A 57,671-nucleotide genomic window follows, 5' to 3' on the forward strand; every position below is an offset into this window, starting at 1 on the left:
GGCGGATGGCCTCGACCGGCTCGATCTCGTCGAGATGCAGGCGCTGCTCGGCCTCGCGGATGTCGGCGTAGGTACGCTCCAGCACCGCGAGGAACAGGTCGTCCTTGCTGCCGAAGTAGTAGTAGATGAGGCGCTTGTTGAGGCCCGCGCGCTCGGCGATGCTGTCCATGCGCGCGCCGGCGAGGCCGCGCGCGGAGAACTCGTCGCGCGCCGACGCGAGGATGGCGAGCTGCGAGCGGTCGGCGTCGCGTGAGCGGGGTTCGATCACTTCGGCGGCGTCGGGTGAGGGGTCCTTGGAGGCCTTCATGGCGCGAATTTAACCAATTGGGGAATTAACGCAAGGCGTCTGGAGCGGGCGCACATAATTGCCGAAGACATTTGCAGCTGAGGTTCTACTTCTCATGAGTACATCACAACCCGCGGGCCACCTGATCGTGGAGTGCCTGGTCGAACAGGGCATGGAAATGGCGTTCGGCGTGCCTGGCGAAAGCTTCCTGGCGGTGCTCGACGGCTTTCATGCGTACCGCGATCGCACGCGCTTCATCGTCAACCGGCAAGAGGGGGGCGCGGCCTTCATGGCCGAGGCGCACGGCAAGCTCACCGGGCGGCCGGGCGTGTGCTTCGTCACCCGCGGGCCCGGCGCGACGAACGCATCGATCGGCGTGCACAACGCCTTCCAGGATTCGACGCCGATGGTGCTGTTCGTCGGCGACGTCGGCAGCGACTTCCGCGACCGCGAGGCTTTCCAGGAGGTCGACTACGGCAGCTTCTTCGGGCCAAGCACCAAGGGCTTTGCCAAGCGCGTGGAGCGCATCGACGATGCGAACCGCATTCCCGAGTACATCGCGCGCGCCTTCGCCACCGCGATGAACGGACGGCCGGGGCCGGTGGTGCTGGTGCTGCCGGAGGACATGCTGCGCAGCGAGACGACGGCTCGGCCGCTGGCGCGCGTGGAGGCGGTCGAGCCCTGGAGCGACCCGGGTGCGCTGCGCACCTTGCGCGAACTGCTGCTGAAGTCGCAGCGCCCGCTGGTGATTGCCGGCGGCGGCGGCTGGACGACGCAGGCCGCGCAGGCGCTGCAGCGCTTTGCGGAGAACTGGCGACTGCCGGTGGCGAACGCCTTCCGCTTTCAGGACGCTTTCGACAACCACCATCCGCTGTATGCGGGCGATGTCGGCATCGCGATCAACCCGAAGCTCGCGCAGCGCGTGAAAGACGCCGACCTGATCCTGGCCATCGGTCCGCGCCTGGGCGAGATGACGACCGGCGGCTACACGCTGCTCGAAGCGCCCAAGGCGAAGCAGACGCTGGTGCACATCCATGCGAGCGCCGAAGAGCTCAACCGCGTGTACCAGGCCGACCTGGCGATCAACGCCGGCATGAGCGCGGCCGCGCGCAGCCTGGAGGTGCTGAGCGCGCCGCCGACGCTGCCCTGGGAAGAATGGACGCTGCAGGCCCACGCCGACTACGAGGCCAACCTTGTGCCGCAGGCGCTGGCCGGCATGCCCGCCGAGACGCCGCGCGGGCCGGTCGACATGGCGGAGGTCGTCGCGCTGCTGCAGAAGCACTTGCCGGCGGACGCGGCCATTACCAACGGCGCGGGCAACTTCGCAAGCTGGGTGCATCGCTACTTTCGCTATCACGGGCTCGCGAAGGGCGCGAAGACGCAGCTGGCGCCGACCAGCGGAGCGATGGGCTATGGGGTGCCGGCCGGCATCGCGGCCAATCTTGCGACGGGGCGCGTGGCCTTCACCATCGCGGGCGATGGCGATTTTCTGATGACCGGGCAGGAGCTGGCGACGGCTGCGCAGCACGGCGGCAAGAGCATCGTCGTGCTGCTCAACAACGGCATGTTCGGCACCATCCGCATGCACCAGGAGCGCGAGTACCCCGAACGCACGAGCGGCACTGCGCTGCGCAACCCCGACTTCTGCGGCCTCGCGCGCGCGTATGGCTATGCGGCCGAGCGCGTGACGGAAACGGCGCAGTTCGAGGCCGCGCTGCTGCGTGCGCTGGCGGCCGATACGGGCACGCTGATCGAGATCCCGCTTGACCCCGAAGTGATCACCACGCGCGGCACGCTGGCGTCGATCACGCGTTCGGCGAAGCAGCAGCAGGCGCAGGGCTGAGCGCCGAGCGATGTCGGGTCACTTCGTCGCGCAGGGACGGCGAGCGCAGCTCGAACACGTCGAACAGGCCGAGCGCGTCGAGGGCGGGGATCAGGGAGACCAGGTCTTGCTCGGCGGCGTGCCTGTCGGCGGCCGATGTGCCTGCGTCTTCGAGGATGCGAACGTTGGCGAGGAAGGCGCCGACCGATCCCTTGCGCAATGTGCGGCCGTTTACGACGGTGAAGTCTGCGCCGTCGGGCAGTACGTCTTGGGCTTTCATGGATGTTCCTTGGATGGGTTGGTGAGGATGAACTCGATGCTAGGCAGCGGCGCGCGTTCGGGCTTGCGGCGCGGGGCCAATCGATACCTCTGGCGGGCCAACCATGGCTGCTGAGGCCCCTGTGAAGCTCTGGATCAACGCCTACGAGGCGCCGCGCGTCACGGACTACCACGCGCATGAAACCGGCCAGCTGTTCGCACTGCGCGAGGGGTTGCAGGTCATCGAGACGCCTTCGGGCCGCTGGGTGCAGCCGCCGGGGTGGATCGGCTGGATCGCACCGCGCTGCGCCCATGCGGCGCAGAGCTTTGGTGCCACCGCGGGCTGGAGCTTGCACATCGACTCGATGATGGCGGCGTCCTTGCCGGACGGGCCGCATGTGTTTGCCGTCACGCCGCTGGTGCAGGGGCTGATCGACCGGCTGACTTCGATGGATGCCACCGAGCCCCTGCTGGAGCCGCGCCGTGCACGCCTGGTGGGCGTGCTGATCGATGAGCTTGCGGCGAGCGCCAGGCCGTCGCTGCACCTGCCAATGCCGCAGGACAAGCGCCTTGCCGCGATGGCTGCTGCGGTGGCCAATGATCCGGCGTTGCCGGACAGCATCGACGAATGGGCCGATCGCATCGGCATGGCGCGCAGGACGCTCACTCGCCGTTTCGCCGTGGAAACGGGCCTGAGCTTCGCGCAATGGCGCCAGCAGGCGCGGTTGCTGAAGGCAGTCGAGTTGCTGAGCCTGAAGGAGCCCGTGACGGCGGTGGCGCTGACGGTGGGCTACAGCTCCGTGAGCGCCTTCATCGAAGCCTTCCGCAAGCACTTCGGCCGTACGCCGTCGCGCTTCTTCGAAGAAAGCGTAGCCTTGCCGCAGGCGAAAAAAAAGCCCGCGTGAAGCGGGCTTTTTGATTCAGGAGCGCGAGGCCCCTGAGCGCTTACTTGACGTGCTTGCCGATCAGCGCGGCCAGTTCGAACATCGACACTTGGGCCTTGCCGAAGATTTCCTTCAGCTTGGCGTCGGCGTTGATGTTGCGCTTGTTGGCCTTGTCTTGAAGGTTGTTCTTCTTGATGTAGTCCCACAGCTTGCTCACGACAGCGGTGCGCGGCAGCGGCGTCGAGCCGACCACAGCGGCGAGTGCCGGGCTGGGGGTCAGGGCCTTCATGAACGCGGCGTTGGGCGTGCGCTTCTTGGCGGGAGCAGCCTTCTTTGCGGGAGCGGCCTTCTTGGCAGGAGCCTTCTTCGCCGGAGCAGCCTTCTTGGCAGGAGCAGCAGCCTTCTTGGCCGGTGCAGCCTTCTTCGCAGGAGCCGCCGCCTTCTTTGCGGGAGCGGCCTTCTTTGCCGGAGCTTTCTTGGCCGGAGCCTTCTTTGCAGTTGCCATGGTTGATTTCCTTTTTTGGTTGAACACTCACCAATGAAAAACTTGCGTCTCCAGTGGCAATGCGGATGCTAAATGAGAAAAAACGCGTTTCCAAGGGAAAAAGCGCTTTTTTCATTGGGAGTTGTTGTTTTTTCAGAGGGGAGAAGCCCTGTTTTTCACGTTCGGCGCCCAGGCCATGTCGCAAGCACCACACCCGCAAGGGCAATGACGAACGCAACCAGCTGTGGCGAAGAGAGGTTTTCGCCCAGCACGAGCACGCCGACGAGGGCTGCGCTCACGGGCAGCATCACGGCGAAGACACCCGCTTGTGCGGCTGGTACGTGGCGAAGTCCGGTCATCCAGAGCCACACCGTCCAGATGCTTGCAGCGAGCGCATAGACCACGAGCAGCGCCCAAGTGCCGAAGCGCACCCCGGTGAAATCGAACTGCAGCGCGAACCAGATGCCGAAGGGCAGCGAGAGCACGAAGCCCCACAGGTTGATGAGCGAGGCGATCCGCTTGGGCCCCAGGCGTCCCGTGAGCGACTTGCCGATCACCGCATAGGCCGTCTCGCAGAGCACCGCGCAGAACACCAGCAGGTTGCCGAGCCAGGGCATCGATGCCGACGAAGCAGAGGGCGATGCTGGTGCGTGCGCAGGCGAAAGTGCCAGCAGACCGATGCCGAGCGCGGCGCATGCGATGGCCAGGCCGACGCGCACGGTGATGCGCTCGCGCAGGAACAGCCAACTCGCCACGGCCACGCACGCGGGGATCGACGCCATGATCACGCCCGCCGACACCGCGCTCGTGAGGCTTACGCCGAACAGCATGCAGATCGAGAACATGAAGTTGCCGAGGAACGACTCGAGGAACACCAGCCAGCGCGTGCGCGCGGTCATCGGCGGTTCGTCGGGTGTGCGCTTGAGCCAATGCGGCATGGCCAGCGCGGCGATGCCGAAGCGCAGCCATGCGAGCAGCAGCACAGGAAAGGCGGCGACAAGGGGCTTGGAGAGGGCGACGTAGCCGCCGACGAGCGACATGCTCAGGGCCAGGCAGCCGTAGGCCACGAGGCGGCCTGATGCGGGAGCAGCGGAGTTCAATAGACTGAAGTTCTGTAGTTGCGGAGAAGGCGGTTTCGATGATGCCCCACGTTTTTGTTTACGGCACGCTGCGCCGCGGCGGGCGCAACGACATCGCGCGATATCGGCCCGCGCCGGTGTGGGTGGGCGATGCGTGCATTTCCGGCACGCTGTATGACCTGGGCGCCTATCCGGGTGTCGTGCTGGGTGGGGTGGGGCGCGTGAAGGGCGAGGTCTATGTCGTCGAGCCCGCGGTCGAGGCAGCACTCGACGTGCTCGAGGAAGTGGCTGACGATGACTCAGGCGAGTACATCAAGCGGCAGGTGCGCGTGGATGTTGGCGGGCAGTGGCTCGATTGCCTGGTCTACGAGATCCATCCGACGCGCGTTGCAGGCCGCCACGTGATCGAAAGCGGGGATTGGATCGCGCATGCAGTGCGAATCGATGCCTCGTTTTCACAACCGAAAGATTGATTGCGCATTGCGAAATCTTCGGCTGCTGCGCCGCAATATTTTTTCTCGATATGAGAAAAATAATTTTGCATTGAGAAATATATCTGTAAGTGGTTGATTTTGTTGATTGAAAAATATGTCTTCTATAAGACATAAGAGTCTGCAGTACGATTACAGTAACTCCACGGCCGCAGCGCCCAACCTTCAATCAACCTCACGGAGTGACCATGCCCCAGACCCTCACAGAACAACTCAGCCGCGAACAGCAGATTGCCGCCCTCGAAAAGGAATGGGCCACCGATCCGCGCTGGAAGGGCGTCAAGCGTGGCTACAGCGCGGCCGACGTGGTGCGCCTGCGCGGTTCGTTCCCCATCGAGCACACGCTGGCCAAGCGCGGCGCAGAGAAGCTCTGGGACAAGATCAACGGCGGCTCCAAGAAGGGCTACGTGAACGCGTTCGGCGCGATCTCCGCTGGTCAGGCGATGCAACAGGCCAAGGCTGGCCTGGAAGCCGTGTACCTGTCGGGCTGGCAAGTCGCCGCCGACGGCAACAGCTCCGAGACGATGTACCCCGACCAGTCGCTGTACGCCTACGATTCGGTGCCGACGATGGTCCGTCGCATCAACAATACCTTCCGCCGCGCCGATGAAATCCAGTGGGGCCGCGGTGTCAACCCGGGCGACAAGGAGTTCATCGACTACTTCCTGCCCATCGTGGCCGACGCGGAAGCCGGTTTCGGCGGCGTGCTCAACGCCTTCGAGCTGATGAAGAACATGATCACGGCCGGCGCAGCTGGCGTGCACTTCGAAGACCAACTGGCTGCCGTGAAGAAGTGCGGCCACATGGGCGGCAAGGTGCTCGTGCCGACGCATGAAGCCTGCGAAAAGCTGATTGCCGCGCGCTTTGCAGCCGACGTGCTGGGTGTGTCGACCATCGTCCTGGCCCGCACCGACGCGGAAGCCGCGAACCTGATCACCTCCGATCACGACGCCAACGACAAGCCCTTCCTGACGGGCGAGCGCACGCAGGAAGGCTTCTACCGCGTGAAGAACGGCCTGGAGCAAGCCATCAGCCGCGGCGTGGCCTACGCGCCCTACGCAGACCTGGTGTGGTGCGAAACCGGCGTGCCGGACATCGGCTTTGCCCGCGAATTCGCACAAGCCGTGCACGCCGCCTGCCCCGGCAAGCTGCTGTCGTACAACTGCTCGCCTTCCTTCAACTGGAAGAAGAACCTCGACGACAAGCAGATCGCCTCGTTCCAGGAAGACCTGTCGGCCCTGGGCTACAAGTACCAGTTCATCACGCTGGCCGGCATCCACGTCAACTGGTTCAACACCTTCCAGTTCGCCCACGCCTACGCCCGCGGCGAAGGCATGAAGCACTACGTCAACATGGTGCAGGAACCCGAGTTCGCCGCGCGCGACAAGGGCTACACCTTCGTGTCGCACCAGCAGGAAGTTGGCGCCGGTTACTTCGACGACGTGACCACCGTGATCCAGGGCGGTTCGTCCAGCGTGAAGGCGCTGTCGGGCTCGACCGAGGAAGAGCAGTTCCACTGATCGGGTGATCGACCCTCGCGGGTCGGTCTTTCGATAGACAGATATTTCGCTGTCACTTTCAGCCCGGCCGCGTGCCGGGCTTTTTTGCGTCCGTTGCGTGCTCAGGCTTCGAGGCGCACCTCGCGCACGCCGCGGCCCAGACGCTGGCGCAGCAGGGTGCGCAGCGTGACACCGTCGGCGTAGCCCACCATGCCGGCGATCTGCTCCAGGCTCTTGTCGCTGGTCTTGAGCAGGTGCACCGCGCGCTCCACGCGCAGGTCCTGCACGTAGGAGAGGGGGCTCTTGCCCAGCACCTGCTGCATGCGGCGGGCCAGCGTCCGTTTGCTGGTGCCCGCGGCCTGTGCGGCCTCGTCGAGTGAGAAGCCGTCGGCCAGCCGGCCGCGTGCCCAGCGCTCGAAGCGTTCGACCAGCGGGTCGGAATGCGAGAGGTGGTCAGAGATCACGTAGGCCGACTGCGACGGCCGCGAGTCGACGATCAGGTAGCGCGCGACCAGCGTCGCGAGTTCGGGGCTGGCCTGGCGCACGATCCACAGCGCCATGTCGACATGGCTCAGCGCTGCGCCGGCCGTGACCAGGTTGCCGGAGCTGACCAGCATGCGTGAGTCTTCCAGTTGCACGGCAGGGTAGCGCTGGCGGAACAGCGTGGCCAGCCACCAGGTCGTGGTTGCCTTCTGGTGATCGAGCACGCCCGATTCCGCGAGCACGAAGGTGCCGATGCAGGCGGCGGCCAGATTGGCGCTTTTGCTTGCGCGTTCCTGCAATGCGGCGCAGGCGTCGCGCACGTCGGGGCGACACAAGGCGGGTTCCAGTGTTTCGGGCATCTTGCAGCCGAGCGCTGGAACGATCAGCCAATCCGCGGACCCGGCGTCGAGCGCGCGAGCCACCGGAACGGTGAGCCCCTGCGAGGTTCTCACCCGTTTGCGAACGCCCGTCACCGTGACTTCGAACGGCGCCACGTCGAGCTGCAGCATGGCCGCGAGTTCGTTGGCAGTGGTGAACACGTCGAGCACCGTGGACAGGCCGGTGTCGAACACGCCATCGAGAGCGAGTACATCGAGCTTCATGGCCATAACGATATTAAAGATGTCAAAAACGCCAATAGCTCCAGAGGCAACGGCTGCCTAGAGTCCATACCAACGCCGCGCAATGTCGCGCGCCGTTCAACTCAGGAGAAGACCCATGATCAAGTACGCACTGTTCGCTCGCCTCGAAGCCAAGCCGGGCAAGGAAGGCGATGTAGAGAAGTTCCTCGAAGCCGGCCTTGCGATGGCGCGCGACGAGAAGACCACGCCGATCTGGTTTGCGCTGCGCCTGTCGCCGAGCACCTTCGGCGTGTTCGATGCGTTCGAAGACGAAGCCGGTCGCCAGGCTCATTTGACCGGCCCGATCGCCCAGGCGCTGATGGCGAAGGCTCCCGAGCTGTTCGCCAAGCCGCCGTCTATCGAACCCATTGAAGTGCTGGGACTCAAGAATGCGGCGCCCGCGTCCTGAACGGGCAGCGGCTAGAATTGCGAACTCTGCACTCAACAAGAGCGAGAAAGGCACCTTGGTTATGACACCGCGAACTACTCCGCAAGGATTCAGCGGCTTTTTCTTCACTGAAGGAAAAGGCCGGTAGCCCCGCGCTCGCTGGTTTCTGCCAGCTTCACAACCAAGCAAAGCGCGGCATCCACCGCGCTTTTTTGTTTTTCTCCCCGAGGTTTTCTTCAAATGATCCAGATCACGCTCCCCGACAACTCGCGCCGCGAGTTCCCCGGCCCGGTTTCGGTGGCCGAAGTCGCCCAGTCCATCGGACCCGGCCTGGCCAAGATGACGGTGGCCGGCAAGGTCGACGGCAGGCTCGTCGATGCCAGCGACGTCATCGACCATGACGCCAGGCTGCAGATCATCACGCCCAAGGACGACGAAGGCCTGGAAATCATCCGCCATTCGACGGCCCACCTGGTCGGCCATGCGGTGAAGCAGCTCTATCCGACGGCCAAGATGGTGATCGGGCCCGTGATCGACGAGGGCTTCTACTACGACATCTCGTACGAACGCCCGTTCACGCCCGAGGACATGGCCGCCATCGAGGCGCGCATGCGCGAGCTGATCGCGCAGGACTACGACGTGATCAAGAAGATGACGCCGCGCGCCGAAGTCATCGAAGTCTTCAAGTCGCGCGGCGAGGACTACAAGCTGCGCCTCGTCGAGGACATGCCCGACGAGCAGGCCATGGGCCTGTACTACCACCAGGAATACGTCGACATGTGCCGCGGCCCGCACGTGCCGAACACGCGTTTCCTGAAGGTCTTCAAGCTCACGAAACTGGCTGGCGCCTACTGGCGCGGCGACGCCAAGAACGAGCAACTGCAGCGCATCTACGGCACGGCCTGGGCCGACAAGAAGCAGCTCGACCAGTACATCCAGCGCATCGAGGAAGCCGAGAAGCGCGACCACCGCAAGCTCGGCAAGGAGCTTGACCTGTTTCACATCGACGAAGTGGCGCCGGGCGTGGTGTTCTGGCACCCCAAGGGCTGGGCCGTGTGGCAGGCCGTCGAGCAGTACATGCGCGGCATCTACCGCGACACGGGCTATTGGGAAGTGAAGGGCCCGCAGATCCTCGACAAGAGCCTGTGGGAGAAAACGGGCCACTGGCAGAACTATCGCGACAACATGTTCACGACGGAGTCGGAGAAGCGCGAATATGCGCTCAAGCCGATGAACTGCCCGGGCCACGTGCTGATCTTCAAGAGCGACCTGCGCAGCTACCGCGACCTGCCGCTGCGCTACGGCGAGTTCGGCCAGTGCCACCGCAACGAACCCAGCGGTGCGCTGCACGGCATCATGCGCGTGCGAGGCTTCACGCAGGACGACGGGCACATCTTCTGCACGGAGGACCAGATCCTCGACGAGTGCATCGCGTACACGGAGCAGCTGCAGAAGGTCTATGCCGACTTCGGCTTCACGGACATCCTCTACAAGGTCGCCACGCGGCCCGAGAACCGCGTCGGCTCCGACGAGCTGTGGGACAAGGCCGAGCACGCGGTGATGGAATCACTGCGCCGTTCGGGTGTCGATTTCGTCATTGCACCGGGCGACGGCGCCTTCTACGGCCCCAAGATCGAATACACGCTGCGCGATGCCATCGGCCGCCAGTGGCAGTGCGGCACGATGCAGGTCGACTTCAACACGGCCGAGCGCCTGGGCGGCGAATACGTGACGGAATCGAGCGGCCGCGCGCACCCTGTGATGCTGCACCGCGCGATCGTCGGCAGCCTCGAGCGCTTCATCGGCATGCTGATCGAACACCACTCGGGCGCGCTGCCTGCATGGCTCGCTCCGGTGCAGGTGGCGGTGCTCAATATCAGTGAAGGACAGGCCGATTACGCTGCGCAAGTTGCGAAAGCGCTGCAAAATCAAGGGCTTAGGGTTCAGCTTGACCTGCACAACGAGAAGATTACGTATAAAATACGGAAGCATTCGTTGCAAAAGCTCCCTTATATCGTTGTCGTAGGCGACAAGGAAAAGGAAGCAGGTGCCGTCGCAGTGCGCGCCCGGGGCAATCAAGACCTCGGTGCAATGTCCCTCGAATCGTTCGTGCAACGGCTCGTCCAGGATATTGCCGACAAGCGTTGATTTGTCTTCGGAACACCCCATATGTTTCAAAGCCAAATCATGCCGTTTGTCCGCGAGGACTGACCGGTGTTCGCTACAGATTTTGTAGCAAATTTTGAAGGATTCTGACCATCGCTACTGCATTCCGCGACCGCCGCCACCGCGAGGAACGCCAACACCGCCTGAACCGGGAAATCATGGCCCCGGAAGTCCGCCTGATCGGCCCGGATAACGAGCAATTGGGTGTCGTGAGTCTTGCCGAGGCTCTGCGCCTTGCCGGTGAGCAGGACGTGGACCTGGTGGAGGTCGTCGCGGCGGCCAACCCGCCCGTGTGCCGCCTGATCGAGTACGGCAAGTTCAAGTACCACGAGCAGAAGAAGGCAGCCGAGGCGAAGTCGAAGCAGAAGGTCATCGAGGTCAAGGAAATCAAGTTCCGGCCCGGTACCGACGATGGCGACTACAACATCAAGATGCGCAACATCAAGCGCTTTCTTGATGAGGGCGACAAATGCAAGATCACGCTGCGCTTCCGCGGCCGCGAGATCACGCACCAGGAGCTCGGTCTGGCTTTGCTGCAGCGTATTCGCGACGAACTGGGTGACCTGATCATGGTCGAGCAGTTTCCGAAGCTCGAAGGCCGGCAGATGATCATGATGATCGCGCCGGGCCGCAAGAAGGCTGGTGGCGCTGCGCCGAAGCCGGCTGCAGATGCCGCTGCCGCGCCGGCAGCGTCGCCCGCAACAGCCTGAGCGTCAGGGTTGCAGTAGAGAAGAGAAGGTTCGAAGGGATTTCGCCCTTGCCAGCGCCTCGCAAGAGATGCCGGCAGGGGCGGGATAAAGAAGTGTCTCGGGGCCAACAAGTCCGTGGAGCATCCATGGCGCCTCACGAGCACAAACTAAAGGAGCATTCATATGCCCAAAATGAAGACCAAGAGCAGCGCGAAAAAACGTTTCCGCGTTCGTCCCGGTGGCACCGTCAAGCGCGGTCAAGCCTTCAAGCGTCACATCTTGACGAAGAAGACCACCAAGAACAAGCGTCACCTGCGTGGTGCAGTCGCAGTGCATGAGACCAACATGGTTTCTGTCGCCGCCATGCTGCCCGGCCGTGGCATTTAACTCAGACGAACAAGGAGTACACACATGCCTCGCGTCAAACGTGGTGTAACGGCTCGCGCCCGCCACAAGAAAGTTCTCGCACTCGCCAAGGGTTTCCGCGGTCGCCGCGGCAATGTCTTCCGCGTCGCCAAACAGGCGGTGATGAAGGCAGGCCAATACGCCTACCGTGACCGCCGTACCAAGAAGCGCGTGTTCCGTCAGCTGTGGATCGCGCGTATCAACGCCGCCTCGCGTGAACTGGGCCTGACCTACAGCCAGTTCGCCAACGGCATCCGCAAGGCCGGTATCGAGATCGACCGCAAGATGCTTGCGGACATCGCCGTGCACGACAAGGCCGCTTTTGCCGGCATCGTGGAGCAGGTCAAGGCCAAGCTGGCTGCTTGATTCTGCACAGCAGGGGTGCTGCCTCCGGGCAGCTTCCTGCGCCCACGGCTCAAGGGCTGGCGCTTGAAAAGGCTCCAGCTCTTTTTTATTTCCCCTCGAAGATTTTTGTTGCTATGAACGAGTTGGACTCCCTGGTCGACACCGCACGCGCCGCCTTCGCCGAAGCGAAAACGCCCGCCGAGCTCGAAAACGCCAAGGCCCAGTTCCTCGGCAAGTCGGGCCGCATCACCGAGCTGATGAAGGGCATGGCCGCGCTGAGTGTCGAAGAGAAGAAGTCCCGCGGCGCAGCGATCAATGTCGCCAAGCAGGCCATCGAGGCCGCACTGACCGACCGCCGCCAGCAACTGGCCGACGAAGAACTCTCGCTGCAACTGCGCGCCGAAGCGCTCGACGTGAGCCTGCCGGGCCGCCGCCGCATTCCCGGCGGACTGCACCCCGTGAGCCGCACCCTCGAGCGCATCGAGGAGATCTTCTCGAGCATGGGCTTCGACGTGGCCGACGGCCCCGAAGTCGAGAGCGACTGGCACAGCTTCACCTCGCTGAACAACCCACCGAACCATCCGGCGCGTTCGATGCAGGACACCTTCTACGTCGACATCAACGGCGACGACGGCATTCCCTACAACCTGCGTCCGCACACCAGCCCGATGCAGGTGCGCTACGCGCATCAGCACATCAAGAAGTACGCCGCCGAGTTCGCAGCCGCTGCGGCCGACACTACCGGCACCGTGAAGGCGCCCGAGATCCGCGTGATCGCCCCGGGCCGTACCTACCGCGTCGACAGCGACGCCACCCACTCGCCCATGTTCCACCAGTGCGAAGGCCTGTGGCTCGGCGAGAACGTGAGCTTCAAGGACCTGAAGGTCGTCTTCACCGACTTCTGCCGCACCTTCTTCGAGCGCGATGACCTCGTGCTGCGCTTCCGCCCGAGCTTCTTCCCGTTTACCGAACCGAGCGCCGAGATCGACATCCAGTTCGCGAGCGGGCCGCTGGCCGGCCGCTGGCTCGAGGTGTCGGGTTCGGGCCAGGTGCATCCGAACGTGGTGCGCAACATGGGCCTCGACCCCGAGCGCTACATCGGCTTCGCTTTCGGCATGGGCCCCGACCGGCTCACGATGCTGCGCTACGGCGTGAACGACCTGCGCCTCTTCTTCGACGGCGACCTGCGTTTTCTCTCGCAGTTCCAGTAAGCACCCCTCCATAGAAAAACCAGATCGAGATCGAAGAGATGCAATTCCCGGAATCCTGGCTGCGCGAGTTCTGCAACCCGCCCCTCGACAGCGCCGCACTGGCCGAAACGCTCACCATGGGTGGCTTCGAGGTCGAAGAGCGCCGACCGGTGGCGCCGCCCTTCACGCGCATCGTGGTCGGCGAAATCAAGGAAGCCGAGCAGCACCCGAATGCCGATCGCCTGCGCGTGTGCCAGGTCGACGCGGGGCAGGGCGCCTTGCTCAATATCGTGTGCGGCGCGCCCAATGCGCGCGTTGGCATCAAGGTGCCTTGCGCACTCGTCGGCGCCGAACTGCCGCCGGGTGAAGACGGCAAGCCCTTCCTCATCAAGCTCGGCAAGCTGCGCGGCGTCGAGAGCCAGGGCATGCTGTGCTCGGCGCGCGAACTGGGTCTGAACGAAGACCACGGCGGCCTGCTCGAGCTCGATGCCGACGCGCCCATCGGCGCCGACGTGCGCGACGTGCTCAAGCTCGACGACGCGCTGCTCACGCTCAAGCTCACCCCCAACCTGGCGCACGGCCTCAGCGTCTACGGCGTGGCGCGCGAACTCGCCGCGCTCACTGGTGCGCCACTCAAGACCCCTGCCATCGCGCCGGTGGTGACGTCGTTCGCCGACGTGTTGCCGGTCAAGGTCGAGGCTCCCGAACTCTGCGGCCGCTTCTCGGGTCGCATCGTGCGCGGCGTCGACACCAAGGTCGTCACACCGGCATGGATGGTCGAGCGCCTTGCACGCTGCGGCCAACGCAGTGTGACGCCGCTGGTCGACATCTCGAACTACGTGATGTTCGAATACGGCCAGCCCAGCCACATCTTCGATCTCGACAAGATCCACGGCGGCCTCACAGTGCGCTGGGGCAAGGCGGGCGAACAGCTCAAGCTGCTCAACGGCACGACCATCACCGTCGACGAGAAGGTCGGCGTGATTGCCGACGACCGCGAAGTCGAATCGCTCGCCGGCATCATGGGCGGCGACGCCACCTCGGTGACCGACGACACGCGCAACATTTACGTCGAGGCCGCTTTCTGGTGGCCCGAGGCCGTGCAGGGCCGTTCGCGCCGCTTCAACTTCTCGACCGATGCGGGTCACCGCTACGAGCGCGGCGTCGATCCGAGCCGCACTGTGCAGATCATCGAGCGCATCACGCAGCTGATCGTCGAAATCTGCGGCGGCGAGGCCGGCAGGATGGACGACCAGACGCTGAGCGTGCCTGAAGCTGTGCCCGTCACTCTGCGCGTCGAGCGTGCGGCGCGCGTGATCGGCATGCCGCTGACGCAGGCGCAATGCGCCGACGCACTGAATCGCCTCGGTTTCGCGATCACCGAAGGCGAGGGCACGTTGACCGTGACCCCGCCGCCGCATCGCTTCGACCTGCTGATCGAAGAAGACCTGATCGAGGAAGTCGCGCGCCTGATCGGCTTCAACAACCTGCCGACCACCGCGCCGCTCGCCCCCATCACCGCCCGCGTGCGGCCCGAGGCGCAGCGCAGCCGGTTCGCGGTGCGCCGCAGCGTCGCAGCGCTGGGCTATCAGGAAACGATCAATTTCAGCTTTGTCGAAGCGCATTGGGAGCAAGACCTCGCAGGCAATGCCAACCCGATCAAGCTGCTGAACCCCATCGCCAGCCAGATGAGCGTGATGCGCTCGTCGCTGCTGGGCTCGCTGCTGCAGGTGCTCAAGTTCAACCTCGACCGCAAGGCGCCTCGCGTGCGCGTGTTCGAAGTGGGCCGTGTGTTCATGCGCGACGACAGCGTTGCCACTACCGACAGCACCGTGCGCGGCGTGAACCAGCCGATGCGCGTGGCGGGCCTCGCCTGGGGCGACGCCGACGAGTCGCGCTGGGACGGCAAGCCGCAGCGCGTCGACTTCTACGACGTCAAGGGCGACGTCGAAGCACTGCTCGCGCCGCTGGTGCCCAGCTTCGAAGTGGCCGAGCATCCGGCCCTGCACCCGGGCCGTTCGGCGCGTGTGCTGGTTGGCGGCAAGGCCATCGGCTTCGTCGGCGAACTGCATCCGCGCTGGCGCCAGAAGTGGGACTTCGCCCAAGCGCCCGTGTTGTTCGAACTCGACCTCGACGCCGTCACGGCGCGCCCCGTGCCGGTGGCACAGCCAGTGCCCAAGCATCAGGCCGTAGAGCGCGACCTTGCCGTGGTCGTGGCCGAAGCCGTTACGCACGATGCACTGGTGCAGGCCATTCGCTCGACGACAACTGCGCAGGGACTGCTGCGCGACGTGACGCTGTTCGACATCTATCGCCCGCAGCCGCTGCGCGATGGTGCCGTGGCTGCGCCGGGCGCGCTGGCGCAAGGCGAGAAGAGCATGGCGGTTCGTCTCAGTTTCCAGAGCGACAACGCCACCCTGACGGACGAGCAGGTCGAGCCCGCAGTCCGTGCAATCGTCGAACAACTGGACGCCAAGCTCGGCGGCCGCTTGAGGGGATGATGAGAATGAACGCTGCCGAATTCACGCTCGAGGCTCTCGAAACGCCTGCGCTCACCAAGGCGCATCTGGCCGACCTGCTGTTCGAGCAGATCGGCCTGAACAAGCGCGAGTCCAAGGACATGGTCGAGGCGTTCTTCGAGCTCGTGGCCAGTAGTCTCGTCGAAGGCACGGACGTGAAGATCTCGGGCTTCGGCAACTTCCAGATCCGCGTGAAGGCGCCCCGGCCGGGCCGCAACCCGCGCACGGGCGAGGCCATTCCGATCGGCGAGCGCCGCGTGGCCACGTTCCACGCGAGTGCGAAGCTCAAGGAGCAGATTCATGGAAGCATCGACCAGAACGGCGCATCTGAAGTCGAGTGGAGCCTGGGCGCCGAATAGTGCTTGGTGCTGCGCGCCTGCGTAGAGTAATCTCTCAGGTTTCCCGCGCACAGTCTTGATTTCAATGGAGAAAACGCTCCCTCCGATTCCCGTCAAACGCTACTTCACCATTGGTGAGGTTGGCGAACTGTGCGGCGTCAAGCCGCACGTGCTGCGTTATTGGGAGCAGGAGTTCACGCAGCTGCGGCCCATGAAGCGGCGCGGCAACCGCCGCTACTACCAGCACCACGAGGTGCTCATGATCCGCCGCATACGCGATCTGCTCTACGACCAGGGCTTCACGATCAGCGGTGCGCGCAACAAGCTTCAGGAGCTCGTGCAAGGTGAACGCGACCGTCGCAAGGCGGGCGAGGTGCCGCTCGACGGCATGGAGGCCATCGAGATCGACCAGGAAGAATTCGATGCCGCCGTGGTGCAGGATTCGCCCTCGTCGTCTGCCACGCAGACGGTCGACCTGTCGCAGTTGTTGCACCTGCGGCGCGAACTCTTTGAAATTCGTGAGCTGCTGACCCTCGGACGCTGAATTTCAACCGCTATAATCGAGAGCTTCGGTGTGTGGCGCAGCCTGGTAGCGCACTTGCATGGGGTGCAAGGGGTCGAAGGTTCGAATCCTTTCACACCGACCAGTATTGACAGGGGTTAGCAGCGTAGTAGTTGCTAACCCCTTTGTCATTTCTGAGCTGCGTGCCCTATTGGTGCCCTAAAACGTTGAGTTGCCATTCGTCAAGGATACGTGTGATCGCCGCTCAACGGCTCGATGCTTAAGGTGTTGCCGCCGTGTGCGGCCAGCCGCCTAACACTGTCAGCCCCGGCGCCCACTTCTCGATGGGCAAACGCGTGCCTCTGCTTCACGGGTAATCCGGGCTGCCGCCCGAGTCGCTCATCGGCAACGCCGCCCAGAGACAGCCTCGTGCTGATCACCTGTCCGACCAGTTCACACGGCACCGAGCAACGATTTGCGTGCCACCCGAGACCAAGCAGGTGCAGGTGGCGATGCTCAAGCCTGGCAATGGCAAGACGCATCGGGCGTACCTCTCGTGCTACTGCACGACCACTTACGATGCGCTGCGCGCCGTAGTGTTCGACTTCGCCGAAAGCCGTGGCGGGCAGCATGCCTGCGCGTTCCTCGGGCGCCCAGGTGAGCACGGCTGACCTGGCATGCAGGTGTGTGACGACTTCTCGGGCTACAAGGCGTGCTTCGAACTCGGCATCACCGAGGCCGGCTGTCTGGCGCATGCAAGGCGCAAGTTCCATGAGCGGTGGGGCAATCACGGAAGCCCAGTCGGCGAGCAGGCGCTGAAGTTCTTCGGCGAACTCTACGAAGTCGAGCGTGCCGTCGCCGACTTGGCCTTTGAAGAGTGCAGACGCGTGCGCCAGGAGCAATCACGCAAGGTAGCCGAGGCCCCGGGCATCAATGGCTCACCGCACAGCGACAGACGGTGCCTGAAGGGTTATGCCACAACCACAGCCAAAGCCATCGACTACGGCCTGAAGCGCTGGGTGGCTTTGACGAGCTACATCGACGCCGCCGATCTGCCAGTGGACAACAACCAGGTAGAGAGCCAAATTCGGCCCATTGCCCTAGGGGGGCGAACTGGTTACTCGCAGGCAGCTTGCGCGCTGGAAAGCGCGCCGCCGCAGTAATGAGCCCGGTGCACTTGGCCAAGATCCATAGGCATGAGCCGTACGCCTGTCTCAAAGACGTGCTGGAGCGATTGCCGACGCAGCCGGCGAGTCGCATCCAGGATTTGCTGCCGCGCCGCTGGGCGTCTCCCCTTGCGAACTGACAGTGGATGCCAGCGCTATCGAGCGAGCCGCAACTCACTCGTGCACGCCTGTGAGGCAGAATTCCCCGATTGCCGAGGAGGGGCGACATGACCAAAGAAGGGGCACTACTGTCCTTTGCCGACCTGTTGGAAGTGGCCACTGTCTGCGCGCCGCAAAGGGACTACGAAATGCAGACGGAACTCGTCGAACAGTGCCGCTCGATGCGCCGCGCATTTGTCGCAAAGATGCCCGTTCGCCACCTTTTTCGATGTGAGATCTGCGGCCTTCAAACTGGCGAGGTGCTCATGCACTTCGAAGACCCAAAGCAGCCACTTCAGGCTGAGTCAAATCGTCTCATGTGGGGAACACCAGCTGGCCACTATGTGGACATACATAAGTCCGAGTTGCACCGCATGCTTGTGCACGGCGCAGACCTCTCGCCCGCGTTCCAGGCCCTCCTCCAACAGGCTGCGCCCTGACCAATTGTTTTCAGGCGTCTACGTCAAGATGCCATCGCCGTGCGCTTACCCATTGGCAATAGACTCTTTGCCTGTTCGCCATTTCACGCGACTAGTATTGATAGAGGCTGGTAAGGCGGCAGTTGCTAGCCTCTTTTTAATTTTTTGATAGCCGTGCCCTACGTTGCGGCACTTCGTCACGCTAGTGCTTAACATGATACGGGACCAGACGCGTCAGTGCTGCCTCGGAGATACTTGATCTCAATGAGCCCGCGAATTCTGTTGATTTGGGAGCAAGGAAAAAACCTTGGTCATCTTGTCCGGCTCAGGGAGTTCTCCGCGCAAATCAAACGCCGTGGAGGTGTTCCGGTCTGGATCGTGCCTTCCAAGTTTGCTGGGCAATTACTCATCTGGAGCACAGATGAGTGCCACGTGGCTCCAGTTGTAGGGAAGGAGGGTAGTCGAGTCGTGCGAACGCAAGGGCTGCATGCGATACCTCGATGCTTCGCCGATATCCTGCTGGCAGTCGGATTTTCAGATGCCAGTGCGCTAACACATGCGCTGAGGCAGTGGGTGAAGTTGTTCGACGAGCTGAAGCCAGACGCGGTCGTTTGCGACTATTCGCCCGTTGCGCTGCTCGCCGCGTGCTGTCAGGCGCTTCCGGTCGTGCAGTTGACCAACGGTTTTGATGCGCCTCCAGGCTCGTTCCCAGCGTTCTCTGGCGGGCCTGACTATCCCTTGGGCGGCGACTCCGTGACGCCTAGCGTCGAACATCTGGCCAGCTCGATCCATGAAGCGAGCAAATCCATCGGGAGAGTACGTACGCTTGAGGAATATCTTGCGTGGCCTACAAAGGTGCACGATGGATTGCCTGAAACCGATCCCTATGGCGTGCGCTCAGGCATGCGCCATATCGGCCCCGTCACGCTCGACGCTACGGCTTTTCGGTCTGACTGGTTGGAAGGTCAGCAAATGAATGGCAAGCGAGTCTTCGCTTACATGCGAGGATCCGCGGGAAGCATTCTCACGATTTTGGAGTCACTGAAGTCGGCAGAGGCGAGCGTGCTTTGCGTCTGGCCAGAGGTGCCACAAGCACACTTGGAGCGTTACCGCGGCAGTTCGATCTGGATTGAAAGAGAGCCCGTAGACCTGACCACTGCGCTCGAGCGCGCAGATGCTGTGGTGAACTATGGATCGGCCGGTGTCGTTGCTTCAACGCTACTGGCTGGAAAGGCCCAGCTGATGGTTCCGATCGATCTGGAAAAGCATCAGTTGGCACTTCGGATGCAGGCTCAGGGTTTGGGCCTCGCCTGGTTTCCCGGTCGAGAACCGATTCGTGCTGCGATCGACGGCCTTCTAAGTGATACCCGTGTGCGGGCGGCGGCACAAGTTGTAGCTGGTAGGTACTCGGACGGCCGACTGGTGCGAGATCGCACCGAGTTGTTAGACGCATTGGTTCTAGAACCTCACATTCTCATGCCCGATTCAGCTTGGTTGCCGTTGGGACACCATGGGAATTAACTATTTGGAATTAATCTAAATCCCCAACTTCTAGTCGGCATTGAGCCACTCTCGCTAAACATTTTCCTTTTGCGCTGGATGTATTGGAGAGAACCGTAGGCCAGTCGCAGTAGGTTGGTCTAGCCAGAGGCAAGAGGATTGCGCATGAGGGCGTAACGCCGTCGCCAATGAGGCGCGGATTGACTCGCTGGCTTCCATTTCGGCGGTTCGCAGGACACGTCGGGGCTGAGAAATGGTCGCAATCGTCAGTGGCAATAGTCTGGGACTGAGCCTGGGCTCGTTGGCAGTTTTGGGGGGACGGGGAGCTCAAGGCGCTGCTGGGCAGGGGAGGAGCGGCGAGCAGGCGTTCGTTAACGCAGCGACAGGCAATCTCGTACTGCAGAGCGGGGATGACCTGTTGGTCGGCAGGGGCCTGGACGTTCAGAGCGTACGAACATACAACAGCCAAGGCTTGCTGGATGACGACAATGCGGACAACTGGCGGGTAGGGGCGTTCGGGCAGTCCGTCATCTTGACGGGGATTCTGGGTGCAGCCGGCAGTAGTCTTGCTCGGGTAGATCGCGATGGAGCCCAGGCCATCTATGTCTGGGACGCCTCGAAGAGTCTCTACGTCAGCAGCGATGGCGCAGGTGCCTTTGACACGATCGACTACGACGGCGGCGCCTCGGAGTTTGTTTGGACCGATGGAGCCACCGGAGCCTCCGAGCGCTACCAAGCCAGCGGTCAGGGCCGTCTTCTGAGTGCCTCGGACGCGGACGGAAATACTGCCAGCTACCTCTACAACAGCAACGGTACGGTCCAATCGGTAACCGATGCCAGCGGCGAGGTCACCCATTACGACTACGTCGGCACGCAGCTGAATGCAATCCGCATCGAAGATGCGAGCGGCGCAAGTCGTACGCACGTGCGCTATGCATACGATTCCGATGGCCGTCTTTCGAGTGTCTCGGTCGATCTGACCCCGGAAGACGGAGATGTCTCCGACGGCAACACCTACGTTACGACGTACACGTACGACGGCAGCAGTCACCGGGTTGCCAGCGTCGTCCAAAGCGACGGCACGTCGTTGACCTTCACATACGTCCAGTCTGGCGGCATCTACAAGGTCGCCACCGTCACCGACGGGCTCGGTGCAGTGACGCAGTTCGCGTACGACACCAATGCGCTGACGACAACTGTCACGGATCCCCTTGGAGCGCAAAGCGTCTACGAATACGACACCCAAGGTCAGCTCCTGCGGCTGCGCCAAGGGGTGACCGACAACAACGCGAGCGGGGCCAATGTTGTCGACTATGCCTACGATCTGCAAGGCAATGTGCTGCAGATCACCGATGGGCGAGGGAATTCAGTCGACCTGACATACGACTCTCGAGGCAACCTGCTCAGCGAAATCGATGCGACCGGGAACACCCGCGTTCGTACCTATGGCGCTGGCAATCAGCTGCTGACGGATACCGTCTATGCAACGGCGGCAACCGCCGGAGCGGCCGCCTCCCAGCCCGAGACCGTGCGCTACGTCTACGCGCAGGGCAACTCGCGGCAGTTGCGATTCGTCATTTCGGCTGAAGGTGGCGTGACCGAGTACCGCTACGACAGCTTCGGGCAACGTACCGCATCCATTCAGTTCAAAGGGGGAGCGTACGACCTCGCCGGACTCGCTGGGGATGCATCCGTTACCGAAAGCGAAGTCGTTACCTGGCGCCAGACACAGGATCTGGGGCAGACAGCTCGCATGGACCTTGCATATGACGCACGAGGCTCGATCGTGAGCAGTGCGGAGTATGCGGAAATCGGTGTTGACGGAGAAGGAATCAGCGCATCCGCCGCAGTCACCCACTATATCTACGACGCCCGCGGCCTGCTCCTTCAGAAAATTGAACCGGGCAGCTCGAGCGCGGTCACCAGCTATACCTACGATGGCCTGGGGCGCGTACTCAGTGTACAAGCGCCGAGTCTGGACGGAAGTACAACTCCCAACACGACCATCACCTCGTATGACGACGCGAATGGCAAGACAGCTGTCACTCTCGCGAATGGGCTGATTACCACCTCCGCCTTCGATCATGCGGGCAGGCTGGTCAGCACCACTCAGCACAGTGTGGGAAGCGGGGTGTTGGGTGTAGCGACATACAGCTACGACGCTCGAGGCAATCTGCTGATGAGCGAGGATCCCACGGGAGCTCGCAAGTGGATGCTCTATGACGAGATGGGGCGCAAGATCGCGGACATCGATGCGACGGGCGCATTGATCGAATACGTGTACGACACGGCCGGACTTCTTCGAGAAACGATTGCGTACAGCACCCCGATCGATACCGCGGCTCTTGTGAACGAGGCGGGGCATCCAACCACCGCGTGGTCGAGTACCAACACGCAGACGAGTCTTGCGGGCTTGCGCCCGCAGTCCCAACCGCAGGACCAGAAGGTCTGGAACTTCTACGACAACGCCAACAGACTGATTTTCAAGGTCGACGCGCTCGGCTACGTCACCGAAACAGTCTACGACGGTGCTTCACGGGTGGTCTCGAGCACTCGTTTGGCCAACCAGATTGACGTTCAGGAGATTGAACGCGCCCAAGAACAGAGCGCAAACTCGTCAGTGACGGGCGCGGATGTTGTGCGCGTGGCTCTCGGTCGCCTTGGAGCGATTCCTGTCACGCTGAGTACCAATGCCAGCTCCGTGTCAGCGGGCTCGTTGGTTTACTTGGAAGCCAAGGTCGAGGGGGTAGGCGATGCGGGTGTGGTGACGTTTTTCAGGGGAAACATCATCCTTGGGACCGTCCCTGTCGTGAACGGCATTGCAGGCCTCGAGACCGATTGGCTGGAGTCGGGTCTGAACAATATCCGAGCTTCCTATACGGCCCAAGGCCAGTCACTAGCGAGCGTCTCGAAGGCGGTCTCCATTGTCGTGACCCCGGCAGAGAGCTCGGCGAGCTTGTCGCTTTCAAACTCGGAGATCGTCAGCGGCAGCGCGCCTGAGCTCACGATGTACCTCAACAGCGTACTTCCCGAGGGGTTCACGGGGGGCGGTGGGGATGTCCGCTTCTATGCCAATGGCATCCTGCTTGGCGTGGTTCCTGTCGTGGACTACATGACATCTCTGTCTGCACCAATTTTTCCGGTTGGCGATGTTCTGATTCGCGCTGTCTACTCCGGAGATGCGAAACACGCGTCGACATTCGCAGAAGCACGGATACGGGTCGAAAAATCTCAAAGCGATCTTTCTCTCAAGGCGGCCTCGACTGGAACGGGCCTCAGATTGACGGCTCAGGTATCGAGTGACGCCGAGTACAACCAGCCGTTCGTTGGTGAGGTTGCTTTCTACGACGGAACCGCCTTCATTGGACGCGGCACTGTTGTGAATGGGATCGCGACGCTCGATGTCAACTATCCCGCCGATCCTACGGGGCATCCACCTGCGTTCCGCGCGCAGTACAGCGGAGATGCCTATCGCCTTGCTACCCAAGGTTCCGCATACTTGGGAGCGACGCTGCTGGATCTAGAGGCCTCCGTTACCCAGGTAGCGCAGGGCAGTCCGGTCACGATCAGGGTGCGTGTTATCGACGATATGTCGAATCGGCAGATCAGATTTTTTGCCGACAATCAATATATCGGAAGTGCTCAGGCAAGCGGTGGCTGGGCGACCCTCACCGTTGACTACCTACCTGTTGGTGCGCAGGTCGCCATCAGTGCCAGCATCTTGGACACTGACCGTATCAGTACGGGGCATCTGGCGATCGAGGTCACCGCTTCCGCTCAGAATCCCGCGGCACCTGTCGTACAGCCTCTAACGATCAGTCCGACCGCCATCGTAGTGACTGTCGGAGAGCCAATTGGAATCGGTATCACGGTTCCTGGTTTGTCTTACCCATCGCCGAGCTCCTTTCTCGTCTTCGATGGAGAAACACTGGTCGGCAAGGCGCTCTACCAAGAAGACGGGAAGATCTTTTTTCCGACTCTGTCAACCGGTACACACAACCTGACGATTGTGTATGAAGGAAACTCCTGGCAGGAGGGGCCGATCTCCGTAGGGCAGGTGGATGTAACGGTCGAGCGCGATGAGCCCGATATCGAGTTGACCACGTCGATGCCCGATCAGGTTTCGGTTGTAGGCAAGCCGATCGCGATCTCGGCAAGGGTCAATTCCACTTCGGGGATACCCGCTGCGGGCACCATCAACTTCTACAGTGACGGTGTGCTGATCGGGTCCGCCAACCTCGTGGGCGGTGTGGCCACCATGACGTGGTCGGGGGGGACCATTGGCACGCACCGCATCACCGCCAGTTACTCCGGCGATGCGAATCACAAGCCTTTCGCGATCGATCAAGCATCGCCAAACGTGCTTATTCAGCCCATCGTCTATGACGCTTCGGTTTGGTGGAGCGCCATCGATGTCAGCACCGAGCCCGAAGTGCCCAAGGCCGGATCTCCTGTGAGCATCAAGGCCTCCATTCGGGGCAGTTATGAGTTGGGTCCCACCCCGACGGGCACGGTCCATGTCTTTGAAGGCGGTCAGCTGCTTGGGAGTGGCTCACTGATCGACGGGGTCTTCACGTTGAGTGTGCCCAGCTTGTCGGCGGGTGTTCACAACTTGAGATTTTCCTACGAAGGAAGCCAGCTCTATGCGACCACGGAAGGGTATTCGCAGGTTGTCGTTGAAAAATATCAGACGAGTGCGACGCTCTCAGCGTCGGCCACAAGCGTTGTTCAAGGCCAAGCGGTCACACTGACTGCGAATGTCGATGGTGGGACACCCGCTCCAAGCGGGCAGGTGAATTTCTTTGCGGGAAGCACGTGGCTTGGCTCGGCAGAGGTGGTCAATGGTCAGGCAGTCCTGGTGACCAACTACCTGCCTGTGGGTGGCAACGTCACCTTGAGCGCGGTGTACTCCGGAGATGAGCTGCACCTGGACAGCGTCGCTGCGCAGCAGCCGTTGATACAGGTCAGCGCGGGTGGACAAAACATCCAACCCCCCGCAACACAGGCAATGTCTGTTGTTGGGCCAAGTTACCCGACCGTCGGCCAGCCCATCGAGCTCGCGCTGGAGTTCCCCGGTGGACAGGATCTCGCGGGTGGACACTACACCGTCTTCAATGGACAGACGATTGTAGGCACCTACCAGGCGGATCTCGCGTCGCCAGGACGAATCCGGATCGAGGGGCTGCCGGCAGGATCGATTGATCTTAAAGTCGTCTTCACCAAGGGGTCTGTGACGGGCGTTGCGCAGTATCAAGCCTATGTTGACAAGGCTTCCACAGGCGTATCGGTTTACACATCCCCGTCCAGCGCAGTTGCTGGACAGCCTGTGACCTTCACCATCAATCTCCGGAATACGAGCAACAGCGGGACTAAGCCACCGTTCACCGGTTCGGTCTACATCTTGCTGAACAACGGGGTCAGCGTCGGTCCGGCCACCGTGGTGGATGGCGTTGCGACTTTCACATCCAGCACCCTGCCTTTGGGGAGTCATCAGGTTCGCGTGCAGTACTCAGGTGATGCAAATCATCTGGGCTATTCCTCCTCCTATTGGGGCTTCGAAGCCTGGCTCGATATTCGTGTTGACAAGCCTGCTTCGTACGTGGACATCCTCACGTTCGAGGCCGAAGATGGAGCACCCGTGCGCCTGAGAGCGCAGCCCGGAGGCAGCGGCCAGCCAAGGAGCGGAACCATCACTTTCTACGATGGGCAAACCTTGCTGGGAACTGCTTCGTTGGCGGGTGGGGTCGCCGAGTTGTTGGTGACCGGGCTCTCGGTGGGGGAACACCAGATCCGCGCCGTCTATTCTGGCGATGGGAACAATGCTGCGTCCGAGACAACCAGCGTCGTGACAATTGTCAAGGCATGGCCACAGCTGGAGAACCTGAGTGCCACGCCCCTTCCTGCGACCGGCTCTCTTTCTGTACGGGTCTCTCGGACGGACAACTCTCCGATCGATGGAGTAGTTAACTTCTACCAAGGATCTCACTTCTTGGGATCCGCTCAAGTCGTCAATGGGATCGCAACGCTTCCGGCAGCCAACCTTCCTGGTGGAGCTCAGAATTTCACCGCGATCTACCTTGGCGACGAGCGCACGCAAGTATCCGAATTCAACTTCGAACAGATCGTTCAGACCGAGGAGCGCACGACACTCTACGTCGATGAGAGCGAAGCTGATCGGCGAGTCGATCAGGTGTACCGAAAAGACGGGAAGATCCAAGGCTACCTGGACGAAGAAGGCTATCTGACGGAGTACAAGTACAACGCGGCGGGAGAGCTTGTCGAGACAATTCGATATGCAGATCGAGTGGCAGGACTGGAGACCGCCGCGCAGCGAGCTGTTGCGATTGCTGCAGCGAGTGCAAGCCATAGCCTCGTCAGCCTCAGGCCCAACGCAGGCGGGAACGACGTGCATGCGTACAACTTCTACGATGCGCGAGGACGCTTGGTTGGGGTGGTAGACGGTGAAGGGTACTTGACGGAGACCGTCTACGACGCACGAGGAAATGTTGTTGAATCCATCCGGTACTACAACAAGGTCGGCTCGATTGCGAGCAACGCAGCGCTTGCGAATGTGAGGCCATTGCTTGACGCTCGTGATCAGCATGTAACTCAGACTTGGTCTGCGGCCAATCAACTCATCAGCCAAACAGACACGGAAGGGACCACAACCACCTTCTCCTACAACAATGTGGGCCAGTTGGTGAAGACGGTCTCCGCAGCGGGAACGGTTGATGAGCGGGTTGAACGGCTGCGCTATGACGTTCAAGGACGTCTGATTGGAGAACTTGACGGGCGCGGTAGCGCAGCGATAGGACAAGACGATACGTTCAGTGCTTGGGCTGACAACGGGTTGACGCACACCTACGATGCGGCTGGCAGGCGAATCAGTACCACCGATGCCAATGGGCATCGCACGCTGTTCTTCTACGATGCCGTCGGTCGCCTGGCATATACGGTCAATGCATTGGGTGAGGTCGCAGGAAGTCGATACGACGCCTTGGGTCAGCTGATCGAGCAAGTCACCTTTGGCACCAGGGTTGACGTCGCGACGCTCGGCGCAACAACGCCGGGAGGCTTGAATACCGATACGCTGTCTTCCATGTTGGCTGGTGTGGCGGATACCAGTAAGGACTCGCGCACCTCGCGTGCTTACGCTGCGACGGGAGCGCTGATCAGTAGCACCGATGCGCTGGGGTCGACCACCTTCTATTCCTACGACGCATTTCGCGAGGTGATCGCGAGCTTTGTCGGCCTTCAGAGTGGACTGGGCATCTTCGACAGTGTCGTCTATGACCGTCGAGGTCTGGCCGTGGAGACATCCAAGGGGAACGGCCTGGCTGTTTCAAACAAGGTCTACGATGCCTTTGGCAGACTGATCGAAAGCATCGACCCCAATGGCCATAGCAGCGTATATACCTATGACCGCCTTGGTCGAGTCGTCACGACCGTCGATGCACTGCAAGCAGAGCGCATCACAACCTATGACGCATTCAACCGGGTATTGACGCAGCGTGATGCGCTCGGCAACGTTACTGCCTATAGCTACGACGTCACAAATCGAAGTGTGACGGTGACGACCCCCGAGGGGATCAGCACGACGACAGTTCACACGCGCCAAGGGCAGACGCAAAGCGTCACCGATGGACGTGGGAACACAGTCGTTTACGCGTACGACAGGAGCGGGAACCTCGTGCGTAACGAGGCGCCCGAGGGTGTTGTCACCGAGAACACATACGACAAGGCAGGTTTCAAGACCAGCACCACCGATGCCAATGGCGTGGTCACGGAGTTTGCGTACGACGCAGCAGGGCGCGTATTGACACGCACTGTGGATGCCGAGGGCTTGAACCTTGTCACGACTTACGTGTATGACGCGAAGGGACAGGCGGTTCAGGTCACGGACGCGCGAGGCACGGTCACGCAGACCGATTTTGACTTGGACGGCCGCGTCGTGCGGCAGATCGTGGATCCCGCCAACCTGGCGCTGGCGACGACCTACACCTACGATGCAAACGGCACGACATTGAATGTCGTCGACCCGAGGGGTACGCTGACGGTTTATACCTACGATGACCTCGGCAGGCGCATCAAGGAGCAGTTTGATCCGCAAGACATGAATCTCGTGCGTCAGTACGTGTACGACGCCGCCGGGAACATGATCGAGTTCACCGATGCGAACGGAAACTCGACGCGCTACGTGTACGACGCCAACAACCGGCAGGTTTTCAGTATCAACTCGTTGGGCGACGTACAAGAGAACCGCTATGACGCGGAAGCTCGTCTGATCGAGACAGTCGCCTATGCGACCTCCATATCACCCGGAAATCTGGAGCCAATCCTTGGCCAACCATCGCCAACGCAACCGGAAGATATTGCCGCGCTTCTGACTCCAGTGGTCGGATCGGATGTTGTTCAATCACGCCGATACGACAAAGACGATCGGCTGACTTATACGGTTGACGGAACGGGCGCGGTAATCAAGTACGTCTACGACGCAAGCAACAACGTCACCGAGATGCGCGTATATGCCAACCGCATCGATCGAAGCGCTTGGGCGCTGGACTCCGCCCCCGCAGTCGTTGCGGATGCCGTGCGCGATGAACGTATCCGCACCCTCTATGACGCGCTCAATCGCCGGACTTGGTCAGTCGACGGCACGGCTGGCGTCACCCAGTATTTGTACGACGGCAATGGAAATGTCGTCGAAAGTCGGGCATACGCAAACCAGCTCACGGCAACAGCACTTGCCTCATGGGATGGAAGCTCGGGCCCGGATGTCATCGCGGACCCGTCAAGGGATCAGCGAGTTCGAACCGTCTTTGATGCAGCGAACCGCGCAACGTGGAGAGTCGATGGCGCAGGTGGTGTTACGCACAACGTCTATGACAACGCCGGCAATGTGATCGAGCAACGCGTCTATGCCGAAGCGCTCTCCGCGGTGGCGCTGTCAGCGTGGGACGGACGTTCGGATCTGGTGCTTCAACCAGACAATGCGCGGGATCAGCAGACGCGAAATATCTACGACGCCGCAGGTCGGGTGACATGGACTGTCGATGGTGTCGGTGCCGTACAGAGGAATGAGTACGATGCCAACGGCAACGTGGTGATGCACATCAGCTATGCGAATGCGTTGGGAAATGGGCAATCTCCGCAGAGCATTGAGGGCAGCGGTCAGGACCAGTACACGCGCTATATCTACGACGCCGCCAATAGGGTGGAATACCGCTCGCGCTGGGAAGGTCCCTGGACCGAAGACAACCCCTACGGCCCAGCGCTCGATGGACGGGAGGAGGTTTCTTTCGACTACGACGGCGTCGGTAGGTTGCTGCGAAAGACGGTGCACACCAGCTTCACGTACTGGCAGCCGATGGGCTATTCTTCGCCTGAGGAAGATCGCAGCTATTACTACGTCTACGATGCGGCCGGAAGGCTCAGCTACACCGTCGACCCGGAAGCCGCAGTCACGCGCAATATTTACGATGGAGCTGGACGACTTGTTCGGACGGAACAGTTTGCCAATGCCATTGAAGGTGGAGCGACATTCGGCTATTGGGACCACGGGGGTGTTGGCGATCGCGACAGAACCCTGAGCGGCTACGGGCAAGCATCCAGGGCCGCAGTGTCCAGTTCGGTAGAGACCAGCGCGCGGTTCGACCCGACGGTGAACGTCTTCCTGCGGTTGACGCCTGAGCTCCTGGAGCAAGCCCTCGAGCGCAATCCTTCCGCCGACCGCGTCACCAGAATGACCTACGACGCCGCGGGTCGCCGCACATTCGTCGTTGACGCCATGGGAAGCCTGACCCAGCAGGTCTATGACGCCTTCGGCAACGTCACTCAAGAGATCGCCTACGCCAATCGGCCCGATCTATCGGCTGCGGGAGACACCCTCAGCGAGCAGGACATTCTCGCGGGCCGATCTTCGAATGCACTGGCCGATAGAGTTACCCGTCATTTCTTCGACCAGGGGCAACGCCAGGTACTTTCCATCGATGCGCTGGGCGGGCTTACTGAGCTGAGGTATGACGGGATCGGTCGGTTGACCGAATCGCGCAAGTACGCATCGCCGATCAACACGACCGCCCTTGCAGATGAGGCGACGACCAGCGATGTTCGGGCCCTCGTCATGGAAGACGCTGCAAACGATCGAACGTCTCGCATGGTGCACGACGCTGCAGGTCGACCAGTCTTTGCGATCGATGCACAGGGCTATGTCACCAAGACAGAGTACGACGGCCTTGGGCAGGTCAGCAGCACCACGCAGTATGCGCGGCCAATTTCGTTGGCAACGACAGCTACCGCATCCCAAATCGAAGCCGCGCTGGAACCCGACGAACAAGATCGAACGAAATCCTTCGTATTTGATGCGTTAGGCAGGACTGTCCTGAGCATCGACGCCTTGGGTTACTCGGAGTCCTGGACCTACGACATGCTCGGCAACAAGACGAGCTATACCAACGCGAAAGGATCCGTTTGGACCTATGAATACGATGGCCTAAGCCGTCTTGTCAGGGAGGTCTCTCCAGAAGTCGAAATCACAGCCCTCAAGAGCGGATTCAAGGATCGACTCCAGGTCGATAACGAGCAAAGCGGGCTCGGCTCCGTCGTGACCGAAATGCGGTATGACGTCCTCGGAAACATGACGCGCCGCACGGAAGGCGTTGGTCTTTCGTCGGAAAGAAGTACAGACTACACGTACGACAGAGTCGGGCGTCAGATTCGTGTGGATTATCCCGAAGTGGATATCTACGAAGTGGGCGAAGTAAGCCTTGAGTCGCCGCAACGGCTGTACACGACGACCATCTACGATGCCTTCGGAGACGCGATCGCGAATCGCGATGTGGCCGGGAATTTCAGCATCAGGTCGTACGACAATCTGGGCCGGCTTCGGTATGAGGTCGATGCACTCGGATACGTGACGGGATACACCCGCAGTACTTTCGGAGACACGGTCGCCCTCACGCGTTATGCATTCGAGGTAGGGGGTGACATTCGCGTTCGAGAGGAGTGGTGGGGAGAAATTGTTGTCCCTCGCTCGGAAGACATCGAGGCCGCTATTGAGACGGATGGCCGTGATCGAACGATCTTGAAGACCTACGACCGCTTGGGCCGCTCGATTGAGGTAAAGGAGCCCGAGGTCGCCGTCTACGACGCGGCAACGGGCTCGCAGGGGACGGCTGGGAAGATTACTCGCAACACGTACAACAGCTTTGGTGATCTGGTCCAGGTCGCACAGAGCTTGGGGGCGGACGATTGGGTGCTGTCGGCATCGAACTACTACGACCGCAAAGGTCAGCTCGCGGCAACGGTCGATGCGCTGGGTTACCTCACCAAGCAGGCCTTTGATGCTGTTGGGAATGTGGTCGACAGGACAGAGTTCGCGCGCTCTCTCGACGGTTGGAACGGCATCGCGAGCCTGGCTGGCTGGACCGGGTTCTCAGTCTCTGTGAGTGATGGCGCTGCGCTTTCGCCAACACTCGATGCGGCCAACGACCGCCGTGTGCTGACGAGCTATGACCGAAACAATCGAAAGACCTCCGAAACTCGGGTGCACGTTGAGTACAGCGTTGCCAGCGACGGTAGCAGCACGCGCGGAGACTTGACAACAACCTTCCGTTATGACGCAGTTGGCAATCTGACCCGAACGATCGATGCGGCTGGGGCATCAACCTATAGCTACTATGACGCGCTCGGTCGGGTGGTTGCGGTAGAGGAGCCCGCGCGTCCAGGTGCCGATGGCGTCACGATGGTGAGGCCGTTGACGGTCTTCAGGCGTGATGTGTATGGGAATGTGGTCAGCAAGACCCAGTATCTGAATGGAGGGAGTGAAGGAGCTCCTGTAGATCCTCGGCCCATGCCGTCGTCCATCCATATTCCGAATCCGGAAGTCGCAAGCGCGCAGGCTGGAGGGTGGACGCTTATCGGTGGGTCGGGCTACATGTCTTCGGTCCCTTTCGATGGGGGCAGCCCCGTCTATCGCTTGCGCAGCGACTTCTTCGGACCACTGCACTACTACACCCAGTCCAGCAACGAGCGCGACATTCTGCTGGCATCGGGAATCTGGCATGACGAGGGGATCCTGGGGTACTTGGCCGACAACGAGGACACAGGAACGATCCCGCTGTACAAGGTGCAGCTGCGACTTCCCCCATTCTGGCCTCCGGAGCTCCAGAGCTTCTCGGCCTATCACTTGCTGACGACCAGCTGGGATGAGGTCCAGAATCTCGTTCAGAACTTCAATGCGACGTTCATTGGAACGGTTGGCTATGTGGGAGAGGCACAAAGCTCCACCCTCGATACCGAGATTGTGAGGATGTTCAACCCCTTGGTCGGGGACCAGTTCTACACGGCCGCAACGATCCAGGCCGATCCGTTCGACGATGTCGATCTCGTAGCGAGTACTGACCGGACGAGCTTTGCGAAGTATGACGCTCAAGGTCGTCTGACGCAGAGCACGGACGAGATGGGAGTCAATCACTACTACGCGTACAACGAGCGTGGACAGGTCGCCGTCGAGCGTCAATACGTGACCGAGAGCGACGGATCGAAGACCGAGCTTCGCAAAGAGTACTTTTATGACGCGCTCGGGCGCCAGACTGAGGTCCTCGAACGCGGGACGGTGACAGACACGGCCGACTACAGCAACGATGCGACTGCAAGAGGAAATATCTACAGTAGTAATCCACGCGCGGCTGTGACCCCAGGGGAGTACCCCGTTCTCGATGAAAATGGAAATCCTGTCATTCCGCCGCAGGGTGGCACAGGCGTAGGCAACGGCACCATCAAGCTCACGCAACTCGGAAACGTCATTGACGCCGCAGGCGGCGAGGTCAAGTTCGAGATCGACTACACGACCCCTGCGCGTGCAATTCCTGGTGATGAGGACTCGGAGCCAACGACCGAGCCCGGCCACAGCGCGACCTACTCGAAGAGCTACGCCATTGCGGCGAGTGCGTTGCAGTTGCAAGGCGTCAGCCTCACACCAGATGCAGAGCCGATTGCTACGGTGTCCGCGATTCGCATTCTGCAAAAGGATGGTGCAGGAAACTGGGTCGTTCGTTGGCAGGGAACACCCGCGGATGCGAACGGAGCCAACTGGCTGGGCGTTGGTAACACGGACGACCATCGCGTCAGTACTTCGCTAGACTACAACGCGTTCGGAGAGCTTGTCTCGAAGCAGGTACAAGCAGGAGAGACGCAGGTTGGAGCTGAGACATTCGACTATGACAATGCCGGTAACCTGGTATGGACGGATGCAGGGAACGGCGTTGCCAAGACGCTGAAATACGACCGTCTCGGCCGGCAGACTGCAGAGATATCTGGCGAAAGTGGCGATCCCAACAGCCGGTACACGGGGACGGTGTACGACGCGCTGGGGCGAGTGATCGTGAAGAAGTTGGCCGCGCGGGAGTCTTCGGACGTGCCCAACACATCCGTTCAGCCGGAGATCCATCAGAACGTGGACCGATGGGGCAACGTGGTGAGTATCAGTGACCCGCGTTCCTCGAACTGGGTGACGCACTACAGCTATAACGCCAACAATCAGCTGGTGCGTCAGGTGCAGACGGACAGCGATGGCGTATCCGGGATCGACGCCAATGGGAACGTCGTCAATGCGAATGCACCGGTGACTTCCATCTATTACGACGCGATGGGCCGGCAGGTGGCAGTGCACGATGCCAATGGCAACGTCAACGGCCAGGAGTGGGATGACGGCGGCAATCTCGTCAGGGAACTGCACGCGGACGGCAACGGGGTAGACACGGGTGTGGTCAGCCATACCTACAACGCCTTCGGCAACAGGGTGAGCACCACGGATGCCGAGCACAACCTCACCTCCTTTACCTTCGACAAGCTCAACCGCAACGTGCGTACGAACTTCGTGTCGGAAGGGGTTGTGCAGAAGCAGCGTTGGGATGAAGCCGGACGTCTGGTCTCTCAAACCAACGGGAACGACGAGACGACGAAATACGGCTACGACGTTCGGGGTAACCTGATATGGACAACGCAGCCGATGGGGCAGACCACCTATGCCGGCTACGACGCACTCAATCGCAAGGTGATTGAGATGGACGCCAACGGTGCGTTGGCAACCTGGACATACGACTACTTCGGCAAGCTGACGGCGCACCGCGATATTGGTGGAGCGCTGTATAGCTACACGTACGACAGCCTTGCGCAACTGAAGACACAGACCAACACCCGTGGTCAGAACTTGAGTTTTGACTACGATGGAGCCGGTCAGTTGATCCGGGCGACCGACGGTGCCATCGGGCAGGAAACGGCCTACGCCTACGACCTGGGAGGGCGCCGACTTCGCGAGAAGACGATGCAAGGCGGCGTCACCTATCAGGATAACTCCATTGCCTACGATGCCTTGGGGCGCATGCGTTGGGTCAATGACGGCAGTGGAGGCGTCACGCTGACGGTCGACTATGACAAGGTCGGCAATCGCACGCACATCCGTACTCAGTTGAACAATGCGGATGTCAACACGCTGCCCTCGGACACGCATCGCTACTTCCAGTACGACGCGATGAACCGTCAGATCCTGGTGGATTCGTCCAGCGTGGATGGCTCGGTTCTGGGGGCTGAAGGCCATCGGCTTGAGTACGACTACAACGGCCGTCGCGTCATGGACACGCGGGAAGGGGTGCGAATCGAGCTTGATGCCAATGGCCAGTGGGCTCCCCAGGCTGGGGAGACCGTCGAGACTTACGGCTATGACGGATTGAACCGCTTGAAGACCGTCACGCGTGACAACGTGCTGGTGGAGTCTCGCACTTACGACGGGGCTGGCCGGGTTCTCACCAACAGTCCCGGAACGCTGGATTCCGGCTACATCGCGCTGCATAGCGTGTCTCAAGGCGTGACGGGTAACGACCCGATCCAGGCACGCATTAGCCAGTACGACGCCAACGGTCGGATCACCTATCAGAGCACCCTGGCCTACGTGTCGCCGCTGGTAACGCCCAGTGGACAAACTTTCACTGGCGTCACCTATGAGTACGATGCCGCGGGCAACGTGTTGGGCTACCTCACCGCTAATGCGGACCCGCTGAACCCGACCTTCACGCGCACCGAAAACGGGGTGCAGCGGGGTGAGGGATACAAGCAGGCGATCAGTCTCAGTCAGACTGTAGCGGCGGCGGGAGGCTCTGCCGGGACGCCGATTTCACAAGGCGGCGTCGGGTACAACTATGACGTCAACGGCTTCCTGACGCACACCGGCGATCCGGGCAACCAGACGGTCACGCAGAACCACTTCTTCGTCAACGATGCCAACGGCACGGCCCTGTACGCCTACTACGGCAACCCGGCCACGCCGGTGCAGGGGCAACGCCAGTTGGTGGTGAACGGGGAGGTGCTTGGCCGCTACGGCTGGGTACCCGACCAGCGCTATGCGGGCGTCAGCTTCCCTGTGCCCGGCTTTACGCCCTACAAGCAGGAGGCAAGCTTCAGCTTTGGCTATCAGCCAATCAACGGCAACTACCCGGCGGGTACGCCGGGCACTTATGCCGTCGGGGCGAGCGATACGCTGCAGGGCATCGCCAAGAACGCCTACGGCGATTCGAGCCTGTGGTACCTGATCGCCGACGCCAACGGACTGGGCGGCAACGCAGAGTTGCGCGTGGGACAGGTGCTGACAATCCCGGCGCATGTGTCCAACTCGGACAACAGCGGCACCTTCAGGCCGTACGACCCAAGCAAGATCCTGGGGGATACCAATCCCACCATGATGGCGCTGCCCCAAAGCCAGGACAAGGGCTGCGGTGGTCTTGGGCAGGTGATCGTGGCCATTGTGGCGATCGTTGTCACGATCTACACCGCGGGCGCAGCTGCAGGTGCTTGGGGAGCGGCAGGAACCGCAGGGACGGCAACAGCGTCTGCCGGAGTTGGGGCGACCATGACGACGGGGCTGACCGCCATGGGCGGTGGCTATGGAGTGGTGGGAGCCGCAGCAGCGGCTGTTGGTGGCGCTGTCGGCTCGATAGCCAGTCAGGCGGTGGGCATCGGGTTGGGAGTGCAAGACAGCTTCAGCTGGAGAGGTGTGGCGCTAGGTGCGCTTGGGGCGGGAGTTGGTGCTGGTGTAGGCGCGGCACTGAACGTGCCTGGAAGTCTGCTTGCTGGTAACGGATGGCAGGCAGTGGGGCGTGCAGCGATCTCGAATGCGCTCACGCAGGGGGTTGCCGTAGCTACTGGGCTCCAAGACCAGTTCAGTTGGAGAGGGGTGGCGGCTGCTGCAGCAAGCTCGGCGATTGGACAGGGCCTCAATCAGGCGATGAACTACGACCCAACGATGGGCTTCGAGTTCAGCAAAAGCTTGGTTTCCGGCGTGGGCAGCAGCGTGATTGCGCAAGTGGTACGCGGCGGGAAGATCACCGCAGCTTCGGTGGCGTCAGATGCTTTCGGGAACATCATTGGTGACTCTCTGGCGGCTGCGAACCGAAGCATCGATCCCGCGAACCCCTACGGCTATCAACCGTCGAGCCGCGGTATCACTGGCTGGCGTAATTTCGAGGGGGCACTTGGCAATGCGTTGGGCGACAGCCTCGCTGCATCGGCCCTGCCGAATACAAATGGTGATACGCACAGCCCTGACCCGAGGACTTCAGACATTACGCCAGTCGGTTCAGACGAAGGAACTCCTGTCGAAGCAGAAATCTCTGGCAATGCATCCAAGGAAAGACACGGCTCGCTCTTCGACAAAATCAGGGAGATCGGGAAACCGTATGACCTGAATCAATGGGGCAAGAAGGAGTTCACGCAAAGAGCGAGTGACTACTCGACACCACTTGCTGCGGAGGAAAAGCTCTACCTTGAATACTTCGGCCGCACCCCGGTTGCTTCCGACAAGCTCAACGAGACTCAACAGAAGCGAGCCGTCGACCTGTTTGGTGATGGGCCAGACTCTCAAGAAAAATATGCGAACTGGGCCAGTCGCGCAGACATCCTCAATCACTATGTCTATACCCACCCGGCCACGATCAATTATTTGACTGAAACGTACCGATTCACCCGAGATATGAATCCTGTGCAGTTTGCTCTTGAACGCGGCTATCAGGTGGGTGGTGGAGAGGAAATGTTTACCGGACAGCCCGTTAGTCGAGTGAAGGCCGGAGTTGAGTTTGTTGCCGCATTGGCGCTCATGAAGGTGGTCGAAGTCGGCGTGAGAGCACTCTCTAACAATATTGCTGGTGGGGGGAATTCGCGTGTCGAAGGAAATGCGAGGTGGCATCAAACCGAGGCAACGTGGAAAGTAAATTCAGATGGACCTCGTACCCTAAGTCAGGGTATGAAAATCGCCGAGGACAACGGCGTCTATATTGCCGATGATGTTCGTTTCAACGTCATTCCTGACAAAGACTATGTCAAGCGCTTCGGGGATGGCTCGCATGCCACTTACGGGCGTCTGACTGTTGAGGGCAATCCGCTTCTCAAGTGGGACGACATAATGACTGCTCGTGATGGCAAGATCAACATTCACATGCGTCAGTCAGTACTTGACAGTGACGAGCGGATAGTAGCTATCATCGCCCACGAAACGCATGAGGTCGAAGGACTCCGAGTAGCGTTTGCCGAAAATGGCGGAAAATTGCGAGCGCTTCAATTCAGAGATCTCGTCTCTGACACTGTCCCGAATAACTTGCACTCGGAAGCTGTCAATTTGGGTGATCAGTTGGTTAGAGAAATGAGAGTCCGCAACGCGAAGGAGGGCAAATGAATTTACAGGAATTGCTCAATGACCTATCTGCGGATAGAGACAAATACAACATCGCCATGATCGACAGTGCGCGGTATGCCATTCGTTCGATCGTGGAGGCGGGTGATGCGTCCTACCTTCCTGCCTTGCCTGATGAAGTTCGTCAAACCATCATGGATATGGTCGCAACTTATAGACGCCGAGGGCGGCTAACGTTTCTTTCGAACCTTGGCGAAGAGGACTTCACCGAAACGATAGGGAGGTTCGTTCAGCTCTGTCGGCTTTGAGACTGTTGATTTCCGCGCAGGCGTGACCCCCGTTTCCGCTGACGCCTGGCCCTGCCAATACGTCAGAGCGCACGCCTGTGGTCCAGAGCATCGGTACGCAAATGCGGGTCAGCACTCGATGGGAAAGTAGGTCAAACGAGCGCGGAAATCCACAGTGCCGCCGGGCCGTAGTGGGTGTTGCGAGCTCAGGCCGCTGTAGGGTGTGCGGAAGAGGAGGGCATGACGGCAAGTCAGCATCGCGATTCGTGTGCCGTGCTGTCATCTCCATCGCGAATTTGATTGGGCTTGGGCGTGAAGTAGGCGGCTGTCACAAGCACGCAACGCGCAGTTCAATGTAGTGAAAAAGACTCATCAAAAAATACATCTTAAGTACTCATTGTTAAGCGGCCGCAATCATTAAACTGTTACTTAAGATTTCATTTGAGAAATGCTTGAGAAACTTTCTTTGCCAAATTCAAGCTTCGCAAGCCAGCTGATCTCGGATCGTGTATTCTGAATGTAGGAGGGGGACTACGCTTTTGTGCCTATGCCCCGGCCTGTGGAGGTTGATTCGTTCAAGTATTTGAGGCGAGTTGTCCCGGATTCGTGTAACCGAGTGATAGAGGTGTATCGCTCGCTGGCCGAATCTCTCCACCTGAAGGCTTCTAAAAAGAGTGATCGAGGGGGAACTGAATTGCACGCCGATCTGGCTTTGAAAATGATGGCGGACCTGTTCTGGACAGGCCTGCTCCTGTGCCTTCCGCTGCTGGGCCTGACCATGCTGGTCGGCATCGTGATCAGCGTGCTCCAGGTGGTGACGCAGGTCCAGGAAATGTCACTGACCTTCGTGCCCAAGCTCTTCACGGCGGGGGCCGTCTTGATCGTGGCGGGCCCGTGGATGCTGGGCAAGCTCACGCAATTCACGGTCCAGCTCTGGAGCAGCATTCCTTCGATGTTCTGATCGTCGGGAACATCCAGTGAATCCCTCGCAGTCGCCTGCAGCCGCGTCGACGCTGCTCGGAGCCGCGGCCGGTGGCATTGATGCGTCCTGGCTGCTTCTTGTCGGGCTGTTGGCCTTGCGCGTCGCCGCCACCTTTGCGATGACCCCCGTGCTGTATGCGGTGCCGCTGCCGGCCTCAGTGCGGGTGCTGCTCGTGCTTTGTCTGTCCGTTGCGCTCGCCTCTGCGCTGCCTGTGTCTGCCGGCCCCTGGATGGGTTGGGGTGCGCTTCTCTCTGCAGCCTTGTCGGAACTCGCACTCGGTGCGACGCTGGGCTTGGGAATCCTCCTGGCTTTCGGCGCCTTCGCCGTGGCGGGACAGTTGCTCGACGTCCAACTCGGCTTTGGCATTGCGCAAGTCTTTGATCCCGTAACGCAGCGTCCCGTCCCGATCCTCACCTCTGCCTTCGGCTACTTCGCCGTGCTGATGTTCTTCCTGGTCAACGGCCACCACGCGCTGCTGCGCGGCATCAGCTACAGCATCGAACGGTTCCCTGTGGGCGCGCCCTGGTCGATCGCGCATGCGGCAGCGCCGATACTGAAGCAGGCATCGGGGTTGTTCAGTCTGGGCTTCGCGCTTGCAGCGCCCGTCGTGTTCTGCATCCTGCTCGTGGAATTCGCGCTCGGCGTCGTCGGGCGCAACCTGCCGCAGATGAACATGTTCACGATGGGCATCCCGGTGAAGATTCTGGTGGGCCTGGTCGCGCTGTCGCTCTGGTTTGCCGGCATCGGCGGCGTCATGACGCGGGTCTACGCAAGCATCGCCACGACGTGGGATGGTATTTTCGTCGCGGCGCCATTGCCGCAAGGGCCGGTGCGCTGATGGCTGAGCAGGACCTCGATCGCAACGAGGCGGCCACGCCTTACAAGCTCAAGCGCGCGCGCGAGCGTGGCCAGGTGGCGAAGAGCACGGATGTCGTGTCGGCCATCGTGTTTGCGGTAGCGGTGGTCTATCTCACCTGGCGCGGCTTCGAAGCGGTGGCGGGGCAGTTTCGCTTCGACCAGGCGCTGTTGATCCACGCGGGCCGCATGGACGCTTCTGGCGCGGGCCTGTGGCCGCTGATCGAGCGCGCACTGCGCGCGGCGCTGATGCTCGCGGCTCCGTTCTTTGCGACCGTCATGCTGGCGGCCATCATCGGCAACATGATGCAGACCGGTCCGATACTTTCCTTTGAGCCGGTCAAGATGGATTTCGATCGGATCAATCCGGTCAACGGCCTCAAGAAGCTGTTCTCGATGCGCGTGCTGTTCGACGCGGCGCGTGCGGTCATCAAACTCTCGCTGCTGACGCTGGTGGCTGTCCTGGCACTCAAGGCGCTCTCAGGCCAGTTCTATGTGCTGGCTTCGCTGTCGGCCAATGGCTACCTTCACATCCTGCTGGACGACCTGTCCAGCGTGGGGCTCAAGATGGCGCTGGTGCTTGGACTCATCGCGCTGCTCGATCTGATGTACACGCGGCGCGAGTTCAGCAAGAAGATGCGCATGAGCCAGCGCGAACTCAAGGACGAAGCCAAGCACCGCGAAGGTGATCCGCGCATTCGCGCCCGCCTGCGCGAGCTGCGCCGGGAGACGCTCAAGCGAAGCCTGGCATTGCGCCAGACGCGCAATGCGGACGTCGTGATCACCAACCCGACCCATCTGGCCGTTGCACTGAAGTACGAGCATGGCCGGATGACTTCTCCGCTGCTGCTGGCCAAGGGGGCGGGACACATGGCAGCGGCCATGCGCGAGATCGCCGCCCGTCATCGCATTCCTGTGGTGCAGAACCCCGCTTTGGCGCGGCGCATCTACAAGGAGTTGCCCGTCGATCACTCCGTGCCGCCCGAGTTGTATGCGCAGGTTGCACGCATCATCGTCTGGGTCTTTGCGATGCGCGAGCAGCGCCAGGGCCGTGCGGCATCGGGAGTTCAGGCATGAACGCGCTGAGTCGCATCCTGGGCAAGAACAGCGACATCGCGCTCGTGCTGCTGGTGCTCGGCGTGCTCGTGGTGCTTTTTGCGCCCATTCCCAGCGGGTTGCTCGACTTTCTGATTCTGAGCAATTTCAGCTTCGCGTTTCTGGTGCTGCTGCTGACTTTCTACATGGCCAGGCCGGTGGAGTTTTCGACGTTCCCCTCGCTGCTGCTGATCGCCACCTTGTTCCGGCTGTCGCTCAATGTGGCGGCCACGCGGCTGATCCTTTCCGACGGCGACGCCGGCCGGGTCATCGGTGCCATCGGTGCCTTCGTGGTTGGCGGCAACTACGTCATCGGGCTGATCGTGTTCCTGATCCTGATCGTCGTCCAGTACGTGGTGGTGACCAGTGGTGCGCAGCGCGTGTCGGAGGTCGCTGCGCGCTTCACGCTCGACAGCATGCCGGGCCAGCAGATGAGCATCGACGCCGATCTCAACATGGGCTTCATCGATCAGGCCGAGGCCCAGCGCCGACGCAAGAACATCGAGAAGGAGGCCGGCTTCTACGGCGCGATGGATGGCGCCAGCAAGTTCGTCAAGGGCGACGCGATCGCGGGCATCATCATCCTGCTCATCAACATCATCGGCGGGCTGGTGATCGGGGTGATGCAGCATGGCTTGCCTTGGGGCCAGGCGCTGCAGACCTACACGCTGCTGACCATCGGTGACGGCATCGTGACCCAGGTGCCCGCGCTCGTGATCGCTGTGGGCACGGGCATCATCGTGACGCGCTCGTCTTCCGACGCCAACCTGAGCCGCGAAGCCTTGCGCCAGGTGAGTTCATTCCCGAAAACGCTTCTGCTGGTGGCGATGGCACTGGGCGGGCTGCTGCTGCTGCCAGGCATTCCCGCGTTGCCGACCCTCGCGCTGACGGCCTGTTTCCTGTTCGCTGCGACCATGCTGTACCGCGCCGCGAAGAACAAGGCCCTGGAGCCTGGTGGAGCGCAACTGGCCGCTGGCTCGGCCCAGAGTGACGTGCCGTCGGTCGATGGTGCCTCGGGGCCATCAGGTGCCTCCGGCGACGATCCCTATGCACTGCTGCAGGTGGAGCCCATCGAGGTCCACATCGGAAGTAAATGGGTGCCGGTGGTCAACCAGCCCGGCAGCATCCTCATGGAACGCATCGCCACCTTCCGCAAGCAACACGCGCAGGAATTCGGTCTGGTGCTGCCGCGCGTGCGCTTCAAGGATTCGGCTCGGCTGTCGGCCGATCGCTACGAGATCCATCTCGACGGTGTCCTGGTCGGCAAGGGCGAGGCGCGCGCGGACAAGCTGCTGGCCATTCATCCCGCAGGAGACATCAAGTCCATTCCCGGCGAGCCCACGCGCGACCCGACCTATGGCCTTCCGGCGCTCTGGATCGACGAGAGCCAGCGCGAAGCGGCGGGCCGCGCGAAGTACACGCTGGTCGATGCGCCCACGGTCTTCATGACGCATCTCACAGAAATGCTCAGGCGCGAGTCCGCCACGTTGCTCACGCGCGCCGAGGTGGACCGTCTGCTCGCGCGCGTTCGGCAGAGCCAGCCGGGGCTGGTCGAGGAACTCATTCCGACCGTCCTGTCGTCGAGCGACGTCCAGAAGGTGCTGCAGAACCTGCTGCGCGAGAAGGTCTCGGTCCGCCACATCGAGGCGATTCTCGAGACGCTTTCCGATGCGGGGCGCACGAACCGCGATGCGAGCCATCTCACCGAGGTCGTTCGCCAGCGGCTAGGCCATGCAATCTGCCAGGGCCTGCTCGGCGAGGCGACATCGCTGCAGGTCATGACGCTCGACCCCGCGATCGAAAGCCAGTTCCTGCAAAGCGTCCACGTGGCGACGGAAGCCGGCGGAGCGCAGCCCTTCGTGCTCGACCCCCGGCTGTCCGAGGAGCTGATGAAGCGCCTGGTGCAGCAGGCCGAACGCATGATGAAGAGCAACATGCTGCCCGTGCTGCTGTGTGCGCCCGAGTTGCGCCGCCACGTGCGGGCGCTGTCGGAGCGCGTGATGCCGCACCTGCGTGTGCTCTCCATGGCCGAGGTGCCGAACACCATCGAGCTGAAGTCGTTCAGCGTCGTCCAACTATGAAATCCGGGGAGGCACATCCATGAGCGACGTACTGGCCATCAGCCTGAACAGCATGCAGCAGGACATGGCGCGCCTGGAGCGCATCAGCATGAACATGGCCAATGCCACGACGCCCGGCTACAAGCGGGAAGTCGCCACTTCGCTGCCGATGGGCGCGGGCAGCTTTGCCGACGCGATGCGCGGCATCGACGGTGCGCAGGCAGGCTTGCAGGCCGACGCGTCGCCGGGCATCGCGGGGCGGCTCGCCGCGGCCGGGGCGTTGCTGGTACAGACCGACATGCGGCCGGGCACGTTCAAATCCACGGGCCAGAGCCTGGACGTCGCACTGGCGGTGCCAGGCTTCTTCGAGATCTCCACCGAAGCCGGCTTGGCCTACACCCGGCAGGGCAGCTGGCAGCTCGACCCTCGTGGCCGACTCGTCACGGCGCAGGGTCATCCGGTGATGGGGCGCGGCGGCGAGATCGTGCTGACACGCCCCAATCCGGTGATCGATGCCTCGGGCCAGGTGTTCGAGTCGAAACCCGGTGGCGGCGCGGAGGCGACACCCGTGGCCCAGCTCAAGGTCGTGCAGTTCGAAAGCACCCAGGACCTTCGGCGCATGGGCGACAGCATGGTGAGCACGGACCAGGTGCCCACGCAGCTGCCGGACGCCGATGTGCAACTGAAGCAAGGCTTCCTCGAGAACTCCAACGTGAGTTCGATGCGGGAGATGGCGCAGCTGATCCAGTCGATGCGCCATTTCGAATCGATGCAGCGCGTGGCTCTGGGCTACGACGAAATGATTGGCGGCGCGGTCCGCAAGCTCGGCGAGCTTTCCTGATCCGGGCCTCCCCGCAAATTCCTCATCCTTCACCGAGAAACCCCACCATGTTCGACGCCCTTTACATCAGCGCCACCGGCATGCAGGCGCAGCAGCTCAATGTCGACACCATCGCCAACAACCTGGCCAATGTGAACACCACTGGGTTCAAGAAAAGCAAGGTCGGCTTCACAGACCTCATGGTGCGCGAGGCGGCGCGCCTGATGCCTTCGCAGGAGCAGGCCGGCATTCTGGGCGGCGAGAGCAGGCTCGGTGCGGGTGTGGGTATCGTGTCGGTATCGAAGCTGTTCGATATGGGCGACCTCAAGAAGACCGAGTCGGCCTTCGACATCGCGATCCAGGGAGAGGGCTTTCTCGAGGTGTCGATGCCTGATGGTTCGAGCGCCTACACGCGCGGCGGAACTTTCAAGGTCAATAGCGAGGGGCTGCTGGCCACTTCGGGTGGCTATGCGCTCAAGCCCAACCTCGCGATTCCGGACAACGCCAAGAACATGCAGATCGACAGCGAGGGACGCGTGCGAATCCAGGTGGCAGGGCAGGCTACGCCGGTCGAAGTGGGTCAACTCGACCTGGTGCGGTTCACGAGCCCGTCGGGCCTGCTGCCCCAAGGTGACAACCTCTACCGAGCGAGCCCGGGTTCGGGCGAAGCGATCTCCGGCAAGCCGACCGAAGACGGCATGGGTAGCCTGGCCCAGGGCTTCCTCGAAGGCTCGAACGTCAAACTGACCGAGGAGATGGTCAACCTGATGGTGGCTCAGCGCGTGTATGAAGCCAACGTGAAGGTCATGCAGGCATCGGACGAGATGCTGGGAATGATCAATGGCCTGCGCAAATAGCAACGCCGGGGCCGCGCTGCTGGCCCTGTGCATGTCCGGCGTTTCGGCCGGCGCTTTCGCTGCTCCGTCCGCAGGCGATGGCTCGGTCGCGATCGAGCTGCGCCCTTGGGTCAAGGTCGAGCAGGCCAGCGTTCGTCTGGGCGACATCGCCTTTCTGACTTCGCGCGACCTGCCTACCCTGCGCAGGCTCATGGCACTGCCCATCGGCACGGCACCTCGGCCCGGTTCTCCTGCGGTTCTGGATCGCGACACCGTCGTGCAATGGGTCGAGGCGCGCAGCGGAATGCGCTCGGCGGAGCGCGACGCGGCTTCGACCTCTGCGATCCGGTGGAGTGGATCGAGCGAGACAACCATCGAGACTGCGGCGCAGGAGCTGTCCGGCGATGTGGTGGTCGATGCGGCGCGTTCGGCGCTTCTTGGCTGGTTGTCCCAACGCAGCGTGAGGGCCGACGTGCAACCCGTGTCCACGGCGCGCGACCTGATGCTGCCGACGGGTACACCGGTGCTGCGGGTGCGGCCGCTTTCCAGCCAGGCCGTGCCATCCAAGCGCATGCTGGTCTGGGTCGATGCCTGGGTCGACAACCGTTTCGTGCGCACGACGGCCGTGACTTTCGAGGTGGACGCCTGGGCGCCAGCGACCGTTGCGACGACGGGCCTGGGCAGTGGGGCGGCCGTCGACAGCGTCATGCTTCGAGGTGCGACCACCAACCGCGATGTCGATCTCACGAAGATTCCGCACGGCACGCCGCTCCTGGTGGCGGGCGACGCCAAATCGGAACTTGAAGCGGGTCGCCAACGCCTGCGTCGGCCGCTGAAACCGGGCGAGGCACTGACGACCTCGCACCTGGAAGCCGTCCCCGCCGTCGTGCGGGGCAACTGGGCACATCTGCTGGCGCGCAGTGGCGACGTGTCCGTCGAGAGCCGTGTCGAAGTGCTGCAGGACGGGCGCGAAGGGCAGGTCGTGCGCGTCAAGGTGCCGGGTTCCAGCGGTGAAGTGCTTGCGCGCGTGACAGGCCCCGGTCAGGTCGAGGTGCAGCCATGAGCACTCGCCTGCAGCCTGTCCGGGGCGGTCTGCTGTTGTCGCTGGTGTTGGCCGCGGCCCTGTCGTTCGCGCAGTCGGCTGCTGCGGAAAGCCTCTACCAGGAGGGAAGCTTTCGCCCTCTCACCGCGGACAACAAGGCCTTCCGGGTGGGCGATTCGCTCACGATCCAGGTCTTCGAGAACTCCTCGGCGACGACGAGCGCCAACACCGGCACGCGGCGCGCCAACGACATCAGCGGCTCGGTCACCCAGACCGGCAACCGGGTGGTGGGGCAGCTGGGTATCGGCGTCACCGGCGAGTTCGACGGCGGCGGGCGCACCCAGCGCGCCAACAAGCTGCTGGCGACGCTGACCGTGACGGTGCTGGAGGTGCTGGCCAACGGCGAGCTGCGCGTCGCCGGCGAGCAGTTGCTGACGGTCAACGAGGAATTGCAGAAGGTCAACCTCGAAGGGCGTGTGCGCCCACAGGACATCTCCGACGGCAACGTGGTTCTCTCGACTCGCCTGGCCGACGCCCGCATCACCTATGTGGGCGAAGGCGATGTGTCCGACCGCACGCGCCGCAGCGTCTGGCGGCGTGTTTTCGATTGGCTGGGGCTGTGATGCGTCAAACGATTGTTCCCTTCATGGGCCGGCTTGTCGGTTGCGCGACGATGGCGATGGTGGTCGCGCTGTGCGCCGCGGCGCCGACCGCTCGGGCCGCCGAGGCCGTGCGCGTCAAGGATCTCGGCAAGCTCAAGGGCTGGCGCGACAACGCGCTGTTCGGCACCGGCATCGTGACGGGTCTCGCCGGCACCGGCGACTCGCCCTCCAATCGCACGACGCGCCAGTCGCTGGCCAACGTGCTGTCCCAGTTCAACCTGACGATCGCGCCCGAAGCCGTGCAAAGCCGCAACGTCGCCGTGGTGATGGTCAGCGCCGCGTTGCCGACCTTCGCGCGCGAGGGCGATACGCTCGATGTCACGGTCAGTTCCGCGGGCGATGCGCGCAGTCTGGTCGGCGGCACGCTGTTGATCACGCCGCTGAAGGGCGCCAATGGCCGCGTCTATGCGCTGGCCCAGGGCGGCCTGGCCGTCGGTGGCTATCGGTATGACGCCAACGGCAACGTGGTGCAGAAGAACCATCCGACCGCCGGTTCGATTCCCAATGGCGCCACGGTGGAAGTGGGCCTCAATGCGTCCATGCTCGACGAACGGCAGAGCGTGACCTTTGTTCTGTCGGAGCCCGATTACACGACCGCCAACCGCGTTGCCAATGCCATCAACAGCCAGCTCGGAGGCAGCCTCGCGAAGGCGCGCGATGCTTCGGGGATCGAGATCGCCGTGCCGCCCGCGCAGCGAGATGAACTGGTCAGCCTCTTCACGCGTATCGAGAACGTGACCGTCGAGCCCGACCGACGTGCCAAAGTGGTCATCAACGAACGCACGGGTACCGTGGTGTCGGGTGGCGATGTGCGCATATCGAAGGTGGCGATCTCTCACGGCGACATCAAGATCGCGATCTCCAGCCAGAACACAGCTTCTCAGCCGATGAACATCTGGAACGGCGGCTCGGACATCCGTACGGCCATCGTGACCAATACGCGCGTTGACGTCGACGAGCCCAATGGCACCGGCTTCGTGACGGGCAGCAACACCGTCTCCGATCTGGTGCAGTCGCTCGCCCGACTCAAGACCAGCACGCGCGATGTGATCTCCATCCTGCGCGCCGTGAAGGCGGCGGGCGCCCTGCACGGCGAACTCGTCGTGCAGTGACCGTTCATTCCCGACAGTTTCATTCCCACAGCAATGCCTCGGAGACAGACATGACAGACGGAATAGAGGCCGTGACCCGATCAGCGCTGGCCCTGGCGCTCGACGCGGCCAGCCTGCGCCAGCAGGCGATATCGACCAATATCGCAAACGCCAACGCGATCGGCTATGTGCCTCAGCGCGTGAGCTTCGAGGCCCAGTTGGCCGACGCCCGGCGCAGCATCGAGCAGTCGGGGCGGCTCGATGCCTTTGCGTTGAATCAGGTGCGCCCGCGCGTCGAGCCCGCGGTGGATGCCACTGGCGTTCCGGCCCAGGTGCAGCTGGACGTCGAAGCGGCCGAGATGGCGCGCAACGCCGTGCACTACCAGGCGCTCGTCAAAGGTCTCTCGCGGCACTTCGCGATTCTTTCGATGGCAGCGGGCGACGGCAGAAAGTAACCATGGACTACACCCAATCCTTTGCCATCAGCGCGATCGGCATGAACATCGAGCGCACGCGCGTCGATGTCGCAGCACTCAACCTGGCCAATGCCAATACCGTTCAGGGTGTGGGCGGCACCAGCTACCAGCCATTGCGGGTGCTGGCCGAAGCCCGCATGCCTGGAGGTGCCCTGGCGGGTGGCGACGCCGGTGCATTCGGTGCCCTGATCAGTCAGGGGCTGGAGAGCGCGGATGTGGTGCCGATGACCGCGCCGACGGTCCACATCGTGCCCACCAACGCCGCGCCGCGGCTCGTGTACGAGCCGGGTCATCCGCTGGCCAATGAGCGCGGCTTCGTCGCGTATGCAGGCGTCGATGCGGCCACGGAGATGGTCAGCATGATGAGCGCGACCCGCGCCTATGAGGCGAACGTCTCTGCCATGAACACCACGCGCGCACTTGCGCTGCGAGCGCTCGACATCGGGAGCGGCGCATGACAGCCTTCATTCCCGTCGAAGCCCTGTCTTCGCTGTCGCCGCAGGCGCGGGCGATGCTGGTGGCCAGCCAGCCGCAGACGCTCCAGCCCGAGCCGTCCGGGGCGGCTGCTGCCGTGTCCGCACCGGCAACGGGCTCGTTCGGCCAGCTGGTCTCCGAAGGTCTGTCCCAGGTCAACAACCAGTTGATCGGCAGCCAGGTCGATCTGCAGAAGCTTGCGGTCGGCGACGCGCAGAACCTGCACCAGATCATGATCAACCTCGAGGAAAGCCGTCTGTCCTTCCAGTTGATGATGCAGGTGCGTAGCCGCCTGCTCGAGGCTTACCAAGACATCATGAAGATGCCGATATGAATTTCTGGCAAGGACTGACGCAGCGCGCGCGCATCGGCCTGATCGGTGGTGCGGCGGTGATCCTGCTGGCGACGGCCGCCATGGGATGGTGGCTGCTGCGCACTGAATACCAGGTGCTCTTCGCAGACCTGAAGCCGCAGGATGCCCAGGCGATGACGACTGAACTGGAGCGGCTCAAGATTCCGTACCACCTGGGCGACAGCGGCACCTCGATCCTGGTGGACAAGGCCACGGTGCACGCCACGCGCATCAAGCTCATGGGCAAGGAATTGCCGCTGCAAGGCGCGGTGGGCCTTGAGCTCTTCAACAACACCGACTTCGGCATGACGGAGTTCGCGCAGAAGATCAACTACCAGCGCGCGCTGCAGGGCGAGCTCACCCGCACGATCCAGTCGCTGTCGGAGGTTCGCGAGGTGCGTGTCCTGCTGGCGCTGCCTGAGCAGGGGCTTTTCAAGCAGGCGACGTCGAAGGCGAAGGCATCGATCACGCTCACCATGCGGCAGGGCCAGGCCTTGCGACCGGAGCAGGTGATCGGCGTGCAGCGGCTGGTGGCCGCGGCGGTTCCGGGCATGGTGACGCAGGATGTCACGATCGTCGACAGCCACGGCGTGGCGCTCACGCGGCAGGAAAGCGGCAACGGCGAACTCGACATGAACAGTGCCCGGCTGGATCTCAAGCGGGACACCGAAGCCTATCTCTCGCGCAAGGTCGCGGCGGTGCTCGATCGCAGCTTCGGCGCGGGGCAGGCACTGGCCAGTGTCGACGTCACGTTGAACATGGACCAGATTCGCACCACGACGGAAGACGTGCTGCCCGCCGCGTCGCGCTCCGGCCTTCAGGCCACGGGCGTAGTAGTGCGCGAGCGTGAGGTGCTTCGTGACACCGGCGCCACGCTGGATACCAAGGTGGCCGATACCGGCAGCTCCCGCGGCGGCAGCGCCCAGCGCGATGTCGAATACGCAGTGGGCCGCCGCGTCGAGCAGGTGGTCAGCCAGCCCGGCTCCATACGGCGCGTCCAGGTCGTGGCCGTGGTGCGCAAGGCACTCGATGCCGCGCAGGAAGACCAACTGCGCAGGGTGATCGCCGCGGCCGTCGGCGCTTCCATCGAGCGTGGCGACACCGTGGTGGTTCAGTCGCTGGCAAACGGCGCCCTTCCCGGTAACGAGACTGTCGTGGCCACTGCGGCCTCGGCGGGCGATCCCACTGCACTGGGCGGGAGTGCTGCAAGTCCGGCTGCGGCGGGTTCGTTCTACAAGGAAGGCCCATCCCTCTGGCAATGGCTGGTGGCCGGCGTGCTGCTGGCGCTGCTTGCCTTGCTGCTCCTGCGCGCCGGTCGGCGCGGCATGTCGCCGCGAGGCACGGGCGGTGGCGCACCGCTCTCGGAAGCCGAGCGAGCCGCCGCGTTGCGGCGGGTACGCGACTGGATGCGCGATACAGCGCCGGCACCCGCCGCAGGCGGCCCGACCTCCGGGCCTGGTGCCGGAATGCCCGCCACTGCAGCGGCAACGAGGAGAAGCACCTGATGTTTCCGGCATCCGGTCCTGTGCAGGCCCCGAATCCCGCGGGCGCTACGCCCGAATCCGGCGGCGCCCGCCATGCGGCACTGTTGCTGCACGCCATGGCGCCAGTGGATCGCGCCTGGATGCTCGACGCCTTGCCGCCAGAGCAGCGGGAAGACCTGCAGAGGCTTCTTGCAGAGCTCGCAGCCCTGGGCATCGAGCGCGATGCCGCGCTGATCGCCGGTGCCACCGCGGAGTCTGCCGATTCGATCGGCGACGCCTCCCTGCCCGAGTCCGACGTCGATGCGCGGCAACTGGTGCCCATGTCGGACGAGGCGTGGCTCCACGCGCTCGATGCAGCCCGGCTGCAGGTGCTCATCCAGTGCATGCGTACTGAGCCTGCAGGCCTGGTCGCCGAGTGGCTTCGGCTCGCCGACTGGCCCTGGCGCGAGGAACTCCTTGCTGCGCTGGAACCGGCCCAGCGACGCAGGGTCGAGGCAATCCTGGCGGCGTCGACGGCCGGACCGAAGACGCCGCCTGGCATGCGTGCCGCATTGATTTCGACCATGGCGGTGCGCCTGCAGGGGCTTGCGCCGGCCGGTGGTGTTTCCACCGCGCCGTGGCAAAGGTTGAAGCATTCGGTCGGACGCATTTTCGGGGGCGCCCGGTCCCAACGGAGCACGCGGCAGTGACAGGCAAGCTGCCATACGGGAGCGCCGATCCACGGCTGGATGCGGATGCGCAAGGCGGCCCGATCGTGCTGCGCGACGTGGTCATGCAGGGACACGTCGCGTTGGCTCGTCCAAGGGATCGGAATGCCGGTGCTCTGCAGGTGCGGTCGCAGGGGCCGAGCCTCGTTCCGGTTCAAGCGCACAGGACCGAGCCCGGGCCCGCAGGTGCGCCTTCGGCGCCCGACGGGGTGGTGGCCGAACCGCAGATGCAAACCGCCATCGTGCAGATCGAGGAAGATGCGCGTCGCAAAGGCCATGAGGAAGGTCTGGCCCGGGGACTGGCCGAGGGGCGTGAACGCGCGGCGCAGGAAGCGCGGCAGGCGGCAGCCCAGGCCGAACAGAAGGTGGCGCGCGAGCTGGACGAGCGCGCCGAGCGTTTGACCCAGGAGCTTCGGCAGCAGGGCCAGGCTGCCGTGGAAGCACGCGTGCAGGCACTGGACAGCCTGATTGCCGGGCTGTCACCGCAGATCGACGCACGGCTGTCTGCCGCGGAAGACGACATGCTGGCGCTGTGCTTCGAAACCGTCTGCCGCGTGTTTGGCGAGGCCGCGATGCGGCCCGAGTTGGTGCGGGCGCAATTGGCTCATGCCGCGAGCAACCTGCGCAACCGGCGTCTGATTGCGGTCCATCTCCATCCCGACGATCTGGCCGCGCTGCAGCGGGCACCGGCTGCGACGACGTCAGCTCTGCCGGGGGGCGACGACGTGCAGTGGATTGCCAGTTCCGACGTCGCGCTGGGCGGTTGCATCCTCCAATCGCCCGAAGGCGGACTCGATGCGCGGTTCGAGACGCAACTGCATGCCTTGCGCGATCTTCTGCTGCAGTCCCGGGCACTGGCCCGGCATCGGGAGACTTGACGTGGAAGCTCTCCGTCTGAGCCGCAAAGCGCTTCGAGAGGCCGATCTGCACCGACGCATCGGTTGGGTGCGCGAAATGCAGGGGCTCGCCATCGACGCGATCGGTCCCGATGCGGCGGTGGGCGAACTCTGCCGCATCATGGTCAGGACGCACCGCGCAGCGGGCGCCGGCAGCGGGGCCGATCACGGCGATGGAGATCCGGCCGGCGTTCTCGCCGAGGTGGTGGGACTGAAGCCCGGCCGCGTCACGCTGATGCCCTACGGTTCGGTCGAAGGAATCGCGTCGGGCTGCGAGGTTCGCGCACTGGGCGCGGATTCGCAGATCGACGTCGGCCCCGCGCTGCTGGGGCGCGTGATCGACGGTTTCGGCAAACCACTCGACAGCATGCCCAGGCCGCTTGCACAGCAGCGCCGCCCGCTCAAAGCCGCACCGATCAATCCGATGCAGCGCCCCCCGATCGAGCGAGTCCTGGAAACCGGGATCCGCAGCATCGATGCGTTGCTCACGCTGGGGCAGGGGCAGCGCATCGGTATCTTCGCCGGCAGCGGTGTCGGCAAGAGCACCCTCCTGGGGTTGCTGGCGCGCCATGTCAAGGCGCAGGACGGCGCCGATGGACGGACAAGCATCAACGTCATCGCGCTGATCGGTGAGCGCGGGCGCGAGGTGCGAGAGTTCATCGAGAAGCAGTTGGGCCCGGAGGGGTTGGCGCGGTCGGTGGTGGTGGTCGCGACCTCCGATCAGCCGGCGCTGGCGCGCTTGCGCGCGGCCTATGCGGCGCTGGCCATCGCGGAGTATTTCCGCGACGAGGGCCGCAACGTGCTGCTGACCATGGATTCGATCACCCGCTTCGCCATGGCGCGGCGCGAGGTGGGGCTGTCCGCCGGCGAGCCGCCCACGGCGCGTGGTTACACGCCGTCGGTCTTTGCCGAGTTGCCCGAACTCTGCGAACGCTGCGGCACGGCGCCCGGCGGCGGCTCGATCACTGCGCTGCTCACCGTGCTGGTCGAAGGAGACGATTTCAATGAACCTGTTTCGGATGCGCTGCGCGCGATTCTCGACGGGCACATCGTGCTGTCGCGGCACCTGGCGCACCGAGGACACTATCCGGCCATCGATGTGCTCAAGAGCGTGAGCCGGCTCATGCCCGAACTGGCGGACAAGGAGCAGCGCGCACTTGCGGTCGCGGCGGTACAACAACTGGCCGTGCTGGAGCGCAATCGCCAGATGATCGACATCGGCGCCTATGAGAAGGGCGCGAATGCGGAGCTGGACCAAGCGATCGCCATCGAGCCGAGGCTTCAGTCATGGCTGCGGCAGAGCACGGGCGGCGTGCCGCGGATGGAGTCGATCCAGGGGCTGCGCGAAATCCTCGCGCCCGCATCTGCGGGGCACAAACCGTGACGGCGAGCCGTGCCCCCGCTGCTGCGCGCGACGTCGATGTGCGTGGCTTCGCCTATCCGCTGGAGCCCATTCGACAGCGCGAGCAATGGCGTCTGGACAGGCTGATGGCCGAACTCGCGCGGGCGCAGCAGGCGATTTTGGAAACGGAGGCCGAAATGACCCGCTTGCAGCACGCGCACGATCAGCAGGCGACTGCGATGGCGCAGGCGCTGCCGCTTCGGCTGGACGCGTCCGCTCACCGGCGGGCGCTGGGCTACCTCGCGCATCTGCGGGGGCAGTGGCAGCAACTCGACGTGCGGCATGAGGCGCAGTGCGTCGAGAGGGATCGACTGCGACAGCAGTGCGTGGCGCAGCAGGTGCGCCTGGACGGCCTGGCACGTCACAAGGAGGATGCCTTGACAGCGTATGCAGATGAGATCCGCCACCGCGACAGGAACGAGCAGGACCGCGATTGGCTCGCGCGTTCATCGTTCGCGCGCCCGATGCTGGAGGCCGAATGAGCACGGAAAGCTCCGTCACCGTGTCCAATGCGGCGCTGCCCTCGCGGCAAGGCAGGACAGCGCTACCCACAGGCAACAGCGACACGGCGCAGCAGCAGTTGGCGTGGCAACGCGAGATGGAGCGCGCGCAGCTGACGGGCTGGTTCAAACCGGTGAGCGTCGACGCAAGGACAGCTGCGGCGGAATCCGCCGATCGGTCCATCGATGGACGTGCCCGTGGCAAAGGCGACAGTGAGCAGCGCAGTGGATCGGGGCGCTTGTGGCAGGCGAGCCAGCCCGGTGCGGGTGGTTTGCCGCCGGCCGCAGCGCCGGGGTCGCCGATCGTGAGTCCGGGGGGAGAGAGGAGCATCGGTGTGAGCGTCTTTGCAATCCGCTCGGCGGTCAGCCTGTCGATCCCGCCGTCAGCGGCCGTCGAAGTCGAGCCCGCCGTCGCGAACGATCTGCGCATCGATGCCCGGCTTGCCCATCGACAGGGGACGCAGGCGGGCACGGGGCTGCCGACGGAAGCGCCCGCCCAGTTGGAAGACGGTGCTGATGCTGCGCCCGATGCGTTCCAGGCCGAGGCCCGGGAACAGCTCGCGCCGCTGCGGCTGCATGAGGAAGCAACCCCCGAGGGGCAGGCCATATGGATCGCCATGCGGGCCGACGACGAGGCGCTGGCCGCCATGCTGCCCCGGCTCGTGGCGGACCTGCAACATGGCTTGTTGGAGCGCGGCCAGCGGCTGCACCAGGTCGTGTGCAACGGTCGCCTCGTCTGGCACGACCGCATGTCCGCGTTGCCGGACGACAAACTTATTTCCCGCATCGACAACCGTCGGGCGATTTCCGATTCGATTGATCCAAAGGAGGCGTGATGGCCATTGATGCAATTAGCGGTTCCAGCAGCACCAACCTGCAGGCCAACAGCCTGGGCATGGAGGATTTCCTCAAGATCCTGCTCACCCAGTTGACCTACCAGGACCCTCTGAAGCCCATGGACAACCAGCAGTTCATGGCGCAGATGGCCCAGTTCACGAGCCTGGAGCAGACCCAGCAGCTCAACAACAAGATCGAAACGCTCATCACCAACCAGGCGGCCCTGCAGTCCGTGGGTCTGATCGGCAAAACAGTCGACGTGTCGACGCCGAGCGGACAGGTCACGGGCACGGTCAGCGCGTTGTCGTTGTCGGGTGACGCACCGCTGTTGACGATCAAGACGCCGGCGGGGGCAGTGTTGAGCGATGTCTCGCTGAGCCAACTCGTGGCGGTGCGATGAGTGCGACGTACGGCCTGAACCTTCGGGAGATTTTCAATGCTTGAATCCATCTACGTCGGGATGACGGGCCTGTTGGGCTACTCGCGCGGCTTGCGCGTGATCGCCAACAACACGGCCAATCTCAATACACCGGGCTTCAAGAGTTCGAGCCTGCAGTTCGCGGACATGTTCTACACGGGCGGCAACTTGGGCGGCGGCAGTGCCAATCAGAATTACAGCCAGGTCGGATTCGGCCTCAACACGCTCGGAACGACGATGTCGTTCAAGCAAGGCGAACTGCGCCAGACCGGCAACGATCTCGACATGGCTGTCGATGGCCAGGGGTTGTTCGTCCTCAAGGACGCCGACGGCAAAGTCACCTATACCCGCGCCGGCCAGTTCGAATTCAATACCAACGGTGTTCTTGTGAACAGGGCCGGTGGCGAAAAGGTCATGGCCCTCGACGAGAACGGCGGCTTCACCGAGATCTCGCTGGCCGGGCAGACGACCGACCTCGGCAGGCCGAGTTCCACCTTCAAGCTGGATGGCGTCATTCCTTCGACCGGTGGGACGACGCCGCAGCAACCTCCTGCTTCGCCGCCCGACCGGATGACCATTCAGGTGATCGACGCCATGCAAGTTCGGCATGTGTTGACCCCCAGATTCACCGTGATCAGTTCGTCCGCTACAGCGGGGGTCAACATGAAAGTCGAGTTGCTGGATGGGACCACGGTGGTCGGCAGCGGCCAATTGGTCTATCTCGATGGAAAACCGAAACCAGAGTCCGCCTCCGTGTCCATTACATACACGCCGCCTGGGTTGGACCCGATGGCCTTGACGCTGGATATGACGGAGACCCGGTTTTCCGGGGGGACTTATTCCGTTGGAGTGCAATCGCAGGATGGGCTTGGATCGGGCTCTCTCAGCGGTACTGCCTTCGATGCCAGCGGCACCTTGAAGATGACCTACACCAATGGCCGAACGGTCAACGGAAGGCAACTGGCGCTCGCACGCTTCGACTCACCTGACGCGGTCGGTGCGCTGGGCAACAACCAGTTCGAGATCCTGAACAAGGACGCCTGGCATTTCGGTACTGGAGGGGAGGGAGCCTTCGGCTCAGTGGTATCGGGCAGGGTCGAGATCTCCAATGTCGACCTGTCGCAGGAGTTCAGCGATCTGGTGATCATGCAGCGCGGCTACCAGGCCAGCTCACAGGTGATCTCGACGGCCAACGACATGCTGCAGGAATTGTTCTCGATGAAGAGCAAATGAACGCCCCGGTTTCTCACGTCGCGCCCGGCTCGGCATTGCTGGATCCGGTTGCATCCGCCCTCGGGGCACGCCCCTTGCGCAGTTGGCGAGATGCACAGAAGGAGTCGGTGCGCCAGCGCTTTGCGGCATTGCACCGCGCGTGGAGCGCCGAGTGGATTCCAGTGCGCAACGCTTCCCCGGACGAACCGGAGGTACACGTAAGCGAACCCGACGGTGCGTCGGTATCGGCATCGGCGTCTGGGAACGGTGTCCGGTGGGCCTTCGCCGCATCGTCGCGCCGGGGCAACCTGCCGAACCAGGAGGCGCCCTTGCGCGACGGTCGCGCAGCCTCCGATGCGGCAGTCCGGGCCATCGCGGAGCGGATGTTCGCATCCGACGCAAACATGGCGAATGCCTCGGTGCAGGAGCCAGCGAAGATTGCTGCTGCTGTGGCGCGCGCCGCCTGGGAGGATTGGCTGCACCGCGTCGACGTTCTCACCCCGGGTTTTGGGCTCGCGCCGCAGGACGCAGAGGGCGCGCGGACGATCGGTTCACGGCCGGATCCGTGGTCCGGCGCACTGTACGTCCGCTGGCCATGGTGCGGCGGCGTCTGGACGCTCGTGCTGTCCCATGAGGCAGTCGCGAGCCTGCTGAGCGCCGAAGCCGCGCCGGTGGCGGCACCGGGCGCTGGTCCGCAGCACGCCCCCAAGGAGCGCCTCGATCGGGTGCTGACGGGCCAGACCGTTTCGCTGCGCATCATGCTGGCAGGGGTCGAATTGAACCTCGGGCAATTGCAGCAATTGCGGCTCGACGACGTCGTGCCGCTGGAGCATCCGCTCGACGCACCGGCGCAAGTCCTCGGCGCGGATGGCGCGCCGATCTGCGATGGCTGGCTGGGACAGATCGACGGCCGTGTCGCGATCGAGCTGGCCTTGCCCGACATCCGAAGGCCTGCCGTTGCGCCGGCTGCGAACACCTATTCATCAAAGGAACGAAAACAATGACGAAAGCCCTGGAAGGAATCGTCGCCGACAACCGCGTCGGCGCCTCGGGCGCCGCGACCGAAGTGCGCGGCGACCACAGGATGCGCCCCGCACAGGGCAACAATCTGCCGACAGCGCAGATCATCGCGCTGCCGGATCTTCATCCCAATGCCGACGGCGAGGCGGGTTCCCATGGCGCTGAAGCCCCCATCCTGCGGGACTGGAATCCGCTGCACCAGATCAAGGCCCGGCTGCAGGTGTGCGTGGGAGAGGCGACGATCTCGGTGGGCGAATTGCTCGGCGCCAAGGAACACCAGGTGCTGCGTCTCGACCGCGAGATCGATCAGCCAGTCGATCTGACCATCGAGGGCAAGGTGGTCGCGCGCGGCCAACTCGTTGCAGTGGATGGCCACTTTGCGGTTCGCATCACCGAACTGCCCGTCGCGTTGGGTCTGGCTGCGGGAGCCTGACGAATGATGCTGAGGGAGCCTGTGCCTTGGCGAGTCAACGCGGGCAAGCCGCGCCTCGCCTGCCTTGCCATCGCGGTGGCCGCGGCCCTGCTCGTGCCGACCGATCGAGTGCACGCCGTGCCGGACAGCAGCGCGACGGCATCCGGTGGTGGTGGCGCGGGTCTGCCATCCAGCATTCCAGTCAAGCGTGACGGGGCGCAGGAGGTGGCGGGCGTGAGCAGTGATCGCTGGTGGCTTGCGATCACGGCCGCTGGCGGACTGCTGGTGTTTGCCGTGATCGCCGCCCGCCGAAGAACCGCATCCACAAAGCTGCCAGCCGGGCCGCTATGGGCACGCTTCGGCGGCTTGCTGAACAGCA

At 62.7% G+C, this 57,671-nt stretch carries 46 protein-coding genes, 1 tRNA gene and 1 pseudogene (2 of these 48 only partly in view); 43 read left to right on the top strand and 5 right to left on the bottom strand.

Annotation, left to right across the window (positions count from 1 at the left end; genetic code table 11):
• A protein-coding gene (locus tag AC07O3_RS29315) for a TetR/AcrR family transcriptional regulator (RefSeq protein ID WP_093053100.1) crosses the window boundary here: on the bottom strand, positions 1-307 show its beginning. Its footprint begins 359 nt before the window's first position; 307 of the gene's 666 nt are visible here — the first part of the coding sequence; its start codon is at positions 305-307; the stop codon falls past the left edge of the window.
• 94 nt (positions 308-401) lie between these two features.
• Here AC07O3_RS29315 and AC07O3_RS29320 point away from each other — a divergent pair, with 94 nt between their 5' ends.
• The gene (locus AC07O3_RS29320) at positions 402-2,129 is read left to right on the top strand and encodes a thiamine pyrophosphate-binding protein (RefSeq protein WP_495340970.1); all 1,728 of its coding nucleotides are present in this window, start codon (positions 402-404) and stop codon (positions 2,127-2,129) included.
• Here AC07O3_RS29320 and AC07O3_RS29325 read toward each other — a convergent pair.
• Positions 2,092-2,388: a hypothetical protein gene (locus tag AC07O3_RS29325; RefSeq protein ID WP_495340971.1), complete on the bottom strand. Its 297-nt coding sequence runs from the start codon at positions 2,386-2,388 to the stop codon at positions 2,092-2,094. The two genes, AC07O3_RS29320 and AC07O3_RS29325, sit on opposite strands and share 38 nt — an antisense overlap.
• 103 nt (positions 2,389-2,491) lie before the next feature.
• Between AC07O3_RS29325 and AC07O3_RS29330 the strand changes: the two genes are divergently transcribed.
• Positions 2,492-3,271: a helix-turn-helix domain-containing protein gene (locus AC07O3_RS29330; RefSeq protein ID WP_495340972.1), complete on the top strand. Its 780-nt coding sequence runs from the start codon at positions 2,492-2,494 to the stop codon at positions 3,269-3,271.
• A 40-nt stretch (positions 3,272-3,311) separates the two neighbouring features.
• Here the strand turns inward: AC07O3_RS29330 and AC07O3_RS29335 are convergent, their stop codons facing one another.
• Entirely contained in the window at positions 3,312-3,755 is a 444-nt protein-coding gene (locus AC07O3_RS29335; protein ID WP_093081677.1) for an SWIB/MDM2 domain-containing protein, read from the bottom strand.
• Positions 3,756-3,910: 155 nt separating this feature from the next.
• Positions 3,911-4,834 carry a DMT family transporter gene (locus AC07O3_RS29340; protein WP_495340973.1) on the bottom strand — a complete coding sequence of 308 codons (924 nt, stop codon included), beginning with the start codon at positions 4,832-4,834 and terminating at the stop codon, positions 3,911-3,913.
• A 38-nt stretch (positions 4,835-4,872) separates the two neighbouring features.
• Between AC07O3_RS29340 and AC07O3_RS29345 the strand changes: the two genes are divergently transcribed.
• Positions 4,873-5,286 (top strand): gamma-glutamylcyclotransferase family protein, encoded by a 414-nt coding sequence (locus AC07O3_RS29345; protein ID WP_495340974.1) that lies wholly within the window; start codon positions 4,873-4,875, stop codon positions 5,284-5,286.
• A 206-nt stretch (positions 5,287-5,492) separates the two neighbouring features.
• Positions 5,493-6,824 (top strand): isocitrate lyase, encoded by a 1,332-nt coding sequence (gene aceA / locus AC07O3_RS29350; protein ID WP_093053080.1) that lies wholly within the window; start codon positions 5,493-5,495, stop codon positions 6,822-6,824.
• Between the two features lie 101 nt (positions 6,825-6,925).
• Here aceA and AC07O3_RS29355 read toward each other — a convergent pair whose 3' ends face one another.
• Positions 6,926-7,888, bottom strand: coding sequence for a GlxA family transcriptional regulator (locus AC07O3_RS29355; protein ID WP_495340975.1), 963 nt, complete (start codon positions 7,886-7,888; stop codon positions 6,926-6,928).
• A gap of 115 nt (positions 7,889-8,003) precedes the next feature.
• Here AC07O3_RS29355 and AC07O3_RS29360 point away from each other — a divergent pair, with 115 nt between their 5' ends.
• The 39 genes and pseudogenes from AC07O3_RS29360 to AC07O3_RS29550 all read left to right on the top strand — a co-directional run.
• Positions 8,004-8,315, top strand: coding sequence for a putative quinol monooxygenase (locus AC07O3_RS29360; protein WP_093081669.1), 312 nt, complete (start codon positions 8,004-8,006; stop codon positions 8,313-8,315).
• 219 nt (positions 8,316-8,534) lie between these two features.
• Entirely contained in the window at positions 8,535-10,442 is a 1,908-nt protein-coding gene (thrS, locus tag AC07O3_RS29365) for a threonine--tRNA ligase (RefSeq protein WP_435472425.1), read from the top strand.
• 101 nt (positions 10,443-10,543) lie between these two features.
• The gene (infC, locus tag AC07O3_RS29370; protein ID WP_093081664.1) at positions 10,544-11,170 is read left to right on the top strand and encodes a translation initiation factor IF-3; all 627 of its coding nucleotides are present in this window, start codon (positions 10,544-10,546) and stop codon (positions 11,168-11,170) included.
• A 162-nt stretch (positions 11,171-11,332) separates the two neighbouring features.
• Complete coding sequence (rpmI, locus tag AC07O3_RS29375; protein WP_007832497.1) at positions 11,333-11,536, top strand: 50S ribosomal protein L35; 204 nt, start codon at positions 11,333-11,335, stop codon at positions 11,534-11,536.
• A 24-nt stretch (positions 11,537-11,560) separates the two neighbouring features.
• Positions 11,561-11,920, top strand: a complete 360-nt coding sequence (rplT, locus tag AC07O3_RS29380) for a 50S ribosomal protein L20 (protein ID WP_007832499.1) — start codon at positions 11,561-11,563, stop codon at positions 11,918-11,920.
• Between the two features lie 113 nt (positions 11,921-12,033).
• Complete coding sequence (pheS, locus tag AC07O3_RS29385; RefSeq protein WP_093053069.1) at positions 12,034-13,110, top strand: phenylalanine--tRNA ligase subunit alpha; 1,077 nt, start codon at positions 12,034-12,036, stop codon at positions 13,108-13,110.
• 38 nt (positions 13,111-13,148) lie between these two features.
• Positions 13,149-15,590: a phenylalanine--tRNA ligase subunit beta gene (pheT, locus tag AC07O3_RS29390; protein WP_495340976.1), complete on the top strand. Its 2,442-nt coding sequence runs from the start codon at positions 13,149-13,151 to the stop codon at positions 15,588-15,590.
• A gap of 5 nt (positions 15,591-15,595) precedes the next feature.
• Positions 15,596-15,967, top strand: coding sequence for an integration host factor subunit alpha (locus AC07O3_RS29395; protein WP_093053063.1), 372 nt, complete (start codon positions 15,596-15,598; stop codon positions 15,965-15,967).
• A gap of 64 nt (positions 15,968-16,031) precedes the next feature.
• Positions 16,032-16,490, top strand: a complete 459-nt coding sequence (locus tag AC07O3_RS29400) for a MerR family transcriptional regulator (RefSeq protein ID WP_093053060.1) — start codon at positions 16,032-16,034, stop codon at positions 16,488-16,490.
• Positions 16,491-16,516: 26 nt separating this feature from the next.
• Positions 16,517-16,593, top strand: a tRNA-Pro gene (locus AC07O3_RS29405).
• Between the two features lie 367 nt (positions 16,594-16,960).
• Positions 16,961-17,611, top strand: a pseudogene (locus tag AC07O3_RS29410) (IS66 family transposase).
• Complete coding sequence (locus AC07O3_RS29415) at positions 17,611-17,754, top strand: transposase domain-containing protein (protein ID WP_495340977.1); 144 nt, start codon at positions 17,611-17,613, stop codon at positions 17,752-17,754. The pseudogene AC07O3_RS29410 and the gene AC07O3_RS29415 overlap by 1 nt, the downstream one beginning before the upstream one ends.
• An 87-nt stretch (positions 17,755-17,841) precedes the next feature.
• Positions 17,842-18,213 (top strand): hypothetical protein, encoded by a 372-nt coding sequence (locus AC07O3_RS29420; RefSeq protein ID WP_440533995.1) that lies wholly within the window; start codon positions 17,842-17,844, stop codon positions 18,211-18,213.
• 234 nt (positions 18,214-18,447) lie between these two features.
• Positions 18,448-19,713, top strand: coding sequence for a glycosyltransferase (locus tag AC07O3_RS29425; protein WP_495340978.1), 1,266 nt, complete (start codon positions 18,448-18,450; stop codon positions 19,711-19,713).
• Between the two features lie 451 nt (positions 19,714-20,164).
• Positions 20,165-37,414 carry an Ig-like domain repeat protein gene (locus tag AC07O3_RS29430; RefSeq protein WP_495340979.1) on the top strand — a complete coding sequence of 5,750 codons (17,250 nt, stop codon included), beginning with the start codon at positions 20,165-20,167 and terminating at the stop codon, positions 37,412-37,414.
• Complete coding sequence (locus tag AC07O3_RS29435; RefSeq protein WP_495340980.1) at positions 37,411-37,680, top strand: hypothetical protein; 270 nt, start codon at positions 37,411-37,413, stop codon at positions 37,678-37,680. The genes AC07O3_RS29430 and AC07O3_RS29435 overlap by 4 nt, the downstream gene beginning before the upstream one ends.
• A gap of 604 nt (positions 37,681-38,284) precedes the next feature.
• Positions 38,285-38,620 carry a flagellar biosynthetic protein FliQ gene (locus tag AC07O3_RS29440; RefSeq protein WP_440534002.1) on the top strand — a complete coding sequence of 112 codons (336 nt, stop codon included), beginning with the start codon at positions 38,285-38,287 and terminating at the stop codon, positions 38,618-38,620.
• A gap of 16 nt (positions 38,621-38,636) precedes the next feature.
• Complete coding sequence (locus AC07O3_RS29445; protein WP_495340981.1) at positions 38,637-39,479, top strand: flagellar biosynthetic protein FliR; 843 nt, start codon at positions 38,637-38,639, stop codon at positions 39,477-39,479.
• Positions 39,479-40,573 (top strand): EscU/YscU/HrcU family type III secretion system export apparatus switch protein, encoded by a 1,095-nt coding sequence (locus AC07O3_RS29450; RefSeq protein WP_495340982.1) that lies wholly within the window; start codon positions 39,479-39,481, stop codon positions 40,571-40,573. Before AC07O3_RS29445 ends, AC07O3_RS29450 begins: the two co-directional genes overlap by 1 nt.
• Entirely contained in the window at positions 40,570-42,672 is a 2,103-nt protein-coding gene (gene flhA / locus AC07O3_RS29455) for a flagellar biosynthesis protein FlhA (RefSeq protein ID WP_440534005.1), read from the top strand. The genes AC07O3_RS29450 and flhA overlap by 4 nt, the downstream gene beginning before the upstream one ends.
• A gap of 19 nt (positions 42,673-42,691) precedes the next feature.
• Entirely contained in the window at positions 42,692-43,492 is an 801-nt protein-coding gene (locus AC07O3_RS29460; protein WP_495340983.1) for a flagellar hook-basal body protein, read from the top strand.
• Between the two features lie 47 nt (positions 43,493-43,539).
• Positions 43,540-44,328 (top strand): flagellar basal-body rod protein FlgG, encoded by a 789-nt coding sequence (gene flgG / locus AC07O3_RS29465; protein WP_440534007.1) that lies wholly within the window; start codon positions 43,540-43,542, stop codon positions 44,326-44,328.
• Positions 44,312-45,370 (top strand): flagellar basal body P-ring formation chaperone FlgA, encoded by a 1,059-nt coding sequence (gene flgA, locus AC07O3_RS29470; RefSeq protein ID WP_495340984.1) that lies wholly within the window; start codon positions 44,312-44,314, stop codon positions 45,368-45,370. Before flgG ends, flgA begins: the two co-directional genes overlap by 17 nt.
• Positions 45,367-45,972, top strand: a complete 606-nt coding sequence (locus AC07O3_RS29475) for a flagellar basal body L-ring protein FlgH (RefSeq protein ID WP_440534009.1) — start codon at positions 45,367-45,369, stop codon at positions 45,970-45,972. Before flgA ends, AC07O3_RS29475 begins: the two co-directional genes overlap by 4 nt.
• A 23-nt stretch (positions 45,973-45,995) precedes the next feature.
• A complete protein-coding gene (locus AC07O3_RS29480; protein ID WP_440534010.1) occupies positions 45,996-47,123 on the top strand; it encodes a flagellar basal body P-ring protein FlgI in 1,128 nt (375 codons plus the stop codon).
• A 50-nt stretch (positions 47,124-47,173) separates the two neighbouring features.
• Entirely contained in the window at positions 47,174-47,557 is a 384-nt protein-coding gene (locus AC07O3_RS29485; protein WP_440534011.1) for a flagellar basal body rod protein FlgB, read from the top strand.
• A gap of 2 nt (positions 47,558-47,559) precedes the next feature.
• The gene (gene flgC / locus AC07O3_RS29490) at positions 47,560-48,036 is read left to right on the top strand and encodes a flagellar basal body rod protein FlgC (protein WP_495340985.1); all 477 of its coding nucleotides are present in this window, start codon (positions 47,560-47,562) and stop codon (positions 48,034-48,036) included.
• The gene (fliE, locus tag AC07O3_RS29495) at positions 48,033-48,386 is read left to right on the top strand and encodes a flagellar hook-basal body complex protein FliE (RefSeq protein WP_495340986.1); all 354 of its coding nucleotides are present in this window, start codon (positions 48,033-48,035) and stop codon (positions 48,384-48,386) included. Before flgC ends, fliE begins: the two co-directional genes overlap by 4 nt.
• Positions 48,383-49,909 carry a flagellar basal-body MS-ring/collar protein FliF gene (gene fliF, locus AC07O3_RS29500; protein ID WP_495340987.1) on the top strand — a complete coding sequence of 509 codons (1,527 nt, stop codon included), beginning with the start codon at positions 48,383-48,385 and terminating at the stop codon, positions 49,907-49,909. The genes fliE and fliF overlap by 4 nt, the downstream gene beginning before the upstream one ends.
• The gene (locus AC07O3_RS29505) at positions 49,909-50,577 is read left to right on the top strand and encodes a magnesium and cobalt transport protein CorA (RefSeq protein WP_495340988.1); all 669 of its coding nucleotides are present in this window, start codon (positions 49,909-49,911) and stop codon (positions 50,575-50,577) included. Before fliF ends, AC07O3_RS29505 begins: the two co-directional genes overlap by 1 nt.
• Complete coding sequence (locus tag AC07O3_RS29510; protein WP_495340989.1) at positions 50,574-51,473, top strand: FliH/SctL family protein; 900 nt, start codon at positions 50,574-50,576, stop codon at positions 51,471-51,473. The genes AC07O3_RS29505 and AC07O3_RS29510 overlap by 4 nt, the downstream gene beginning before the upstream one ends.
• Position 51,474: 1 nt before the next feature.
• Positions 51,475-52,875, top strand: a complete 1,401-nt coding sequence (locus AC07O3_RS29515; protein ID WP_495340990.1) for a FliI/YscN family ATPase — start codon at positions 51,475-51,477, stop codon at positions 52,873-52,875.
• Positions 52,872-53,375 carry a hypothetical protein gene (locus AC07O3_RS29520; RefSeq protein ID WP_440534018.1) on the top strand — a complete coding sequence of 168 codons (504 nt, stop codon included), beginning with the start codon at positions 52,872-52,874 and terminating at the stop codon, positions 53,373-53,375. Before AC07O3_RS29515 ends, AC07O3_RS29520 begins: the two co-directional genes overlap by 4 nt.
• Positions 53,372-54,229: a hypothetical protein gene (locus AC07O3_RS29525; RefSeq protein ID WP_495340991.1), complete on the top strand. Its 858-nt coding sequence runs from the start codon at positions 53,372-53,374 to the stop codon at positions 54,227-54,229. Before AC07O3_RS29520 ends, AC07O3_RS29525 begins: the two co-directional genes overlap by 4 nt.
• Positions 54,229-54,630: a flagellar hook assembly protein FlgD gene (locus AC07O3_RS29530; RefSeq protein WP_440534020.1), complete on the top strand. Its 402-nt coding sequence runs from the start codon at positions 54,229-54,231 to the stop codon at positions 54,628-54,630. Before AC07O3_RS29525 ends, AC07O3_RS29530 begins: the two co-directional genes overlap by 1 nt.
• 36 nt (positions 54,631-54,666) lie before the next feature.
• Positions 54,667-55,881, top strand: a complete 1,215-nt coding sequence (locus AC07O3_RS29535; protein ID WP_495340992.1) for a flagellar hook protein FlgE — start codon at positions 54,667-54,669, stop codon at positions 55,879-55,881.
• The gene (locus AC07O3_RS29540; RefSeq protein WP_495340993.1) at positions 55,878-56,864 is read left to right on the top strand and encodes a FliM/FliN family flagellar motor C-terminal domain-containing protein; all 987 of its coding nucleotides are present in this window, start codon (positions 55,878-55,880) and stop codon (positions 56,862-56,864) included. Before AC07O3_RS29535 ends, AC07O3_RS29540 begins: the two co-directional genes overlap by 4 nt.
• The gene (locus tag AC07O3_RS29545) at positions 56,861-57,313 is read left to right on the top strand and encodes a FliM/FliN family flagellar motor switch protein (RefSeq protein WP_495340994.1); all 453 of its coding nucleotides are present in this window, start codon (positions 56,861-56,863) and stop codon (positions 57,311-57,313) included. Before AC07O3_RS29540 ends, AC07O3_RS29545 begins: the two co-directional genes overlap by 4 nt.
• 21 nt (positions 57,314-57,334) lie before the next feature.
• Positions 57,335-57,671 carry the 5' portion of a flagellar biosynthetic protein FliO gene (locus tag AC07O3_RS29550; RefSeq protein ID WP_495340995.1) on the top strand. The gene runs 209 nt beyond the window's last position, so the window shows 337 of its 546 coding nt (coding positions 1-337); it begins with the start codon at positions 57,335-57,337; its stop codon lies beyond the right edge, outside the window.

This window comes from Variovorax sp. GW821-FHT09D05 (genome assembly GCF_059416325.1).

Coding starts and splice junctions, on each gene's coding strand:
- AC07O3_RS29320 (WP_495340970.1), top strand. CDS start 402: ATGAGTACATCACAACCCGCGGGCCACCTGATCGTGGAGTGCCTGGTC.
- AC07O3_RS29325 (WP_495340971.1), bottom strand. CDS start 2,388: ATGAAAGCCCAAGACGTACTGCCCGACGGCGCAGACTTCACCGTCGTA.
- AC07O3_RS29330 (WP_495340972.1), top strand. CDS start 2,492: ATGGCTGCTGAGGCCCCTGTGAAGCTCTGGATCAACGCCTACGAGGCG.
- AC07O3_RS29335 (WP_093081677.1), bottom strand. CDS start 3,755: ATGGCAACTGCAAAGAAGGCTCCGGCCAAGAAAGCTCCGGCAAAGAAG.
- AC07O3_RS29345 (WP_495340974.1), top strand. CDS start 4,873: ATGATGCCCCACGTTTTTGTTTACGGCACGCTGCGCCGCGGCGGGCGC.
- aceA (WP_093053080.1), top strand. CDS start 5,493: ATGCCCCAGACCCTCACAGAACAACTCAGCCGCGAACAGCAGATTGCC.
- AC07O3_RS29355 (WP_495340975.1), bottom strand. CDS start 7,888: ATGAAGCTCGATGTACTCGCTCTCGATGGCGTGTTCGACACCGGCCTG.
- AC07O3_RS29360 (WP_093081669.1), top strand. CDS start 8,004: ATGATCAAGTACGCACTGTTCGCTCGCCTCGAAGCCAAGCCGGGCAAG.
- thrS (WP_435472425.1), top strand. CDS start 8,535: ATGATCCAGATCACGCTCCCCGACAACTCGCGCCGCGAGTTCCCCGGC.
- rpmI (WP_007832497.1), top strand. CDS start 11,333: ATGCCCAAAATGAAGACCAAGAGCAGCGCGAAAAAACGTTTCCGCGTT.
- rplT (WP_007832499.1), top strand. CDS start 11,561: ATGCCTCGCGTCAAACGTGGTGTAACGGCTCGCGCCCGCCACAAGAAA.
- pheS (WP_093053069.1), top strand. CDS start 12,034: ATGAACGAGTTGGACTCCCTGGTCGACACCGCACGCGCCGCCTTCGCC.
- pheT (WP_495340976.1), top strand. CDS start 13,149: ATGCAATTCCCGGAATCCTGGCTGCGCGAGTTCTGCAACCCGCCCCTC.
- AC07O3_RS29395 (WP_093053063.1), top strand. CDS start 15,596: ATGAACGCTGCCGAATTCACGCTCGAGGCTCTCGAAACGCCTGCGCTC.
- AC07O3_RS29400 (WP_093053060.1), top strand. CDS start 16,032: ATGGAGAAAACGCTCCCTCCGATTCCCGTCAAACGCTACTTCACCATT.
- AC07O3_RS29415 (WP_495340977.1), top strand. CDS start 17,611: ATGAGCCCGGTGCACTTGGCCAAGATCCATAGGCATGAGCCGTACGCC.
- AC07O3_RS29420 (WP_440533995.1), top strand. CDS start 17,842: ATGACCAAAGAAGGGGCACTACTGTCCTTTGCCGACCTGTTGGAAGTG.
- AC07O3_RS29435 (WP_495340980.1), top strand. CDS start 37,411: ATGAATTTACAGGAATTGCTCAATGACCTATCTGCGGATAGAGACAAA.
- AC07O3_RS29450 (WP_495340982.1), top strand. CDS start 39,479: ATGGCTGAGCAGGACCTCGATCGCAACGAGGCGGCCACGCCTTACAAG.
- flhA (WP_440534005.1), top strand. CDS start 40,570: ATGAACGCGCTGAGTCGCATCCTGGGCAAGAACAGCGACATCGCGCTC.
- AC07O3_RS29460 (WP_495340983.1), top strand. CDS start 42,692: ATGAGCGACGTACTGGCCATCAGCCTGAACAGCATGCAGCAGGACATG.
- flgG (WP_440534007.1), top strand. CDS start 43,540: ATGTTCGACGCCCTTTACATCAGCGCCACCGGCATGCAGGCGCAGCAG.
- flgA (WP_495340984.1), top strand. CDS start 44,312: ATGGCCTGCGCAAATAGCAACGCCGGGGCCGCGCTGCTGGCCCTGTGC.
- AC07O3_RS29475 (WP_440534009.1), top strand. CDS start 45,367: ATGAGCACTCGCCTGCAGCCTGTCCGGGGCGGTCTGCTGTTGTCGCTG.
- AC07O3_RS29480 (WP_440534010.1), top strand. CDS start 45,996: ATGGGCCGGCTTGTCGGTTGCGCGACGATGGCGATGGTGGTCGCGCTG.
- AC07O3_RS29485 (WP_440534011.1), top strand. CDS start 47,174: ATGACAGACGGAATAGAGGCCGTGACCCGATCAGCGCTGGCCCTGGCG.
- flgC (WP_495340985.1), top strand. CDS start 47,560: ATGGACTACACCCAATCCTTTGCCATCAGCGCGATCGGCATGAACATC.
- fliE (WP_495340986.1), top strand. CDS start 48,033: ATGACAGCCTTCATTCCCGTCGAAGCCCTGTCTTCGCTGTCGCCGCAG.
- fliF (WP_495340987.1), top strand. CDS start 48,383: ATGAATTTCTGGCAAGGACTGACGCAGCGCGCGCGCATCGGCCTGATC.
- AC07O3_RS29505 (WP_495340988.1), top strand. CDS start 49,909: ATGTTTCCGGCATCCGGTCCTGTGCAGGCCCCGAATCCCGCGGGCGCT.
- AC07O3_RS29525 (WP_495340991.1), top strand. CDS start 53,372: ATGAGCACGGAAAGCTCCGTCACCGTGTCCAATGCGGCGCTGCCCTCG.
- AC07O3_RS29530 (WP_440534020.1), top strand. CDS start 54,229: ATGGCCATTGATGCAATTAGCGGTTCCAGCAGCACCAACCTGCAGGCC.
- AC07O3_RS29535 (WP_495340992.1), top strand. CDS start 54,667: ATGCTTGAATCCATCTACGTCGGGATGACGGGCCTGTTGGGCTACTCG.
- AC07O3_RS29540 (WP_495340993.1), top strand. CDS start 55,878: ATGAACGCCCCGGTTTCTCACGTCGCGCCCGGCTCGGCATTGCTGGAT.
- AC07O3_RS29545 (WP_495340994.1), top strand. CDS start 56,861: ATGACGAAAGCCCTGGAAGGAATCGTCGCCGACAACCGCGTCGGCGCC.